At 65.7% G+C, this 42,522-nt stretch carries 47 protein-coding genes and 2 pseudogenes (1 of these 49 only partly in view); 24 read left to right on the top strand and 25 right to left on the bottom strand.

All coding sequences use genetic code 11. The annotated features are described in order from the left end of the window. A pseudogene (locus IEX84_RS06095) lies at nucleotides 1–284 on the bottom strand (superoxide dismutase); the annotation flags it as partial. A 275-nt stretch (nucleotides 285–559) separates the two neighbouring features. Between IEX84_RS06095 and IEX84_RS06090 the strand changes: the two are divergent. After that, nucleotides 560–961 carry a DUF302 domain-containing protein gene (locus tag IEX84_RS06090; RefSeq protein ID WP_188870890.1) on the top strand — a complete coding sequence of 134 codons (402 nt, stop codon included), beginning with the start codon at nucleotides 560–562 and terminating at the stop codon, nucleotides 959–961. A 24-nt stretch (nucleotides 962–985) separates the two neighbouring features. Here the strand turns inward: IEX84_RS06090 and IEX84_RS06085 are convergent, their stop codons facing one another. The 4 genes from IEX84_RS06085 to IEX84_RS06070 all read right to left on the bottom strand — a co-directional run bounded on the left by IEX84_RS06085 (nucleotide 986) and on the right by IEX84_RS06070 (nucleotide 3,725). Beyond that, nucleotides 986–1,387, bottom strand: a complete 402-nt coding sequence (locus IEX84_RS06085) for a helix-turn-helix domain-containing protein (RefSeq protein ID WP_188870888.1) — start codon at nucleotides 1,385–1,387, stop codon at nucleotides 986–988. A 79-nt stretch (nucleotides 1,388–1,466) separates the two neighbouring features. After that, nucleotides 1,467–1,925: a YeeE/YedE family protein gene (locus IEX84_RS06080; RefSeq protein ID WP_188870886.1), complete on the bottom strand. Its 459-nt coding sequence runs from the start codon at nucleotides 1,923–1,925 to the stop codon at nucleotides 1,467–1,469. Continuing rightward, complete coding sequence (locus tag IEX84_RS06075; protein ID WP_188870931.1) at nucleotides 1,925–2,404, bottom strand: YeeE/YedE family protein; 480 nt, start codon at nucleotides 2,402–2,404, stop codon at nucleotides 1,925–1,927. The genes IEX84_RS06080 and IEX84_RS06075 overlap by 1 nt, the downstream gene beginning before the upstream one ends. Nucleotides 2,405–2,483: 79 nt before the next feature. Next, a complete protein-coding gene (locus tag IEX84_RS06070) occupies nucleotides 2,484–3,725 on the bottom strand; it encodes an MBL fold metallo-hydrolase (protein ID WP_188870884.1) in 1,242 nt (413 codons plus the stop codon). Between the two features lie 204 nt (nucleotides 3,726–3,929). Between IEX84_RS06070 and IEX84_RS06065 the strand changes: the two genes are divergently transcribed. Genes IEX84_RS06065 through IEX84_RS06055 form a run of 3 tightly spaced genes read left to right on the top strand, consistent with a single transcriptional unit; the run spans nucleotide 3,930 to nucleotide 5,481 of the window. Then, nucleotides 3,930–4,178 (top strand): sulfurtransferase TusA family protein, encoded by a 249-nt coding sequence (locus IEX84_RS06065; RefSeq protein ID WP_188870882.1) that lies wholly within the window; start codon nucleotides 3,930–3,932, stop codon nucleotides 4,176–4,178. Beyond that, nucleotides 4,179–4,766, top strand: a complete 588-nt coding sequence (locus IEX84_RS06060) for a DsrE/DsrF/DrsH-like family protein (RefSeq protein WP_188870880.1) — start codon at nucleotides 4,179–4,181, stop codon at nucleotides 4,764–4,766. It begins immediately after the preceding gene. A 13-nt stretch (nucleotides 4,767–4,779) separates the two neighbouring features. Then, complete coding sequence (locus IEX84_RS06055; RefSeq protein ID WP_188870878.1) at nucleotides 4,780–5,481, top strand: DUF2270 domain-containing protein; 702 nt, start codon at nucleotides 4,780–4,782, stop codon at nucleotides 5,479–5,481. Nucleotides 5,482–5,544: 63 nt separating this feature from the next. On the opposite strand, the gene IEX84_RS06050 is transcribed toward IEX84_RS06055, so the two are convergent. From IEX84_RS06050 to IEX84_RS06040, 3 genes are all read right to left on the bottom strand, one after another. Next, the gene (locus tag IEX84_RS06050; protein WP_188870876.1) at nucleotides 5,545–6,216 is read right to left on the bottom strand and encodes a helix-turn-helix domain-containing protein; all 672 of its coding nucleotides are present in this window, start codon (nucleotides 6,214–6,216) and stop codon (nucleotides 5,545–5,547) included. A 92-nt stretch (nucleotides 6,217–6,308) separates the two neighbouring features. After that, entirely contained in the window at nucleotides 6,309–6,755 is a 447-nt protein-coding gene (locus IEX84_RS06045; RefSeq protein ID WP_188870873.1) for a pyridoxamine 5'-phosphate oxidase family protein, read from the bottom strand. A 106-nt stretch (nucleotides 6,756–6,861) separates the two neighbouring features. Continuing rightward, nucleotides 6,862–7,008: a DUF7560 family zinc ribbon protein gene (locus tag IEX84_RS06040; protein ID WP_188870871.1), complete on the bottom strand. Its 147-nt coding sequence runs from the start codon at nucleotides 7,006–7,008 to the stop codon at nucleotides 6,862–6,864. A 175-nt stretch (nucleotides 7,009–7,183) separates the two neighbouring features. On the opposite strand from IEX84_RS06040, the gene IEX84_RS06035 reads away from it, so the two are divergent. Next, nucleotides 7,184–7,564 (top strand): winged helix-turn-helix domain-containing protein, encoded by a 381-nt coding sequence (locus tag IEX84_RS06035; protein ID WP_229732321.1) that lies wholly within the window; start codon nucleotides 7,184–7,186, stop codon nucleotides 7,562–7,564. Between the two features lie 23 nt (nucleotides 7,565–7,587). On the opposite strand, the gene IEX84_RS06030 is transcribed toward IEX84_RS06035, so the two are convergent. Further along, nucleotides 7,588–7,776, bottom strand: a complete 189-nt coding sequence (locus IEX84_RS06030) for a hypothetical protein (protein ID WP_188870867.1) — start codon at nucleotides 7,774–7,776, stop codon at nucleotides 7,588–7,590. Between the two features lie 172 nt (nucleotides 7,777–7,948). Here IEX84_RS06030 and IEX84_RS06025 point away from each other — a divergent pair, with 172 nt between their 5' ends. From IEX84_RS06025 to IEX84_RS06000, 6 genes are all read left to right on the top strand, one after another. After that, a complete protein-coding gene (locus IEX84_RS06025; protein WP_188870850.1) occupies nucleotides 7,949–9,187 on the top strand; it encodes a halocyanin domain-containing protein in 1,239 nt (412 codons plus the stop codon). 4 nt (nucleotides 9,188–9,191) lie between these two features. Then, a complete protein-coding gene (locus IEX84_RS06020) occupies nucleotides 9,192–9,797 on the top strand; it encodes a cupredoxin domain-containing protein (protein ID WP_188870848.1) in 606 nt (201 codons plus the stop codon). After that, nucleotides 9,794–11,473 carry a b(o/a)3-type cytochrome-c oxidase subunit 1 gene (locus IEX84_RS06015; RefSeq protein WP_188870846.1) on the top strand — a complete coding sequence of 560 codons (1,680 nt, stop codon included), beginning with the start codon at nucleotides 9,794–9,796 and terminating at the stop codon, nucleotides 11,471–11,473. Before IEX84_RS06020 ends, IEX84_RS06015 begins: the two co-directional genes overlap by 4 nt. Nucleotides 11,474–11,476: 3 nt before the next feature. Next, nucleotides 11,477–12,034: a hypothetical protein gene (locus tag IEX84_RS06010; RefSeq protein WP_188870844.1), complete on the top strand. Its 558-nt coding sequence runs from the start codon at nucleotides 11,477–11,479 to the stop codon at nucleotides 12,032–12,034. Nucleotides 12,035–12,052: 18 nt separating this feature from the next. Beyond that, nucleotides 12,053–14,416 carry a heavy metal translocating P-type ATPase gene (locus IEX84_RS06005; protein WP_188870842.1) on the top strand — a complete coding sequence of 788 codons (2,364 nt, stop codon included), beginning with the start codon at nucleotides 12,053–12,055 and terminating at the stop codon, nucleotides 14,414–14,416. A 432-nt stretch (nucleotides 14,417–14,848) separates the two neighbouring features. Further along, nucleotides 14,849–15,610 carry an IclR family transcriptional regulator gene (locus IEX84_RS06000; RefSeq protein ID WP_188870840.1) on the top strand — a complete coding sequence of 254 codons (762 nt, stop codon included), beginning with the start codon at nucleotides 14,849–14,851 and terminating at the stop codon, nucleotides 15,608–15,610. 245 nt (nucleotides 15,611–15,855) lie between these two features. Here IEX84_RS06000 and IEX84_RS05995 read toward each other — a convergent pair whose 3' ends face one another. Then, nucleotides 15,856–17,031 (bottom strand): enolase C-terminal domain-like protein, encoded by a 1,176-nt coding sequence (locus IEX84_RS05995; RefSeq protein ID WP_188870838.1) that lies wholly within the window; start codon nucleotides 17,029–17,031, stop codon nucleotides 15,856–15,858. 194 nt (nucleotides 17,032–17,225) lie between these two features. On the opposite strand from IEX84_RS05995, the gene IEX84_RS05990 reads away from it, so the two are divergent. Then, entirely contained in the window at nucleotides 17,226–18,095 is an 870-nt protein-coding gene (locus IEX84_RS05990; RefSeq protein ID WP_188870836.1) for a fumarylacetoacetate hydrolase family protein, read from the top strand. 147 nt (nucleotides 18,096–18,242) lie between these two features. Here IEX84_RS05990 and IEX84_RS05985 read toward each other — a convergent pair whose 3' ends face one another. Continuing rightward, nucleotides 18,243–19,283: a zinc-dependent alcohol dehydrogenase gene (locus IEX84_RS05985; protein ID WP_188870834.1), complete on the bottom strand. Its 1,041-nt coding sequence runs from the start codon at nucleotides 19,281–19,283 to the stop codon at nucleotides 18,243–18,245. 98 nt (nucleotides 19,284–19,381) lie between these two features. Between IEX84_RS05985 and IEX84_RS05980 the strand changes: the two genes are divergently transcribed. Next, nucleotides 19,382–20,155 (top strand): SDR family NAD(P)-dependent oxidoreductase, encoded by a 774-nt coding sequence (locus tag IEX84_RS05980; RefSeq protein ID WP_188870832.1) that lies wholly within the window; start codon nucleotides 19,382–19,384, stop codon nucleotides 20,153–20,155. 138 nt (nucleotides 20,156–20,293) lie between these two features. Here the strand turns inward: IEX84_RS05980 and xacF are convergent, their stop codons facing one another. Together xacF and IEX84_RS05970 are read right to left on the bottom strand one after the other, a co-directional pair. Next, nucleotides 20,294–21,742, bottom strand: a complete 1,449-nt coding sequence (gene xacF / locus IEX84_RS05975) for a 2,5-dioxovalerate dehydrogenase (RefSeq protein ID WP_188870830.1) — start codon at nucleotides 21,740–21,742, stop codon at nucleotides 20,294–20,296. A 429-nt stretch (nucleotides 21,743–22,171) separates the two neighbouring features. Then, nucleotides 22,172–23,569 (bottom strand): GntP family permease, encoded by a 1,398-nt coding sequence (locus IEX84_RS05970; RefSeq protein ID WP_188870828.1) that lies wholly within the window; start codon nucleotides 23,567–23,569, stop codon nucleotides 22,172–22,174. 113 nt (nucleotides 23,570–23,682) lie between these two features. Here IEX84_RS05970 and IEX84_RS05965 point away from each other — a divergent pair, with 113 nt between their 5' ends. Then, complete coding sequence (locus IEX84_RS05965) at nucleotides 23,683–24,153, top strand: universal stress protein (protein WP_188870825.1); 471 nt, start codon at nucleotides 23,683–23,685, stop codon at nucleotides 24,151–24,153. Between the two features lie 319 nt (nucleotides 24,154–24,472). Here IEX84_RS05965 and IEX84_RS05960 read toward each other — a convergent pair whose 3' ends face one another. After that, nucleotides 24,473–25,711, bottom strand: coding sequence for a mandelate racemase/muconate lactonizing enzyme family protein (locus IEX84_RS05960; RefSeq protein WP_188870823.1), 1,239 nt, complete (start codon nucleotides 25,709–25,711; stop codon nucleotides 24,473–24,475). A gap of 850 nt (nucleotides 25,712–26,561) precedes the next feature. On the opposite strand from IEX84_RS05960, the gene IEX84_RS05955 reads away from it, so the two are divergent. Together IEX84_RS05955 and IEX84_RS05950 are read left to right on the top strand one after the other, a co-directional pair. Beyond that, nucleotides 26,562–26,981, top strand: coding sequence for a GlcG/HbpS family heme-binding protein (locus tag IEX84_RS05955; protein WP_188870821.1), 420 nt, complete (start codon nucleotides 26,562–26,564; stop codon nucleotides 26,979–26,981). A 261-nt stretch (nucleotides 26,982–27,242) separates the two neighbouring features. Continuing rightward, a complete protein-coding gene (locus IEX84_RS05950; protein WP_188870819.1) occupies nucleotides 27,243–28,334 on the top strand; it encodes a CobW family GTP-binding protein in 1,092 nt (363 codons plus the stop codon). 9 nt (nucleotides 28,335–28,343) lie between these two features. Here the strand turns inward: IEX84_RS05950 and IEX84_RS05945 are convergent, their stop codons facing one another. Together IEX84_RS05945 and IEX84_RS05940 are read right to left on the bottom strand one after the other, a co-directional pair. Continuing rightward, complete coding sequence (locus tag IEX84_RS05945; protein WP_188870817.1) at nucleotides 28,344–28,496, bottom strand: hypothetical protein; 153 nt, start codon at nucleotides 28,494–28,496, stop codon at nucleotides 28,344–28,346. A 63-nt stretch (nucleotides 28,497–28,559) separates the two neighbouring features. Beyond that, entirely contained in the window at nucleotides 28,560–28,700 is a 141-nt protein-coding gene (locus IEX84_RS05940) for a ParA family protein (protein ID WP_188870935.1), read from the bottom strand. 173 nt (nucleotides 28,701–28,873) lie between these two features. Between IEX84_RS05940 and IEX84_RS05935 the strand changes: the two genes are divergently transcribed. Further along, complete coding sequence (locus tag IEX84_RS05935) at nucleotides 28,874–29,602, top strand: hypothetical protein (RefSeq protein ID WP_188870815.1); 729 nt, start codon at nucleotides 28,874–28,876, stop codon at nucleotides 29,600–29,602. 220 nt (nucleotides 29,603–29,822) lie between these two features. Here the strand turns inward: IEX84_RS05935 and IEX84_RS05930 are convergent, their stop codons facing one another. Then, nucleotides 29,823–31,085 (bottom strand): Cdc6/Cdc18 family protein, encoded by a 1,263-nt coding sequence (locus tag IEX84_RS05930; protein ID WP_188870813.1) that lies wholly within the window; start codon nucleotides 31,083–31,085, stop codon nucleotides 29,823–29,825. A 550-nt stretch (nucleotides 31,086–31,635) separates the two neighbouring features. Beyond that, nucleotides 31,636–32,610, bottom strand: a complete 975-nt coding sequence (locus tag IEX84_RS05925) for an aldo/keto reductase (RefSeq protein WP_188870811.1) — start codon at nucleotides 32,608–32,610, stop codon at nucleotides 31,636–31,638. Nucleotides 32,611–33,017: 407 nt separating this feature from the next. Here IEX84_RS05925 and IEX84_RS14560 point away from each other — a divergent pair. Continuing rightward, nucleotides 33,018–33,295, top strand: a pseudogene (locus IEX84_RS14560) (site-specific integrase); the annotation flags it as partial. Nucleotides 33,296–33,330: 35 nt separating this feature from the next. Here the strand turns inward: IEX84_RS14560 and IEX84_RS05920 are convergent. The 3 genes from IEX84_RS05920 to IEX84_RS05910 are packed head-to-tail and all read right to left on the bottom strand — an operon-like array spanning nucleotide 33,331 to nucleotide 36,152. Further along, nucleotides 33,331–33,984 (bottom strand): hypothetical protein, encoded by a 654-nt coding sequence (locus tag IEX84_RS05920; RefSeq protein ID WP_006186940.1) that lies wholly within the window; start codon nucleotides 33,982–33,984, stop codon nucleotides 33,331–33,333. Between the two features lie 28 nt (nucleotides 33,985–34,012). Further along, nucleotides 34,013–35,932: a heavy metal translocating P-type ATPase gene (locus tag IEX84_RS05915; protein WP_188870809.1), complete on the bottom strand. Its 1,920-nt coding sequence runs from the start codon at nucleotides 35,930–35,932 to the stop codon at nucleotides 34,013–34,015. A gap of 4 nt (nucleotides 35,933–35,936) precedes the next feature. Beyond that, entirely contained in the window at nucleotides 35,937–36,152 is a 216-nt protein-coding gene (locus IEX84_RS05910; protein ID WP_188870807.1) for a heavy-metal-associated domain-containing protein, read from the bottom strand. 182 nt (nucleotides 36,153–36,334) lie between these two features. On the opposite strand from IEX84_RS05910, the gene IEX84_RS05905 reads away from it, so the two are divergent. Next, on the top strand, nucleotides 36,335–36,859 hold the full coding sequence (locus IEX84_RS05905) for an ArsR/SmtB family transcription factor (protein WP_188870805.1): 525 nt from the start codon (nucleotides 36,335–36,337) through the stop codon (nucleotides 36,857–36,859). 20 nt (nucleotides 36,860–36,879) lie between these two features. On the opposite strand, the gene IEX84_RS05900 is transcribed toward IEX84_RS05905, so the two are convergent. Together IEX84_RS05900 and IEX84_RS05895 are read right to left on the bottom strand one after the other, a co-directional pair. After that, nucleotides 36,880–37,314, bottom strand: coding sequence for a hypothetical protein (locus tag IEX84_RS05900; protein WP_229732320.1), 435 nt, complete (start codon nucleotides 37,312–37,314; stop codon nucleotides 36,880–36,882). 248 nt (nucleotides 37,315–37,562) lie between these two features. Beyond that, complete coding sequence (locus IEX84_RS05895) at nucleotides 37,563–37,934, bottom strand: SHOCT domain-containing protein (protein ID WP_158832271.1); 372 nt, start codon at nucleotides 37,932–37,934, stop codon at nucleotides 37,563–37,565. Between the two features lie 182 nt (nucleotides 37,935–38,116). On the opposite strand from IEX84_RS05895, the gene IEX84_RS05890 reads away from it, so the two are divergent. Further along, entirely contained in the window at nucleotides 38,117–39,502 is a 1,386-nt protein-coding gene (locus IEX84_RS05890) for a permease (protein WP_188870801.1), read from the top strand. A gap of 388 nt (nucleotides 39,503–39,890) precedes the next feature. Further along, the gene (locus tag IEX84_RS05885) at nucleotides 39,891–40,340 is read left to right on the top strand and encodes a universal stress protein (RefSeq protein ID WP_188870799.1); all 450 of its coding nucleotides are present in this window, start codon (nucleotides 39,891–39,893) and stop codon (nucleotides 40,338–40,340) included. Between the two features lie 14 nt (nucleotides 40,341–40,354). On the opposite strand, the gene IEX84_RS05880 is transcribed toward IEX84_RS05885, so the two are convergent. Then, on the bottom strand, nucleotides 40,355–40,660 hold the full coding sequence (locus IEX84_RS05880) for an SHOCT domain-containing protein (protein WP_229732318.1): 306 nt from the start codon (nucleotides 40,658–40,660) through the stop codon (nucleotides 40,355–40,357). A 112-nt stretch (nucleotides 40,661–40,772) separates the two neighbouring features. Further along, the gene (locus tag IEX84_RS05875) at nucleotides 40,773–41,333 is read right to left on the bottom strand and encodes a DoxX family protein (protein ID WP_188870795.1); all 561 of its coding nucleotides are present in this window, start codon (nucleotides 41,331–41,333) and stop codon (nucleotides 40,773–40,775) included. 114 nt (nucleotides 41,334–41,447) lie between these two features. Between IEX84_RS05875 and IEX84_RS05870 the strand changes: the two genes are divergently transcribed. The 3 genes from IEX84_RS05870 to IEX84_RS05860 all read left to right on the top strand — a co-directional run. Further along, a complete protein-coding gene (locus IEX84_RS05870; protein WP_188870793.1) occupies nucleotides 41,448–41,798 on the top strand; it encodes an ArsR/SmtB family transcription factor in 351 nt (116 codons plus the stop codon). A 3-nt stretch (nucleotides 41,799–41,801) separates the two neighbouring features. Continuing rightward, the gene (locus IEX84_RS05865; RefSeq protein ID WP_188870792.1) at nucleotides 41,802–42,077 is read left to right on the top strand and encodes a DUF7521 family protein; all 276 of its coding nucleotides are present in this window, start codon (nucleotides 41,802–41,804) and stop codon (nucleotides 42,075–42,077) included. Nucleotides 42,078–42,214: 137 nt separating this feature from the next. Continuing rightward, a protein-coding gene (locus IEX84_RS05860; protein WP_188870789.1) for a hypothetical protein crosses the window boundary here: on the top strand, nucleotides 42,215–42,522 show its 5' portion. 88 nt of this gene lie beyond the right edge of the window; 308 of the gene's 396 nt are visible here — the first part of the coding sequence; it begins with the start codon at nucleotides 42,215–42,217; its stop codon lies beyond the right edge, outside the window.

The raw sequence follows: 42,522 nt of genomic DNA, 5'->3' as shown, positions 1-42,522 counted from the left end.
AGCGCGCCGGCCGGCTCGTCGCCGCCGTTGGGACCCATCGACTCCCAGAACAGCGTGTGCAGCACGTGCCCCGAGCCGTTGTGCGTCACGTTCCGGATCGCACCCGCCGACTCCGAGAAGTCACCCTCCTCGCGGGCCTCCGCCAGCGTCTCTTCGGCGCTGTTCCAGCCGTTCACGTACCCCTGATGGTGCGTGTCGTGATGCCAGTTCAGCACCTGCTCGCTGATCGAGGGTTCCAGTGCGTCGTACTCGTACGGCAGCGCCGGCAGCTCGTAATCGCTCATGTTGCAACCGTGTGGAGGACCGCGACCCGTATGAACGTTCTCTGTATCGCGTTTCAGTACCGTATCTGATAGGTAGAGTAGTGGAGCGGGGACGTGTATTGGGGTGATGTCGGACATCTTCGGAATAATTAGTACGATTTCCTATATATCCGATGGAGCAGCGGCAGGGAGTGCATCGTAGCTACGGTAGCTAAGGTACATAAGGTACATATGGTAGATAAGTTTGGGAGGGCCCTCACGCAAACGCTAAGTCACCCCATCTAGTATTGTGCAGTATGTCCTATACTCTGGACGCCGACGTCGATGGGTCGTTCGAGGACGTCGTCGCGCGGACCGAGGACGCGCTCGCCGAGGAGGGGTTCGGCGTCCTCTGCGACGTCGACGTGGAAGCGACGTTCGCGGCGAAGCTGGACGTCGACTTCCGCAAGTACCGCATCCTCGGGGCCTGCAACCCGCCGCTCGCGCACGAGGGGCTGGAAGCGGAACCCGGCCTCGGGGCGCTCCTCCCGTGTAACGTCGTCGTCTACGAGGCCGACGACGGGACCGTCGCCGTGCGCGCAGTCGACCCCGTAGTGCTCCTCGAATCCGTCGACAACCCGGCGCTGGACGAGGTCGCCACCGAGGTCCGCGAGCGCTTCGAGCGCGTCCTCGACTCGCTAAACGACGCCGACGAGTGACGCGTCACTAATCGGTGATTCGCGTCAGCTCTCGGCGGCCGCGGGCTCCGGTTCGTCGCCGTACTTCCGCTCGAACTCGCCGATGAGTTGACCCATCTTCGCGTACCAGTCGTTGAGCGTCCGCTGGAGTTCCTGGGCGATTGCCTCGCCGTCGCGCGGCCGGTAGACGTGGTAGTAGCCGCCCTGCTCGTAGTTCACCTGCTCCTTCTGGATGAACCCCGCTTGGAGGAGACGCTGGACGGACCGATAGGCAGTCGAGCGCTCCCGGTCGACCGCGTCGGCGATCTCGTCGACCGTGAGCGGGTCCTCGCGCTCACACAGCACGCGGAAGATGTCCTCGTCGAGCGCCTTCAGCCCGTGGAAACACTCCAGGAGGCCCTCGCACTCCATGTCCTGTTGGAGCATCTCGCTCATCGAATCAGGCATTGCTTAGTGTATGCGTCGCGCGCTCAAAAGTATTTGCGTGGACGGTGCAAGACTGAACGGGCGTCGTCGCGGTCGCGGTTCACTCCACTGTGCCGCTCGTTCCATCGTCGTCCGCGGTGCGCGCGCGCCAGTAGCCCTGCGCGTACGCGCCGAGGAACATCGCGGCGATGGCGACGAGGATCGGGTAGTTCCCGATGCCGACGCTGGCGTAGCCCGCCCCGGGGCAGATGCCGGAGAGCCCCCAGCCGACGCCGAAGATCGCGCCGCCGACGAGGACGGTCCGGTCCATGGACTTCAGGCGACGACGGTAGGGATTCCCCGTGAGGGGCGCCTCGCCGAGGACGGCGACGCCCGCGAAGATCGCGGTGCCGATGACGAGCGCGGCGGCGACCATCACGAGCAGGAGGCCGAGGTCGTCGAGCTGGAGGAAGCCGAGGACGACCTCGGGTTTCGCCATCTGGCTGTACGCGAGGCCGAATCCCTCGACGAGCCCGCCGAGGATTACGATGGGGTAGAAGAGGGGGTGGCGCGCCGCCATCACGGACTCACCCCCGCGGCGGCGACGGCGAGCGCGGTGACGATGGCGACGCCGACGAAGACGGCGACGTTCACCATCGAGACGCGCGAGCCGGAGCCGAGCCCGCAGACGCCGTGACCCATCGTGCAGCCCTTGCCGACGCGCGTGCCGACGCCGACGAGGAAGCCGCCGACGGCGAGTCGCCACCAGCCGACGTCGGTCGTCCACGGACTCCCGAGGAGGAGCGTGTAGAGCCCCGCGCCCGCGACCGTGCTGAGGGCGAGGACGACCCGCCAGTCGCGCGACGCGACGTACGTCGGTTCGTTGAACCGCGGGAGGTCGGAGACGTAGGAGAGCGTCGTCTCCAGGAACGTCGAGTTCCCGGCGGTGATGGCGGTGGCGAGGTAGATGATCGCGACGCCCAGGCCGACGAGCGCGCCGCCGACGGCGTAGTGCGTGACGCCGTTGGGGAACGGCGTCGACTCGAACGCGCCGAAAATCGACGGGAGCGCGGGTGACGACGCCGCGCGCTGAGCGAGCGGCTCGAAGACACCGAGGAGCGAAGCGAGCGCCGACACGTCACTCACCCGTCATCGCGTCCTCGCTCGCGGCGCAGTTGTTCGGCCCGAGTTCGAGTTCGAACGCCGACTCGTCGTCGTGGGTTTCGTACCCGAGGTTCGTCGCGATTATCGACTCGTGGTTCGCCGGGCGCGGCGGCATGTCGCGCACGACGTAGTCGACGAACGCGTCCTCGTCCATCGAGAGCGCGTCCATCGTCTCGACGAGGTCGCCGAGTGCGGCGGTGTACGTCCCGTCGTCGTTCGGCGTCGCGGCATCCGAGTAGTGCGCGGGCGCGACGATTACGTCGTCGTCGAAGCGCTCGATGAGTCCACGGAGGCTCGCGTGGAGGGTGCGCGCGGCGTCCCGGGCGGCTTCGGGGTCCTCGAGGTCCGGGCGCGCGACGCTCTCCGTAAAGAGGCCGTCGCCGGTGAAGAGCACGTTCCCCACGCGATAGGTCGTCATGCCGGTCGTGTGGCCGGGCGTGTGGACGGCCTCGATTTCGACGTCGCCGACTTCCAGCACATCGCCGTCCGCGACCGTCTCGTAGTCGACGTCGTAGTCGACGCCGCGCGCGTCGGCGGCCGCGGGGAGGACGGCCGTCGCACCGCTCGTGGTCCCGTCGGCGAGCGTGCGGACCCCCGAGACGTGGTCGGCGTGGACGTGCGTGTCGAGTGCGTAGACGAGGTCGGCACCGAGCGTGCGGGCGTCCTGCACGTACGTCTCGGCGAACGCGCGCAGCGGGTCTATCACGGCGGCTTCGTCGTCCGAGACGACGAGGTACGCGAGACAGCCCGAGGAGGGACGCCGGTACTGCGCGACCGTCACGTCGCTCCCGGCTCCGCGGTCGCCGCTCGTCGTCCCGCGGCTCGCGGCGGTCGTCGCGCGGACGTCGAGCTCGTCGTACTCGTAGAGGCGCGCCCACCCCTTCATCCCGCGTTCGAGGTGGTCGGCGTCGTACCCCTCGTCGGCGAGCGTCTCGGCGACCATCTCGCTGGAGCCGCCCTTCGCGCAGACGACCGTGACCCGCCGACCGTCCGGGAGGGCGTCGCGGAGGTCGTCGGGGACGCCGTCGAGGAGCTCGAAGTACGGGTAGTTGACGCTCTCGACGCTCTCGCCGCCGATGTGCCACTCCGCGTAGTCGTCCTCGCTCCGGACGTCGAGGAGGAAGACGTCCTCCCCGGCGTCCACGCGTTCTTTCAGCCGCTCGGGCGTGACCGTCCCGACCGCGTCGTCCGCCGCTGTGGTCGCGTCGTCGCTCATCACACTCCCCACTACCGTCCAGTCGAAAATAAGGCTTTGCATAGAAGTACACTATATACACAATACTATTTCGCGCCTATCTCCCTCAAAGACGTTTACACGGTAGTAGATGCGCCTGCTCCGTTATCGGTATTGCCTTGTTCGTCCACATCTACCGATACGCTTTTCATCGCCGGTTCGGTATTGGATGGTGAGTTCAATACCATGGACGACTACGAAACCACCGAGACGCTCGACGTGACGGAACAGAACTGCCCGATGCCGGTCGTGAAGACGAAGCAGGCCGTCGACGAGCTGGACGCGGGCGCGGTCCTCGAAGTGCTCGCCACCGACCCCGGGAGCGTGAGCGACCTCGGCGGCTGGGCCGAGACCACCGACGGCGTCGAGCTCCTCGGCCAGGACGCGGACGAGGACGACGGGCGCTACACGCACTACGTCCGCAAGACCGAATAGATGAGCACCGATACCCCATCCGCGGACGACGGCGCGGCGCCGAGTCGCGCGGAACTGGAGGCGCGGGTCGCGGAGCTCGAAGCCCACGTCGCGGAGCTCGACGCCGCGACGGATGACGGCGACGACGGGCCACCGAAGATGTCGATAATCGCCACGAAGGGCACGCTCGACATGGCCTACCCGCCGCTCATCCTCGCCTCGACGGCCGCGGCGTTCGGCTACGACGTGACCGTCTTCCACACGTTCTGGGGGCTCGACATCCTCCACGAGGAGCGCTCGAAGGACCTGCAACTGAGCGCCGTCGGCAACCCGAACATGCCCGTCCCGAACCTCGTCGGCGCGCTCCCCGGGATGGACCGGCTGACGACGCGGATGATGGAAAAGCGCATCGCGGACAACGACACCGCGACCATCGAGGAACTCCTCGGCACCGGTCTCGACATGGGCGTCGAGTTCCAGGCCTGCCAGATGACTATCGACCTCATGGGCTACGACGAGGCCGACTTCTACGACGGCGTCACGACCGGCGTCGGTGCCGCCACCGCCATCCGGGATATGACCGAAGCCGACATCCAACTCCTCGTGTGAACCGGAGCCACCGATGACCGACGACCGCCCGGACGATCCGACGGACGAGGCGTTCCGCGACGTCGGGGAGGGGCTCCTCGACGAGGACATGGGGCCGAGCAGCGCACTCGCGCACCTCTACCGCGGCGAAGTCCACCGGATGAAGTACTGGCGCGAGCGCCTCGACAAGACCACCGACTGGGCGGTCATCGTCATAGCCGCCATCCTCACGTGGGCGTTCTCCAGTCCGAGCAATCCCCACTACATCATTCTCGTCGGCGTCGCCACGCTCGGCGTCTTCCTCGGCATCGAGGCGCGCCGCTATCGGGGCTACGACATCTGGCGCTCGCGCGTCCGCGTCCTCCAGGAGAACGTCTGGGCCGTCGGTCTCGACCCCGCACAGGACGTCAGCGACCCCGCGTGGCGCGAGCGACTCGGGGCGGACTACCGCAAGCCGGTCCTCAAAATCACCACCGAGGAGGCCCTCGCACACCGCCTCCGACGCATCTACCTCCCGCTCTTCGCGGTCCTGCTCGTCGCGTGGCTCGTCCGCATCACCGCCTTCTCCCCCGAGTACTGGCTCCGGACGGCGGCCGTCGGGATGGTCCCCGGCCCCGTCGTCGTCGGGCTCGTCGCGGCGTTCTTCGCCGCCGCGCTCGTCGTCGCCTACCGTCCCCGGACGTGGCACGCGCGCGGCGAACTCCTCGACGAACGTCTCCGGAAAAAAGAGGAGTGAGGCCGCGGCGACAGCGCGTAGACGAGGCGACTCCGAGCGGGAGCGATGGTCGCCGTCCGCGAGTCAGAGGAGGTCGGCGAAAACCTTCGACTGCGCGGCGGCGAGGTGTTCGCTGAACGTCGTCGGGTCGATGTCGAGCGCCGCGGCGACGTCGGTCGCGTTGGCGTGTCGCGGACGCTCGAAGTACCCCATCTCGTAGGCGGTTTCGAGGACTTCGCGCTGCCGGTCGGTGAGCCGACTCGCGTCGACGAAGACGTCGTCGCCGAGCGTGCTCTCCGCGGGCGAACGGACGAATCGCTCGATGTCCACGCTGGGGAATCGCTCGCGGAGGTCCGCGACGACGTCGCGGAGGTGGTCGTAGTCCTCGGCGTAGAACGCGAGCGTCGCCACGCCCTCGCGGACCTCGTGGCGGATGACGGGACAGCCGAGTTCGGCGAGGCGTGCGCGCGGACAGCCCGCATCGGGGTCGCACGCGAGTCGGTAGCGGGTCGTCTCGCCGTGGACGAAGAGCGGGGTGAGAGTCGCGTCCACGGCGGCGGAGGCGTCGTCGACCGCGGCCGGCGTCGTCCCGGTGGAGAAGTCCACCACGCGCGCACGCGACGGCGGTGCGGCGGCCGCGTGCCGTTCGGCCACCGCGATGGAGGAGAGGGTCGCGGCGGCTCGCTGCGACAGCGCGGCGAGCGGACAGACGTCCGCGTCGCGGAAGGTGACGGTGGTCCGAATCCCCGACGGCATGGCCGTACTCGGCCCTTCGACGCGCGGGTACTTGAGTGCACAGATAGACGCGAGCGTGCGGCCCGTCCGCGGTCGGCGAGGCGTTTCAGCGCTCAGCGCTCGACGGTTATCTCGCGCCCGGAGAGCGTCTCCGCGACGAGCCGATAGAGGTGGATGTCGAGGTCGCGTTTCTCCTCGCCCCATATCTCGAAGAGGGGTCGTTTCGCCTCGCCGTACTGTTCGATGTGCTCGACGGAGAGGTCGTCCCGCTCGACCTCCTCGAGGGGGCCCTGTGCGACGACGCTCCGGTACGTGTCCGTCTCCTCCTCGTAGACGACGAGGCGCGCCGTCGGAGTGGAGGCGAGGAATCGGCGTTTCTCGCTCTCCGGGGAGGAGACCAAGCGGAGGTAGAACGTCCGCTCGTCCGGGTCGTAGCCGTACGAGATCGGGATCGCGTAGGGGTCGTCGTCCCGGGCGAGCGAGATGACGCCGGTCTCGTGACGGCGCAGTATCGCGGCCGTCTCGTCCGGTGGGAGTTCTGTCTGCGTGTTCAGGGCCATCGGCTCGTGTTCGGTCAAGACACGATGGGGAAATGAATATTTCTCTGTCCGCCCGCGCGGTGTGCGACGACCGGTAGCGGGCCCGCGTTGCGACGGCGCGCGACGGTCAGGCGAACGCCGACGGGGAGACGGATGCACCGCATATCACACACCCCCTGTCGAGGAGCGCGTCCCTCATCGAGGCGTTCACGTCGAGCGACTCGCCGCACTCGGGGCAGACGAAGGTGTATTCGGTGCTCTCGTCGCCACCCATCGTACGAGATGGCACGGCGTGTCGTAATAAATATCCCCCTCTCGTTTCGACGGCGTGGGAACGGTACACCGCGTGCCGTCGCCGACGAGGAGTATATAAACTACCCCAGTATCGGGACTGTCGATTGGTCCTTCAGGCCCCGGTACGGTCGAGTATGATTCAGCCGTCGAAGACGGTGGCACGCACAGCCGACGAGTCCGAGGAATCGGTGACGGTCATCGAGGCGCCGGAGACGGTGCAGTCGCTCCTCGCGGCCCTCAACGGGGACGATGGACACGCGATCCTCGACGCGACGAGCGAGCGCGCCCGCACGGCGCGCGAAATCTCGGAGACGTTCGACATCCCGCTCTCGACGACGTATCGGAAGCTCAGCCTGTTCAGGGAGGCGGGGCTACTGGAGGAGCGAACCCGGGCCCGCTGCGGCCAGAAGCCGATCAGCGAGTATCGCCGACTCGTCGACGACGTCGAACTCGACATCGACGAGAGCGGACGGATCAGGGTCCGCGTCTCGCACCGCGAACGGGGCGCGACGAACCCCGAGCCGGTGCCGCGATGACGTCGCCTCGAAGCCTCGGCGGTTCAGGTGTGCTCGGCCGTCGCGCGCTCTTCGCCGGGGGCGAAACACCGGTAGAGGAGCCCCGCGACGAGGGCGATGTTGACGAACGTGAGCGCGACGACGGGGTCGCGGTTCACCGACAGGTAGACCGCGGCGGGAACGGCGGCGAGCGACACCAGCACGGTGAGCCAGTGGAGCGGAACGTCGACCATACGCGGTGGTCTCTCGTCGACCGGATAAGGCCTGTCGGGTATTCCCAGCAGGATAGAAGGTCCCGATACGATAAGTCCGCGGTCGGTCGACGTCCGCCCATGGGAGCATTACGACCGCTCGCCGCGAGGGCGACGTCACCGAGACCGGGGTCGGCTCCGACCCGTGGTCACGATGTCTGATCGGCGGTACAGCCGGCGGCGGTTCCTCCGTGACGCGAGCGCCGTCGCCGCGACCCTCGGCGCGAGCACCGGGCTCTCGGCGGCCGCCTCCGACCCATACGGCGGGTGGTTCACGGGCGACGCGAGGGGGGCCGCGACGGAGAACTACGACGGGACGACGGTCGATAAGACCGGCCAGGACGCGGTCACCGTCCAGGTCGGCGCACAGGGCAACGGTGGGTCGTACGCGTACGCGCCGCCGGCGGTGAAGATTTCGCCCGGGACCGAGGTGACGTTCGAGTGGGTGTCGAACACCCACGACATCCAAGTCGAGTCCGCCCCCTCGGGCGCGAGCTGGGAGGGCGTCGACACCATCGAGAACGAGGGATACACCCACTCGCACACCTTCGAGACGGCGGGCGTCTACAAGTACTACTGCACGCCCCACCTCTCGCTCGGGATGAAGGGCGCCATCGTCGTCGGCGGAAGCGGCGGCGGTGGCGGTGGAAGCACGAGCCCGGAGTGGGGGGAGTGGTTCACCGACTCGGCGCGGGGCGGCGCCGTCGGGAACTACGACGGCTCGACCGTCGACAAGACCGGCCAGGACGCGGTCACCGTCCAAGTGGGCGCGGACGGCAACGGCGGCTCGTACGCCTACGCGCCACCGGCGGTGAAGATTTCGCCCGGGACCGAGGTGACGTTCGAGTGGGTGTCGAACACCCACGACATTCAGGTCGAGTCCAAACCCACCGGGTCGAGCTGGAGCGGTGTCAGCAGTATCGAGAACGAGGGGTACACCCACTCGCACACCTTCGAGACGAGCGGGACGTACACCTACTACTGTACGCCCCACCTCTCGATGGGGATGAAGGGCGGCATCTTCGTCACCGGGACGAGCGCCGCCGGCGGTGGCGGGGGCGGTGGCGGCGTACTCCCGGACCTCAACTGGTGGAACGTCGCGTGGATCGCCGGGCCGTCCGTCGTCGCCATCCCGTCCATCCTCGCGTATCTCCTCTGGGACTACCACCGCGCCGGCGCGTTCGACGGCCTCCTCGGCCGCGGCGAGGCCGGCCCGCCGCCGGAGACGCCGGAAGCACCGCCCGCGACGCCCGAGCGCGAACTCGGCCACGACGAGTACGACCCGTGGGGGACGGCGACCCTCCTCGCCGTCTACTTCGTGATCATCTCGGTCGCGTGGGCGCTCATGTACTTCGTCGAGTTCCTCGGAAACGGCCCGCACATCTTCGGCTAACACCATGGAGATACACAGACTCGAAAAGATATGGATCGCCGTATCGCTCGTGTTCATCGTGGGGCTCGTCGCCTCCATCGTCTACGGCGTCGCCGGCATGGGCGTCGGCACCGTCGGTGACACCGGCCAGCAACTCGACCCGAACGCACTGGAGGAGACGCGGTTCGCCGACCCCGGCGGGCACTGGGCGAGCGACGACCACTACGTCGTGACCGTCGTCGCCCGCCAGTTCCTCTTCCAGCCGGGCAGCCAGGAGCCGGTCATGGTGCCCGCGAACACCACCGTGACGCTCTACGTCACGAGTCCCGACGTCGTCCACGGCTTCGACGTCGTCGGCACGCACCTGAACGCCATGGTCATCCCCGGACAGGTGACGAAGCTCACGACCGAGTTCGACGAACCGAAGTCGTACGGCATCGTCTGCCACGAGTACTGCGGCGCGGGCCACCAGAGCATGGCGGGCCAGCTCGTCGTCGTCCCGGCGGACGAGCTCCCACGGAACGAGAGCGGCGCGGCGGGGAACACGAGTGGGGCGAACGCGACGAGCGAGAGCGCGACGGCCAGCGCCGACGCGAGTCCGGCCGTCGCGCCACCGGAGGTGTCGGCATGACGTACGTCGACGACTTCCCCGGGGAGGCGCGCGTCGTCCGCACGGCGTTCGCCGTCGCGTTCGCCTCCATCGGCCTCGGCGGCGCGCTCGGCGTCCTGCAGGCGCTCTTCCGCACGGGGTACAGTCGCTCGCTCTTCTCGGCGGTCGACTACTACTCGGTCCTCACCGCCCACGGCGTCCTGATGGCGCTCGTCTTCACGACGTTCTTCATCGTCGGCCTCTTCGCGTGGGGCGTCACGCGCAGCCTCGATACGGGCTTTCGCGACCTGCGCTTCACGTGGGGGTGGCTCGCCCTCATGACGCTCGGCACCCTGCTGGCGTTCGTCTCGATCCTCGGGGGTATCGTCGGCTTCATCCCGACGCACGCAGCCGTCCTCTACACCTTCTACGCGCCGCTGGAGGCGAGCCCGACCTTCTACCTCGGCCTCGCGCTCCTCGTCGTCGGCTCGTGGGGCGCGGGCGTCGACTACGTCCTCACGCTGCGCGACTGGCGCGCCGACAACCCCGACGAGCGCATCCCGCTCCAGACGTTCATGGCGGTCTCGACGATGCTCCTCTGGTTCGTCTGCACGCTCGGCGTCGCCGTCGAGGTCGTCGTCTTCCTCCTGCCGTGGTCGCTCGGGCTCATCCCCCGTGTCGACCCGCTGCTCACCCGGACGCTCTTCTGGTACTTCGGGCACGCCGTCGTCTACTTCTGGCTGCTGCCCGCGTACTTCGTCTGGTACACCATCTTCCCGAAGCTCTCCGGTGGACGGCTCTTCAGCGACCCGCTCGCGCGCGTCGTCTTCGTGCTCTTCCTCGTGTTGAGCACGCCCGTCGGCGTCCACCACCAGTACGGTGATCCGGGGCTCTCGCAGGGCCTGAAGTTCGTGCAGATGACGAGCACGTACTTCATCCTCCTGCCGAGCCTCCTCACCGCGTTCACGGTCGTCGCGAGCATGGAACACGGCGCCCGCCAGCGCGGCGGCGAGGGCCGATTCGGCTGGCTCCGCGCGCTCCCGTGGGAGAACCCGTCGTTCTCCGGCATCGCGCTCGCCGGCCTCGCGTTCGCCGCGAGCGGTTTCGGAGGGATGGTGAACGCCGGCCTGAACGTGAACGCGCTCGTCCACAACACGATGTGGGTTCCCGGCCACTTCCACCTCACCGTCGGCACCGCCGTCGCGCTCACCTTCATGGCCATCACGTACTGGCTACTCCCGCAGCTCACCGGGAAGCGCCTGCGCCTGCGGACGCTCGCCGCCGTCCAACCGTACCTCTGGTTCGTCGGCATGGTCTTCATGTCGAACGCGATGCACCGCATCGGTCTCGCCGGCGTCCCGCGGCGCACCTCCGAACCCCAGTACGAGCAGGTGATCTTCAACACCCCCATCGCGTCCATCGGCGAACTCCACCTGCAGACGGTCGGCGGGGCGTTCCTCCTCTTCGCCTCGCTCCTGTGCTTCCTCGCGGTCGTCGGCTCGACGTGGCTCGGCGAGCGCGGCGCGAAGCCGCTCGCCGTCAACGGCCACATCCCGAGCGCGCTCTCCGGGCCGGAGCACAGCCCGCGCGTCCTCGACGACTTCCGCGTCTGGGTCGCGCTCACGGTCCTGTTGCTCCTCATCGCGTACGGCCCGCCGCTCGCCGCGATGGTACAGAACGGCCTGTTCGCACCCGGAAGCGCCCCCATCCCAGCCTGAACCATGACTGAACATGCACCCACCCCGAGCGACGACGCGGGCGACGGCGACGCCGCGACCGAGAACGACGTCTGGAGTCGCCGGTCGTTCGTCCGCTACCTCGCACCGGTCAGCATCGCCATTCCAATCGTCGTCGAGACGGAGACCCTCGTCGGCCTCCTGCAGAACGACTTCGGCGAGAACAGCGCGTGGACGCAACCAACGGGGGTCTCCGTCGGAATCGGCGGCGACCTCCGCCCCGACCTCAACACCCGGGAGAAACTCCAGAACGCGGCCCTCGAAGCCGTCGAGGACGGGCGGCGCCTCACGCTCGCGGTCGCCGTCCGCAACACCACGGACGCGCCCTACCGCCTCGCCCTCGGGGCCGTCACCACCGACGGCGGCGAGACCGTCGAGGGCGGCTACACCACGGACCCGGTCGCGCCCGGCGAGACGACGAGCTTCACGGCGGAGTACGTCCTCCCGGCGGACGCGACGCCCGCGAGCGTCGAGACGACGGTCACCATCGGCAATCAGCCCTCGGAGAGGACCGTCCAACTCGCGCCGGTCCCCACGCAGTAACCCTCCCCGCTCCACGCCATGACCGACGAGACGCGCTGTACGCTCTGCGACCTCCCGACGCCCGACCCGCCCGTCACCGACGCGGGCGTCGACGGCGCGTTCTGCTGTCGGGGCTGCCTCGAAGTCGCGCGCACCCTCGGCGACGCGAGCGCGGTCGCGGACGCGGACCCCGAGACCGTCCGCGAGGAGGTCCGGGAGAGCACCGGCGAGAGCGGGGACGAGCCCCCGAAAGGCGCCGAGACGGCGTACTTCGCCGTCGACGGCATGCACTGCGCGACGTGCGAGGCGTTCCTCGAAGGCCGCGCCGCCGACACCGAGGGCGTCTACGAGGCCGCGGCGAGCTACGCGAACGACGCGCTGAAGGTCGTCTACGACCCCGAGTCGCGCGACGCGGCCGGCGTCGCGGACGTGCTCTCGGGCTACGGCTACCGGGTCGCCGACCCCGGCGCCGAGCGTGATACCGAGGAGGCGCTCACGACGGGCGTCCGACTGCTCGCCGGCGGCTTCTTCGGGATGATGGTGATGCTCTGGTACGTCGTCTTCCTCTACCCGCTCTCCCTCGGCGGCGACCCGCTTGTCCCGTTCTTCGACCCGCGCGGCGTCGGCGGCCAGTACCTCCTCTGGAACGTCGCCGTGCTCTCGGGCGCGGCGACGGCGTTCGCAGGCTACCCGGTCTTCCGGGGCGCGCTCGTCAGCCTGCGCGCGCGCCGGCCGAACATGGACCTCCTCGTCGCCCTCGCCGCGAGCGCCGCGTTCGTCTACAGCCTCGCCGTCCTGCTCACGGGCGGCGTCGAGGTGTACTTCGACATCCCCGTCGTCGTCGTCCTCGCCGTCACCGCGGGCGAGCACTGGGAGACGAAGGTGAAAAACAGAGCGAATGCGGGCCTCGCGGACGTGGCGGCCGAGCGCGTCGACACCGCGTCGGTCGTCACCGCCGACGGGACCGAGGAACGCGCGCTCGACGACGTCGGCGTCGGCGACAGCGTCGTCGTCTCGACGGGAGAGCGCGTCCCCCTGGACGGGACGGTCACGGACGGCGACGGCGCTATCGACGAGTCGCTCCTCACTGGCGAGTCGAACCCGCGCGAGGTCGAACCCGGCGACGACATCGTCGGTGGCAGCGTCCTCGTCGCCGGCGGCGTGACCATCGAGGTCACGGAGGCCGAGCGCACGATGGAGCGCATCGTCGCCACCCTCTGGGAGGCCCAGAGCACGCACGGCGGCGTCCAGCACCTCGCCGACCGCATCGCGGCGGTCTTCGTGCCCGCGGTCCTCGCGCTCGCCGCGTGCGCGTTCGTCGCGTACCTCGCCCTCGGTACCGCCATCGACACCGCCGTCCTCACCGCGCTCACCGTCCTCGTCGTCTCGTGTCCGTGCGCGCTCGGGTTGGCGACGCCACTCGCCGTCTCGAACGGCGTCCGAAGCGCGCTCGCGCGCGGCGCGGTCGTCGCGGATTCGGGGGTGTTCGAGCGGGGTGCCGACGTCGACGTCGTCGCCTTCGACAAGACGGGGACGCTCACCACCGGGGAGATGCGCGTTCGGGACGTGGCCGGCGACGCCGATGCTCTCGACGCCGCGGCGGCGCTCGAACGGTACGCCGACCACCCGGTCGCCGCCGCGGTCTGCGCGTACGCCGACACGACGGACGAACACACGATCAGCGACGTCGAGCGCCACGCGACGGGCGTCAGCGGCACCGTGGACGGCGAGCGCGTCCTCGTCGGCCGACCCGCGCTCTTCGAGAGCGAGGGGTGGACACTCCCCGACGCGCTCGCCGCGAGGGCGAACCGCGGCGACGCGAACGGCCTCGTGCCAATCGTCGTCGGGACCGCGGGCGTCGCACGAGCCGTCGCCGTCGCAGGCGACGAACCCCGCTCGGAGTGGTCGTCCGTCGTCGCAGACCTCGCGGCGACCCATCGCATCGTCGTCCTCACGGGCGACGAGAGCGCCGCCGCGGAGCGCTTCCGCGACCACCCCGGAGTCGACGAGGTGTTCGCCGGCGTGCCCCCGGAGGGGAAGACGTCGGTCGTCGACCGCCTTCGGGCCGAAGAGACGGTGGCGATGGTGGGCGACGGGACGAACGACGCGCCCGCGCTCGCCGCCGCCGACCTCGGCGTGGCCATCGGGGACACCACCGCGCTGGCCGTCGACGCCGCGGACGCCGTCGTCACGAGCGACAGCCTCGATACCCTCCCTGCGCTCCTCGGCGTCGCCCGTGCGACCCGCCGGCGGACCCGCGAGAACCTCGCGTGGGCGTTCTGCTACAACGCACTCGCGGTCCCGCTCGCGCTCGCCGGCCTGCTCAACCCGCTCGTCGCCGCGGCCGCGATGGGGGCGAGTAGCCTCCTCGTGGTGGCGAACAGCACGCGCGCTCTCTTCTGAGTGAGTGGAGCGATACAGTCTATTTTCTTAGAATTTGTGTGGTGTTGTCGGGGACAGATAACCACCACAAAGCATGGAGAGTACATAGACGAGAGTTGATAAATTTCATTTGGCGATATAGAGCTGCGTCGCGGTGACGTTCGAGTTCCTTCCACGATATGCGGGTCCTGTCGGCGGCGAGAGGCCGTCGTCACGGCCGAGTCGGATGATGACGGAGCGCTCGAGACGTGCGAACGGACCGTTCGACCGCCCGTCCGTCTTTACGCCGTTATCCACGTAAACCGTTCGTCGCGTGCGCACCGCACGATTGCGTGACGTCGGACTCGGCGACGGTTCGCGCGCTCGCGGCACGCCGACCCCGCTCGGTGAAACGGAACGCCTGTTCTACTAGGACGAACAGGATTAAGTGGGTCTGTGCGGAACCGGGTCGGTATGGACACGCCAAATCCGACGGTGCAGGCGACCCGGACCAGCTTGGACATCGTGGAGGCGCTGGTCCGCCTCGACGGCGCGGGCGTGACGGAGCTCTCGAACGAACTCGACCTCCCGAAGAGCACGGTCCACAACCACCTCAACACGCTTCGGGACGTCGAGTACGTGGTGAAGCACGACGAGGTGTACAACGTTGGGTTGCGGTTCCTGAAGTTGGGCGAGTACTCCCGGAGTCGGCTCAAGATATACGACATCGCGAAACCGGAGATCGACTCGCTGGCCGAGCAGACGGGCGAGTTGGTGAACCTCTCCGTCGAGGAGTACGGGCGCGGCGTCTATCTCTATCTGGCGCGGGGCGACGACGCGGTACACCTGGACACGCACGCGGGGATGCAGGTACACCTCCACTGTACGGCGCTCGGGAAGGCGATCCTCGCGTACATGCCGTCGGAGCGCGTCACGGAGATTCTCGACACGATGGGGATGCCGGCACGGACGGAGCAGACGATCACGGACCGCGACGCGCTTCGTGAGGAGCTGGACGCGGTCCGCGAGCGCGGCTACGCCTACGACCGGCAGGAGCGACTCGACGGCCTGCGCTGCGTCGCCGCCCCGATAACGACGCCGGAGCAGGAGGTCGTCGGCGCGATCAGTCTCTCCGGGCCGACGAGCCGAATGCAGGGCGAGCGATTCGACACCGACATCCCGGACGCCCTCCGCGACACCGCGAACGTGATCGAGCTCAACATGACGTACTCGTAGGTCGACTCGCGGCGACGCTCGGTGGCGATTCGTCGTTCGGCCCTGATGAACACTCATCGGCGGCCGTCGACGACCGGGTGGAACGACGCCACCGAATCCGTTCTGCCTTGGTGAACGGTTTCGGCGGTCCGCGACGACCCGAATCGACACCGGCTATCACGACGACCACCGGTTCGTGCCCGCGAGACGCGTACGTACCCACCGCACGCTGGGTGGCGTGACGGCGTCCATCGAGGCGAGTCGCCCTAGTCGTAGACGTGGCGACTCCCCGTGCTGTTCGCCTCGATGTAGTCCCAGTCGTAGGTGACGCCGAGGCCGGGACCGTCGGGGACGGGGACGGTGCCGTCGCTATCGACGGTCTCGAACTGGTCCTCGTAGTCGCCGGCGTAAACGGGCGGCGTCGTGTTCGCCGCGTCCGGATGGACGAGCGCCATCTCGTAGTAGTTCGCGTTGCGCGTGGCGGCGATGCAGTGGCGCTGTGCGGGGCCGGGTGCGTGGAACTCCGTGTCGATTCCGAAGCCCTCGGCGACGCGCGCGACCTTCATCGCGCCCGTGATACCGCCGTCGTACTCGGGGTCCGCGCGGAGGAAGTCGGTGGACTCGCTCGCCGCGAAGTCGGACTTGCTCTCCAGTCCCCGGACGTGCTCCGTCTGGAGGATCGGCGTGTCGAGTTTCTGCCGGAGCTTCCGGTGGGCGTGCTGGCTGATCCCGGCGTCCCGGAACGGGTCCTCGTACCAGAAGAAGCCCTCCTCGTCGAGTGCGCGCCCGAGTTTCAGCGCGTCCGCGAACGTCTCCAGTTCGCACGCCGGGTCGTGCATCAGGTCCATCTCGTCGCCGACCGCCTCCCCGACCGCGTGGACGGCGCCGATCTCCCGCGAGAGGTCGCGCGCGGCGTCGCCACCGCCCCAGCCGTGAATCTTGAAGCCCGAATACCCCATGTCGCGCGCCTCCTCGGCGAAGTCAGCGAACGCTGCGGGCGAGTCGAGCCCGCCGTGTTCGTCGCCGTGATACGTGGACGCGTACGCGGGGATGCGCTCGCGATACGTCCCGAGGAGCTCGTGGATCGGCGCGTCGTAGTACTTGCCCGCGAAGTCCCAGAGGGCGATGTCGATGGGCCCCATCCCCATCCGGTCGTACTTGCGGAGGGCGCGTTTGATCTCGCTCCAGTGCTTCTCGCGCTCCAGCGGGTTCTTCCCGACGAGGTAGTCCGCGAACGTGTTGATCTGCGCCGCGGCCGGCGAGTTCCCGCCGACGTACTCGCCCGTGACGCCCGCGTCCGTGTGAATCCGGAGCGCGAACAGTTTCCGCGTCGTCGTCTCCCCCGGCTCGTAGACGAGGTTGAACCCGTGCTCGTCGGTGCCGACGTCCGCCAGGTCGTACGCGAACTCGGTGCTCTCTATTCGGGTTATTTGAGGTGCCATGCGTGACCTAGTCGCGCAGAAGCCATAAAGATTGGCGACCGGCCGTCTACGGAGCGTGAACGCCGTGTTCGAGGGTCCCGACGCCCTCGACTTCGGCCTCGACGTGGTCGCCGACTTCGACCGATTCCGACGCGGGGGTGCGGTCCCGGCGAATCAACACAAGAGCTAACACGGGGAACTGAGATAGGGGGCGTATGCGATACCAGCAGCGAGACCGCGGTACCGAGAGTCACCTCGTCGCCGAAACGGACGGGACGTACTACGACCTCACGGCCGCGAAACCCGAGTTGGAGGCGTTCCGGGACCTCGCGCGCGCCGCGTCGGTCGCCGACGTCCCCATCGACGACCTCGCGGGCGACGTAATCGACGACGCGCCCACGCTCGACGGCAACAGCGCCCCGGACGAGCGCGGCCTCCCCGCCGTCCCCGAGGAGGTGTGGGCGGCCGGTGTCACCTACGAGATAAGCGAGCAAGCGCGCCAGGCGGAGAGCGACACACCGGACATGTACGTCGACGTCTACGACGCCGAGCGTCCCGAGGTGTTCTTGAAGGCGACACCGTCGCGAACCGTCGGCCCCGGCGAGGACGTCGGCGTCCGCGCCGACTCGCACTGGAACGTCCCCGAGCCCGAACTCGGCGTCGTCCTGTATCGCGGCGACGTCATCGGCTACACCGTCGGGAACGACGTTTCGAGCCGGGACATCGAGGGCGAAAACCCGCTCTACCTCCCGCAGGCGAAGGTGTACGACCGATGCTGCGCAATCGGCCCGTGCATCGTCAGCACCGGCGACATCCCGGACCCCCACGACCTCACGATGTCCATGTCGATAACGCGCGACGGTGAGGAGGTGTACGCCGACGAGACCACGACCGCCGAGATGGTCCGCACGTGCGAGGAGCTCGCCGAGTACTACACGCGACACAACGCCGTCCCCGAACTCGCCGTCCTCCTCACGGGCACCTCAATCGTCCCCGACGACGACTTCGACCTCGCCGAGGGCGACGTGGTGTCGATCACCGTCGAGGGAATCGGCACACTCACCAACGGCGTTCGGACGGTCTGAACACCACCACGACCGACGCGCCGCATCGACTCGACACGCACGACGACGGACGGCTTCCGCGCGGGACGGTGCGTCGTGGCGTTTCCTCACGGCCCATCGGTCCGGAACGGCGTGTCCCACCGTCGCGGACGCGCCACCGCGGTCACGTCACTCGTAGAGTTCGGAGACGTCGAAGACGGGTTTGACCGTCTCGCCGTCGACGAACGCCTCGAAGGCCGCGTCGGCGTCGAGCAGTGAGAACCGGTCGTCGACGAACGTCTGGGCGTCCACTTCGCCGCTCCGAATCATGCGGAGCGAGCGCTCGAAGTCCTCGTACATCGACGCGTACGAGCACTGGAGGTCGATTTCGGAGCGGACGAGCGGCGAGTACGGCATCGTGGTCTCGCCCGTCTGCCCGACGAGCACTATCTGCCCGCCCTTCCGGACTTCGTCGACGGCGGTCGTCAGCCCGGAGGGATGACCGGTGGTGTCGAAGACGACGTCGTAGCCGACGCCGTCCGTCATCGCGTCGCGCTTTTCGGCCAGGTCCTCACCGACCGTGGCCGTCTCGAACCCGAGGTCGCGCGCGAGCGGGAGGCGATACTCGGTGTCCGGGCCGACGCCGGAGACGACGACGTCCCCGCCCTGCGCGCGGGCGACTTGCGCGGTCAGCTGGCCGATGGGGCCCGGCCCTTCGACGAGCACGCGGTCACCGGGGCCGACGCGCGAGTTCTCGATGACGGCGCGCGCGGCGATGCTCGTCGGCTCGACGACGGCCGCGTGTTTCGACTCGACGTCGTCCGGGACGGGGTGGAGCGCGTCCTCGGGGACCGCGATGTAGCGTTCGTACGCGCCGTCGTGGTCGACGCCCGTGATGACCGCGTCCTGACAGACGTTCGACTCGCCGATGCGGCACTGATAGCACTCGCCACAGCCGCGAATCGGGCGCTCGACGACGCGGTCACCGACGGCGAACCCGGTGACGGCGTCGCCGGTCTCGACGACAGTGCCGCAGTACTCGTGGCCGATGACGTTCGGGAGGTCCATACGCTCGAAGGCCGACTCGAACTCGTAGATGCCGGCGTCGCTCCCGCAGAGCCCGGCGTATTCCACCTCGACGAGCGCCTCGTCGGCGGCCGGGGTGGGTCGGTCGCGTTCGGCGAGTTCCATCGCGCCGGCTGTCCGCTCGACTTTCGCTAAGCCTCGCATACCTACGCGTCGTCCGTCATCAATCATAGTTCTATGGGGTCGGCGTCAATATCCGCGTGTTCCGCAATCGTGATACGTCGCGTTTCCGCAGCACACCTGTGGCTGAGTACGAACACACACCGGTCAGTGTCGCCGACAAACGCGCGGTCGTCGTGGGTGGAACGAGCGGCATCGGACAGGCGATCGCGCTCGGGTTCGCGAGCGAGGGCGCGGACGTCGTCGCGACGAGTCGCAGCGAGGAGAAGGTCGCGGAGACGAGCGACGCACTCGAAGCGCGCGGTGCCGAGACGACGCGGGTGACGTGCGACGTCACCGACCCGGCGTCGCTGGCCGAGGTCCGGGACGCCGCGGTCGAGGCGTTCGGCGGCATCGACATCGTCGTCGCCTCGCAGGGCGCGATCTCGCGCGAGACCGTAGTCGGCATCGACGACGACGAGTGGGACTTCGTGACGGACGTCGCGCTCGACGGCGTCCGCCGCGTCACGCAGGCGTTCGCGCCCGCGCTCGACGAGGGCGGGAGCATCGTCAACATCTCGTCGCTGGCCGCGCGGCTCTCGATGGCGAACCTCCCCGCGTACGCGGCGGCGAAGGGCGGCGTCGAGGCGTTCACGCGCGCGGCCGCGAAGGAACTCGCTCCCGACGTCCGCGTCAACGCCATCGCGCCCGGGTTCGTCATCACGCCGCAGAACGCCGAGACGTACGCCGAGGGTACCGAGAAGCGCGAGCGTATCGACGAGCGGGCGATACTCGGCCGCGTCGCCGAGCGCGACGAGATCGTCGGCGCGGCGGTGTACCTCGCCAGCGACGCGTCGTCGTACGTGACCGGCGAGGTCATCACCGTCGACGGCGGGTTCGCGGACAGCGCGTTCTGAGGCGGGACACCGGAGTGGCGGCGACGCCGCCAACCCGTTTCGTCGGCAGCGGAGACGACTGCCCGGTCGAGTGAGGACGAACGCGAGAAGGGGAGGTGCAGGGGGTGGAGTCGGGGCCGACGGCGGCCCGGGGACGCTTCAGTAGTTCTCGTAGACGGTCTTCGAGATCGTGTAGAAGTCGAGACCGGCGTCACCCTGTTCGCGCCACGTCTCGCTGGAGGAGTTCTTGAAGCCGCCGAAGGGCACGTGGAGCTCGAGGCCGGTCGTCGCCTCGTTGATCTTCACGACGCCGGCTTCGACGTCGCGCTTGAAGCGGTTGATCTCGGAGTGGTCGTTGGAGACGATGCTGGCCGCGAGGCCGTACTCGACGTCGTTGCAGACGTCGAGGGCCTCCTCGTAGTCGGCGACGGGGATGACGGCGAGCACCGGGCCGAAGACTTCCTCCTGGGCGATCCGCATGTCGCGCTCGACGTCGGTGAAGACGGTCGGTTCGACGTAGAAGCCGTCCTCGAAGCGGCCACCCTCGGGTCGCTCGCCACCGGCGGCGAGCGCTGCGCCCTCGTCCGCCGCGATGTCGATGTATTCGAGCGTGCCTTCGAGTTCGGACTCGGTCACCTGCGGTCCCATCTCGTACTCGTCGCCGGGGCCGATATCGATGTCCGCGGCGCGCTCGACGATGGCGTCGACGAACTCGTCGTAGACGTCCTCGTGGACGATTGCGCGCGACGTCGCCGTACAGGCCTGGCCGGTGACACCGAACGCGCCGCCGGCGACGATGTCCGCGGCGTCCTCGACGTCCGCGGAGTCCATGACGAGGGTCGGGTTCTTCCCGCCCATCTCCATCTGCACGCGCTTCTGGTCGTCCGTCGCCTGGTCGTACACCATGTTCCCGACCTGGCTGCTACCGGTGAACGAGACCGCGTCGACGCGGTCGTTGGTGGCGAACTCGGTCCCGACTTCGCTCCCGGGGCCGGTGACGAGGTTGACCGCGCCGTCCGTGATGCCGGCCTCGTCGAGTGCCTCGACGATGGCGTGTGCGGGACCGGGCGCGACGGACGCGGGCTTGAGAACGACCGCGTTCCCGGCGGCGAGCGCGGGCGCCATCTTCCAGGCGGGAATCGCAATCGGGTAGTTCCACGGCGTGATGAGCGAGACGACACCGACGGGCTCGTCGACCGTGTAGAGGTTCGTGTTCGAGCCGCTCGGCGATTTGACGTCGCCGCCCATGTCGCGGGTCTTCCCGGCGTAGTAGTGGAAGATGTCGATGGCGCGCTGGACCTCGCCACCGGCTTCGGCGTGCGTCTTCCCCTCCTCGTCGGTGAGGAGTTCGGTCAGCTCCTCCTTGCGGTCGGCGAGGATGTCGCCCACCTCGCGCAGGACGTCGCCGCGCTGTGGCGCGGGCGTGTCACCCCACGCGTCGGCGGCATCCGCGGCGGCGTCGACGGCGTCCGCCGCGTCGGCGGCGCTCGACTCCTGATAGGTGGTGACGACCTCCGTCGGGTTCGCGGGGTTGACGACGTCCACGGTCTCGCCCGTGCTCGCCGTCACCCACTCTCCGCCGACGTAATTCTGGTGCGTGTCTGCCATACGTGTCCTCGTTCGGAGTCACGACAAAGGGGTCTTTCGGTCCCGGCATGTGTCGCGGTACCACGAGCTCCGTTTCCCACAGATGAACACAGTGTCGGACAGACAAAACGGAGTTGAGAGGGACTTCGAGGTGTTCGACCGGATGAATCGGCCCATCACGCGTCTCCCCCCGCCGTTCGACGGCGGCGGCGTCGTTTCGAGACAGGTGAACGGGAGACGGCAGTATCCGGAATTCGTCTCCGCTATTTACAAGAATATATGGATAAATCCGATGGGAGCGGACGCCCGTCGAGTCCCGTCTGATCGAACGGCCGCCGGGCGAAGGGCTGCGCGGGACGCGCACGTCGAGTCAGGGTAGAAGCGTGACCGGAGAGCGGAGCCGGGACGAAAGAGAAGAGCGATGCGGCGTCGGGGCGGCGACGTCGCGGGTCAGGCGAGGGGGAAGAGCGTCGAGTAGACGAGGACGATGGCGAGCGCCGCCACGGAGAGAATCGCGGTGACGGCGGTCCACGTCTTGAGCGTCTCAGCCTGCGTCAGTCCGCCGATCTCCTTGACGATCCAGAAGCCGGAGTCGTTGTACCAGGAAGTCGTGATGCCGCCCGCGCCAATCGCCATGACGAGATAGGCCGGGTGCACGGCGAGTTCGGGGACGAGAGGAGCCATGATGCCACCGGTGGTAATCATGGCGACGGTCGCGGACCCCTGTGCGATGCGGACGATTGCGGCGATGAGCCACGCGGTGATGAGCAGGCCGATGCCGATGCCGCTGAGGGCGTTGGCGATGACCATCCCGATACCGGAGGCCGCGAGCATCGCGCCGAACGCGCCACCGGCTGCGGTGATAGCGGCGATGTTGCCACCGTTCTGGAGTGCCTCGGTCAGTTCGTCCTGCCAGACCTGACGGGGGAAGTCGTCCAGGCGGAGGTAGGTGATGGCGGCGATCATCGCGGCGACGGTGAGGGCGAAGTTCGCGTCACCGACGAAGTTCGTGAGCGGGTCGAGGGCTTCGAGTGCGGGGTAGCTACCGGCGAACGTGTCGACGGCGGTACCGGCGGCGATGAACGCGACGGCGACGATTATCGGTAGCAGTGATTCGAAGAGGCCGGGGAGGCTCTCTATCGGTTTCTCGGCCTGGCTTTCGAGGTCTTCGGCGGTGGTGCCCATGGACTCCCGGAGGGGGATGTCCACGCGAGCGTTGATGAACCGACCGTAGGCGACGCCGGCGATGAGGGCGGCGGGAATCGCGGTGGCGAGTCCGAGGACGATCGTCATACCGAGCAGCGACTGTCCCGTGCTGAGCTCCTGTGCGACGGCGAGCGGCCCGGGAGTCGGGGGGATGAACGCGTGCGCGGCCGTCCCACCACCGCCGACGACGGCGATGTAGAGGGCGTAGTTGTCCCCGATGCGGGCACGCATCGAGCGCGCGAGGGGGGCCATGAGGTAGAAGACGTTGTCGAAGAACACGGGGATGGCGAGGACCGTGCTGCTTCCCCAGAGCGCGAAGTCGGCGTTGTCGTCGGAGACCACGGACTGGAACGACCGGACGACCCGGTTCGCCGCGCCGGACTCCGTCATGGACTTCCCGATGATCGCGGCCATCAGGATGGGGATACCGATACCTGCCATGTTGTTGCCGAACGCCGTCGCGACGTCACCCGGGATGGCCCCGAAGGCGATGTCGGAGACGAGGGCGGCGTTCACCAACCCGACGGTGAACGCCGAGATGACCAGCCCGACGAACGCGGGGAGGTCCAAGACGACGAGCAACAGTACGACGACGATGACACCGACGGCGAGTGCCGTGAGTGCCGGGAGTGCTGCTGGCATAGTTCCTACGTCACCCACAATAATGATAGTAGTATAAAAATCATGTGATGGCGGTTCACACGCCACGCCGCGACGGGAACACATTTATTGTACATGAAGGATATGACGGTCGTATGGATCGAGGACTCATCGTCGTCGAGGAGACGCCAGCGCACGCAGACCTCCTTCGGGAAGCCGAAGAGCACGCCCGAGGTGCCGACGCCTCGCTCACGATACTGACCTTCGCGACGGAGCGAGACGTCGGTGAGGGCGTCGAGAAGTTCGAAGCCCTCGGGGGTGTCGAAGGCGTCACGTACGACGACGAGGACGCCTTCATCGAGGCCGCCGAAGACGCCCTCGCGGACTACGTCGCCCAGACCCTCGGGGACACCGACGTCTCGTACGACGTCGTCGTCGAGGTCATCGACGGCGGCTACGGGACGGCGACGCTCGCCGCCGCCGACGAGTACGACGCGGACCACCTCTTCGTCACCGGTCGCCGCCGCTCGCCGACCGGCAAAGCGATCTTCGGCGACTGGGTCCAACGCGTCCTGCTCGGGTTCGACGAGTTCGTGACCGTCCAAACGCGCGAAGACGCCGAGTGAGCGCACGACCGACGTCGGTCACAGCAGCACGACCACGAAACCACGCCGGCCGTTCCTCCGCTATTTCTCGGCGCGCGTACCGACGAAACACGCCGTAGCCCAGCGAGACGTCACTTGGCGAACCGTGCGACGCGGGGCGTCGCGTGCTCGACGAGTCGCTTCACTCCTCGTCGAACTAGGCGACGCGAGACGTCGCGTGCTCGACGAGTCGCTTCACTCCTCGTCGAACTGGGCGGAGTGGAGCTCCGCTTGCCCGACGAACCCTTTCAGGCTTCGTCGAACTAGGCGACGCGAGACGTCGCGTGCTCGACGAGTCGCTTCACTCCTCGTCGAACAGCGTCTCGCCCGCGACCATGTGGTCCTCGACGACGTCGAGGTCGAGCGTGAGGCCGAGGCCGGGCTCCTCGGGAATCGGCATGCGGCCCTCCTGGATGAGGTCGTCCTCCTCGACGAGGTCCGCCCACCAGCCGAGCTCGTAGGAGTGGTACTCGAGCGCGAGGGAGTTCGGGATGGCGGCGGCGACCTGCGCGGACGCCATCGTACCGATGGGCGAGGAGACGTTGTGCATCGCCACCGGCGTGTAGTACATGTCGGCGATGTCGGCTATCTTGCGAGTCTCGCGCATCCCGCCGACGCGCGGGAGGTCGGGCGCGACGATATCGACCGCCTGTGGTTCGAGCAGCGTCCGCTGGCCGAACTTCCGATAGACGTTCTCGCCGACTGCGATGGGCGTCGAGGTCGACTCCGTGACCTGCTGCTGGACGTCGTGGTTCTCCGGCGGGACCGGGTCTTCGAGCCACCAGACGTCGTACTCCTCGAGTTCGCGCGCGAGACGCTTCGCGCTCCCACCGGTGAACGACCAGTGGCAGTCGAAGGCGACGTCCGCCCGGTCACCGACGGCCTCGGTCGTCGCCTCGACGATCTCGACCTTGTGGTCGATCTCGGGATTCCGCAGGTGGCGGTTCGCGCGGTCCTTCTCGTGACCGCTCGGGACGTCGAGGTCGAACTTGATCGCGTCGTAGCCGAGGTTCTCGACGACGCGCTCGGCCTCCGCCGCGCACGCCTCGGGGTCCGCTTCGTTCTCCGTGTGGAGGTCGCAGTAGACGCGTACCTCGTCACGGTACTTCCCGCCGACGAGCTGATAGGCGGGCACGTCGAGGAGCTTGCCCGCGACGTCGTGGAGCGCGATCTCGATCCCGGAGATGGCGGAGACCACCTTCCCGGAGATGGAGCCCTCGCCACTCATCTTCTGGATGAGGTGCTCGTAGAGCCGGTCGATGTCGAGCGGGTTCTCCCCGACGAGGAAGGGCGCCATCCGCTCGATTATCTCGGCGTCGCCGCCGCCCCAGTAGGACTCCCCGGTACCGACGACGCCCGCGTCCGTGTAGACGCGGACGAGAATCCACGGATAGTTGCCGTCCACCATCGTCGTCTGTACGTCCGTGATCTCCGCGTCGCGGACGCCGCCACGTTCGTCCGTCACGCCCATCGTCTCCGCGGAGAGGTCCCGCATCGTGTACTCCGCGTTCGGGTCGCTCAGCTGGGTGTAATCGACCATTGCATGTACCCAGTTACTGAGGTCGATGGTAAATCTTCTGCATTTCACGCCGGTTACTCGTCGTCCACAGATACCGGGAGACCCCACCAGCCAACCACGGGCGAGTCGACTCACGCTCGCACGTGCGAGGGACTATACCAAGACAGGGACGCCGAGACAGAACGCGGGGACGATGGCCCGGAGGGTACATCCGTCGTTCACTATCGTGGGACGGAAAGTACACCTCGTCGGTACTGCTCGCGTGGCCGATGCTACGTGAGACCGCACCGTGGAACCGCCGTGCGGTCCCACGCATAGACCTTTACACACATATACTCGTAAATGACTCGCCGTTCTATCGTTCTGAACGGCGGCGACGAGAGAGGAGGGGGAGGCCCGGGCGTCGCATCGCCCGTGGCGGGTTCGCGGTATCCGCGGTTCCGGAGAGTCGAACAGTACCTGAGGGGACGAGTTGCATCAACCGCCGACGACGGCCGTATCGAGAACGCGGGGGAGACGGGGGGTCTTGGGCAGTTGTAACAAGATTCGACGATACGAGCAGGTCCGTATCTCCGGGTAGCTTGAACAAACCACCAGTCTATCGACTCTTTTCTATCCTGACGACATAGAGTGTCCGACTATTCGGGAAGGATACCGCTGGTCGGGTACTCCGACCCGGAGTCACCATCGACCGGTCAGAGGATGTTATTGTCCGTTACGTGCATATCAGGAACGGTCGCGGATGGTGACTGACCGTCGAGGGAGGTATCAAGTGAGAACGGGCAAGTGCGGGAGAGAGCAGAAGGGGAGGATAAATCGAGGTATACTGTTACACAGTATTAAGTGACAGACACGAGTATCTGTGGACGGTATGAGCGAGACTATCACGCTGTCGGAGGCGACGGACCTGATCGAGGAGGCCGAAGCGGCGGCCGCGGAGATGGACCTGAAGATGGTGATCGCGGTCGCGAACCCGGAGGGGAACCTCGTCGCCCAACACCGGATGGACGACGCGTGGCTGGCGAGCGTCTCCATCTCGCGGAACAAGGCGTACACCGCCGCGGCGCTCCAGATGCCGACACACGACCTCGCCGAGGCCTCGACGCCCGGAGAATCCCTCTGGGGACTCCAGACGACCGACGACAACCGGCTCGTCGTCTTCGGCGGCGGCTACCCCATCGTGCGCGACGGCGACATCATCGGGACGATTGGCGTCAGCGGCGGCGAGGTCTCCCAAGACATGGCCGTCGCCGAGGCCGCACTCGACGCGTTCGACGAGCACACCGCGTAGACGGGCGTCGTGAACGAACCCGTTCGGTCGGGCGCGCCACGGGCCCTCGTCGACGAGAGCTCCCGAAGCTGTGCTAGATACCTAAGGTAGCCACGTCAGCTGCGTTAGCTACGTCAGCTAAGGTAGCCAGCGGATTCGGCATACTACGGCGACCCGCATTCCCCCGCCGCTGCGTTCCGTGGACCGGTCTCCCGGCTCGTCTGTCGTCGGAGGTCGACCGTGGCGAAGCTTTTAGCGCGCCGGCGGCGAAACACGCGCGTGATGACGAGCCCCATTCCGGTGACGGTCGTGAGCGGCACTCTCGGTGCGGGAAAGACGACGCTGGTCAATCACGTCCTGTCGAACCAGCAGGGGTACGAGGTGGCGGTTATCGTCAACGACATGGGCGACGTCAACGTCGACGCCGAGCTCGTCGCGGACCGCGACGAGGAGCGCGGCGTCGTCGACCTCTCGAACGGCTGTATCTGCTGTCGTCTGCAGGACGACTTGCTCAGCGAGGCGCGACGGCTCGCCGAAGAGCGCGAGTTCGACTACCTCCTCGTCGAGTCCTCGGGCATCAGCGAACCCGTACCCGTCGCGCGGGTCTTCCTGGAGGGAACTGAGGACGGTGACATCGACCCGACGGAGTACTTCGAACTCGACACGATGGTGACGGTACTCGACAGCTACGGGTTCTGGAAGGAGTTCGACGCGGGCGAGAGCCTCCCGGCTGGCGCGGACGCCGCCGACGACGAGCGCCCCCTCAGCGAGGTGCTCGTCGAGTCCGTGGAGTTCTGCGACGTCCTCCTGCTGAACAAGTCCGACATGGTGCCCGACGACGTCCTCGGCGGAATCGAGGCGGTCGTGCGCGAACTCCAGCCGCGCGCCGAGGTCGTACGCACCACGCACTCGGAGATCGACCCCGGACGGGTTCTCGACACCGGGCGTTTCGACTACGCGGCGGTGTCGCGCTCGCAGGGGTGGAAGCGCCACGCCGCCGGCGAGGGCCACGAACACGACGGGGAGAGCGCCGCCGAACACCACGGGGTCTCCTCGTTCGTCTATCGGAGCGAACGGCCGTTTCACCCGGAGCGCCTCGCCGCGTGGCTCGACGACCCCGACCCCGGCGTGATTCGCGCGAAAGGGTTCTGCCACGTCGCCGGCTCGGCGGACGTCCTCGGCGTCAGTCAGGCCGGCCGGGCGGTGCAGGCCGGCCCCATCGGCGCGTGGGACGACGGCGACGAGCGCGAGACGCGACTCGTCTTCATCGGCCGAGAGTTGGAGGAAGCCCGTCTCCGCGCGGAGCTCGACGAGTTGCTGTGCGAAGAAGGCGAGTCGCCCGAAGCGTATCCGTTCCCGCTGGAGCGGCCGTAGGAGGAGTCCTCAGACGTCGAGTTCCTCGCGCAGGTCGTCCCAGGATTCCTGGAAGCCGTGTGTCGACGTCGACTCGCCGGCCATCGTCTCCTGATAGACGTCGTCGTACTCGAGGAGTTTGCCCCAGCCCCCGTCGTAGACGGCGCCACAGTAGATACACATAGACCGGCGTACGCGACGTTCCACCTTAAAGCTCTCGCGGGTCGAACGTCCCGCGGTGGCCGGTCAGTCGTCCTCGAACTTCCGGCGTCGCGCGTCGAGGACCTTCTCGACGATCAGGTCGGCGTTGATCGCGACGGTGGTCTTTCCCACCCCACCCTTCTGCAGGGCGACGGTCACCGCGCGCGGTTCCGGGTCGTCGGTCATACGTCTCCGTACCGTATCTACCGTCGTAAAGGTACCCACGGTAGCAAAGTGGCCTGAGGTAGCTAGCTTAGCTAACGTAGACACGTCGGGAGACGTGCGGACTCGGGCGTCGACGGGCCCCTTCACCCGGGGAGTCTCGGTTTGAAAAAGATAGATGGGGGCCGATACGGCAAATGGTCAGCGTGAGCCGACTACGAACTGAGCGCAGATCGCATCTGGTTCGGGCGGGGGTGTATCTCGCCCTCGGGGTCCTCCTCGTCTCCAGTCTCGTGTTCGCCACTCCAGCCAGTGTGGTGTTCGGATCCGGCTCCGAATCCGACTTCACGTACACAGCCGTCGAGGTGACGGCCGAAAGCGGCGCACTCGCCTTCGATGGGGAACCCCCCGACGACGGCCTGAGAGGGGTCGATTGTCTCAGCGACTACTCGCGACTCTGCGGGTTGGAGGTCCGCCAACTCGACGGCGATGTCACCGTCGAGAAGGTGAATCCGGTCGAGCGACGAGCGGCACCGTACGTGGCGTTCTTCGATCAGTACTATCGTCGCGTCCACGAGAGGAACGGAAGCACGATCACGTACGGATTGCAACCCGTCTCGGCGGGGACGGTACTCGACGATATCGCCCGTCCGGTCGCTGAGACGAACCGACCGAGCAGCATCCGCCGTCTCGTCTCGGAGGGGACGGCCGCGGTTCCGCATCGGCTCCGGGACCCGACGCAGGCCGTTCGCTCCGGGGAGTCGTACTACGTCTTCAACTATCAGCGGGGCGAGACGCCACGGGATCAGCACGGGACGGGCGTCGCAGCACTGGGGAGGATCGCGATGCTGCTCGTGGGTCTGTGGTCGCTCCGACGCGGTTGGGTGCAGTACGACCGATGGCGGGCCAGCCGGCGAGACGCCTGAGTCGGTCGGGGACCGTCACGGTCTCTCCGTGACGGGGACGTGGGCGTCGTCGCCGCGGAACCGAGATCCGATTCTCCCTCCCCGGGTTGTAAGTGTTTTCAGGTAGGAGAGTGCGTAGAACGTGGGTATACTCGACCGCGTGAAAACCGTCACCACGAAACCGGACGCGACGTCGATAGCCGCCCCCACCCTCCCCGGGTTGTAAGTGTTTCCCGCCTCGTCAGACGTTGAACTCGCTCTGTACGTGGGATTGGCTGGAGTCCTCGAACGACCCGAGGAGGCTGTCGACGGACGACGGGAACCCCTGCTTGAGGCGTTCGTCCTCCCGGAACGTCTCGACGATGATCCGCGGTTCGTCGACGAGCGAGTAGATGTACGACCGGCCGCCGCGCCGACCGAGGTTGTGTTCGCCCTTTTCGAGGAGGCCGAACATCTCGAGGGTGTCCAGGTGATCGCGGACCCGACTCTCGGAGAGCGTGTCCGCGTCGACGCGATCACAGAGGTCCTTGTACAGCGAGTAGATAGTCTTCACTTTCGCCTCGCCGTCCGGGTCGATCACGAGGAGTGTCGTCGCCATCAGGACGAGTTGCATCTGGCTGGTGAGGCGCTCGGTGATGATGTCGCGGGTGTTCGCGCGGTCGACCTCGCTCCGGGCGATGCGGACGTGGTCTTCGAGGACGCGGTCGTCGTCCTCGTGACGCGCGATGTCGCCCGCGGTTTCGAGGAGGTCGAGCGCCATGCGCGCGTCGCCGGAGTCCTGGGCGGTGAGCGCCGCCGTGAGCGGGATGACGTCCTCGGAGAGGACGCCGTCGCGGAAGGTGAGGTCCGCGTAGTAGGAGAGGATCGAGCGGAGTTCGTTCGCGTCGTACGGGGAGAACTGGATCTCCTTCTCGCAGAGCGTGGACTTGACGCGCTGGGAGAGGGTCTCGCGGAACTTGAAGTTGTTACTGATCCCGACGATACCGACCTCGGCGTTTTCGAGTTCGCCGATGGCCTTCGCGCGCGGGAAGTCGTAGAGGAGTTCCTCGTCCTCGCCGAGCTTGTCGATCTCGTCGAGGATCACGATGACGTAGCCGCCGACCTCGTCGAGCGCCTCGTAGATCCGATCCCAGAGGGTGTCGGGATGCGTCCCCTGTTTGAAGTGCCGGTCGGGGTAGAGCTCGTTGGCGAGGTACTGGAGGACCTTGTACGTGGACGTCCGTTTGTTGCAGTTGACGGTGAGCGTCGTGAGCGCGACGCCGGAGTCCGCCGCCTCCGCTTCGAGGAACTCGATGACCTTCTGTGTCGTCGCCGTCTTTCCCACACCGGTCTGTCCGTAGATGAAGACGTTCGGCGCGCCGAAGCCGTCGGGAATGTCCTGCAGTGCGGCCGCGTACTCCTGGATCTCCTCCTCGCGTTCGAGGATTTCGTCCGGAGTGTACCCCTCCTTGAAGGGTTCCTTATCACGGAAGACGTGATTCGATCCCTTGAACGGCGAATCCATATCCTCCCGTCACACTCCACCCATATCAACCCTACCCTGCAAGTGTTCTAACTGTTCTAAGTGTTCCCGAAAACAGCCGAACACACCCCCTCCGGATTGTAAGTGTTCTTTAACCTGGAAAGGAGTGAGGGGCGGGAGGGGCGGGAACGGAGCGGCGTACGGCAAACCGAGCGGTACGACGGTCGAGGCGGACCGAACGCCGAGCGGTGCGACGGACGACCGGCGAAGACGGTGGGTAGGTTTCCACTACTACTAGCTAGTCTAGTCGCTAGTGTAGTGGTATTATACTTTGTGTAAGAATCAATTTCTACCGAACAGCTTTCGTGCACACCTCCACAGCTCTCCCCCTCAATAAACACTTACAATCCGGGGAGGGTAGAGCCGCTCTATATGCCTTTTTTATATGCAACCGGTGTTTCCGCCCCCTCCCCCCTTCCCTCCGTCACGCCCGAGAACACTTACAATCCGGGGGGGTGTGGCCGCCGAGCGGCCTCCGACGGGACCGGCTCCTCTCGTCTCTCCGTCCTGTCGACCTACTCGCGGGGCGCGATCACTCGTGACCCGCGACCGGGAGTGGCTCGTACGGCTCTTCGAGATACTCGAGCTCGGAGTCCGTGAGGTCGAGCTCGGTGGCTTCGACGGCGTCCTCGAGGTGCTCGATGCTCGTCGTGCCGACGATGGGGGCGTCGACGGCGTCCTGGTGGAGGAGCCACGCGAGCCCGATCTGCGCCATCTTCACGCCCTTCTCGTCCGCGAGCTCCTCGATCCGCTCGTTGATCTCCTCGCCACCGCTCTGGAGGTAGGGCATCTCGTCGAGGAACGCGTCCGTCTCACCACGCGTCGTCGCGTCGAGGTCCTCGTGGGGCCGTGCGGCGACGCCGCGCGCCAGCGGCGACCACGGGATCACACCGATGCCCTCGCGCTCACAGAGCGGGAGCATCTCCCGCTCCTCCTCCCGGTAGAGGGCGTTGTAGTGGTTCTGCATCGTCGCGAAGCGCTCCAGTCCCAGTCGGTCGCTCGTGTGGAGGGCGTCGGCAAACTGGTGCGCCCACATCGACGACGCGCCTAGATACCGGACCTTCCCGCGGCGGACCGCGTCGTCGAGCGCGCGCAGCGTCTGCTCGATGGGCGTCTCGGGGTCCCAGCGGTGAATCTGGTAGAGGTCCACGGTGTCCATCCCGAGGCGATCCAGGGAGTTCTCCAGTTCCTGCTCGATGGTCTTCCGCGAGAGCCCCGTCGCGTTCCGGTGTGCGTCCTCCTCCGGCGGGAAGAACACCTTCGTCGCGACGACCTGCTCGTCGCGGTCGTACTCCGCGAGGGCGTCGCCGAGTATCTCCTCCGACTCGCCGTTCGAGTACGTGTTCGCCGTGTCGAAGAAGTTCACTCCGAGCTCGATGGCCCGCTCGATGAGCGCTTCGCTCTCCTCGCGGTCGATCATCCACTCGCGGCCCGACCCGAAGCTCATGCAACCGAGACATATCTGGCTGACCTCCATCCCCGTCGATCCGAGTGTCGTGTACTCCACACTCGACGTGTTACCGCTCGGTAAGTTGTAGCCCCGGGCGGCGGCGCGCATCTCGGGGACCGATAGGGATTTGCCGGAGGGTCGACGCTGGCCGACTTCGAACCGGTGTCCGAGTCTCTTCGGTCTCGCGGACCGTCTCGAACCCCCGATACGACTCCGACGCGCACATGCGGTTCCACGATTCTCATACGCTTGCGGCTGGTGGTGCCACTGCGCGAGACGCTGTTTCAGACGAACGCTAGTGCGGTTCACAACCTCGGAGGATAGATTTGATGCGTGCCTTCGAATCAGTTCGAAATGAACTGGAAATAAATCATAGTTGACCTCTTGTACCCCGTCAATATCGACGGCACCGACAGGGCGCTCCGACGACTCATACAACGGCATAGATGTGTCCGTAGACGTTGCCGCAGATTATGACTGATGGGTCACGGTCGGTTCTCCAACGACTTCAGAGGCTGTGGAGATCGATATCGACCATTGGAAACACGATTACCTTGCTCCATATGGCAGTTGACGCGGGATGGGCGAGATTCTTGTTTGAGTATTTGGGTTGGCGGTTGTAGCTCGATACTTGGACAACTCTGAGGGGATGGTTTGCGTGGGGTACTCTCATATCGATGTCGGCGAGTTAGGTGATGGCGCTACCAAGGTACCCAAGGAGCCCAACAGTATATCGCGGTAACTCTCATTACGAGTGTGAGGGGTACACCGCCGCGTTCATACCCCTTCGACGGAGAATAGGGTGGCGTCTCTGAGAACAGCCTGCACGCGGCGGTGCCAAGCGTCAGCGAAGGCCTCCCGTTGCTGGTCGCTTGCCGATCCGTCGAGAATCCTCTGGAGGTTCCCGATTGCGGGTCCACCGCTAGGAACGTCGCTGACGTGGTAGGCCACTTCGACGGTCTCGTCCGTGTCGGTTCGCCGGAACCGGAACGTCGGGTCCGCCGTGTCCGGGTCGAACCCGTCGAAGCACAGGAGGTCGCGGCGGCCGCCATAGCCGCCGGCGAGCCCGCTGAATCCGTCATCGCCGGTCGCGCCAGTCACGTACGAGATGATACGGCTCATCACGCCGTACGCAGCATCCTCCTGCGGGCCGGCCGTCTGGACCTCGATTTCGCTCCGGACTGGATAGTCGTCGGGATACAGGGCGTCGAGCCCGAGCTGGACGATCCGGTAGGCGCCCGAGGCAGTCGGACAGGAGTGTCCTGCCTCTTTCACCGCGTCTCTATAAGCGATGACGAACGGCTCGCCCGGTTCGAGGACGTCGAGGGCCTCCGCGACGGGGTCGCGGATTTCGATCGGCTCGACGTCGTAGTCGACCTGCCAATTGGTTCTCGTCTGGGTCGTGTCAGTCGCAGTCGAATTCGATGTCATGAGTTGTGGTTGTGATCGTGTCTCGTGGTCAGTAGCGGAGCAGTCGCATCCCGTTGAGGATGACGAGGAGGACGCTGGCCTCGTGGACCAGCATTCCCGACGCGAGGGTGACGTAGCTGGTGAGCACGCCCGCGAGGAGGACGGTCACGGTCAGCACCGCGATCCCGACGTTCTCGAGGACGTTCCAGCGCGTCGCCTTGCTGAGTTTGACCGCGTACGGGATGCGTTCGAGGTCGTCGGCCATCAACGCCATGTCAGCCGTTTCGATAGCGGTGTCCGTTCCCGCAGCACCCATCGCGATGCCGACATCGGCAGTGGCCAGCGATGGCGCGTCGTTGATGCCGTCGCCGACCATCGCGACGACGTGGCCGTCGGCCTGGTAGCCCTCGATGACGGACTGCTTGTCCTCGGGGAGGAGTTCGGCACGGTACTCGTCGATACCGACCTCCTCGGCAACGGCAGCGGCCGTCCGATCGTTGTCGCCGGTGAGCATCACCGTCTCGATGCCAGCGTCTTGGAGCGCCGCGACGACCCCAGGAGCGGCCTCCCGGAGCTCGTCCCGCATCGCAATCGCGCCGATGATGTCCCCGTCCCGAACGACGTGGACGACTGTCTCGCCGCGCCCCTCACGCTCGCGGACGTAGTCGGCGACCCGATCGGGGACATCGACGTCGCGGTCGTCCAGCAGCGCGCGGTTGCCGACGACGACTTCCTGGCCATCGGCATGGGCGATGACGCCCTTGCCGGCGACCACGTCGAAGTCGTCGGGATCGGGGACCGACCTGCGCCCCACGTCCGTATCGTCCGCTTGGGCGACCGTCGCTCCACCGTCCGTCGCAGCCGTCTGGCGTTCGCGGGCCATGTCGACGATGGCGTCCGCGAGGTGGTGTTCGCTCTTCTTCTCGGCGGTCGCTGCGAGCGAGAGGACGTCGGCGGCGGCGACGCCGAACCCCTCGATGTCGGAGACGGTGGTCTCGCCCTTCGTGAGCGTCCCCGTCTTGTCGAAGGCGACGAGATCGATCTTGCCGGCGCGTTCGAGGTGTTCGCCGCCCTTCATCAGCACGCCCGACCGGGCGGCGTTACCGATGGCCGAGACGATGCTGACCGGTGGCCCGATGACCAGCGCGCCCGGACAGCCGATGACCAGCAGCGTCAGCGACAGGATCGCGTTCTGCGTGACCGCGTACGCGCCGATAGCCAGGGCAATGACGGCCGGCGTGTAGTACTTCGCGAACCGGTCGATGAGACTCTCCGTGGGCGACTGAGCCTCCTGGGCCTCCTCGACGCGACGGATGATCCGTTCGAGAGTCGTATCCGATCCCGCTCCCGTCGTCCGGATTTCTAGCGCGCCCTCCTGGTTGACCGTCCCGGCGTACACCTCGTCGCTGTCGGCCTTGTGGACGGGCGCGCTCTCGCCGGTGACCGGCGCCTGGTTGACTGCGCTCTCGCCGTCGACGACGGTTCCGTCGACCGGGATCTTCCCGCCCGGCTTTACGACGACGACTTCGCCCTCTTCGACATCGCGGGCGGAGACCTCTTGGAGTGTCCCGTCGCGACGGACGGTCGCCGTGTCGGGCGTCATCTCCAGTAGCTCCTGAAGTGCCGTCCGGGTCTTCCGCATCGTCCGGCCTTCGAGGTAGCTGCCAAGGCTGAACAGGAAGACGACGGCGGCGGCTTCCCAGTACTCCCCGATGACGATAGCACCGATGGCGGCCAGCGTCACCAGCGTCTTGATGCCGAGCGTCCGGTTGGTGACCTCGTGGTAAGCGGTCTTGGCGATGTCGTAGCCACCCACGACCGTCGCGAGGACGAGGATGGCGGCGCTTGCCATCTCGAAACTCGTGAGGTAGCCCAGACTCCAGCCACTGCCGTACAGCAGGCCGCTCGTCGCCGTGACGATTGCCTTCCGGTGTTTTTGGTAGTACTGCGTGATCGATTGTTTGGTCATGGTGTTAGGCGGGCTGCGGCGTGTACCCCTGGTTTTCGATGGTCTGTGCGAAGGCGTCGGGGTCAGCGACGCTGTCGTCGTACTCGATTTCGACGCGGCCGGTCGCGTAGTGAACCTTGACGTGCTGGACACCGTCGACGTTCGACAGGGCGCGTTCGACGGTGCTCGCACAGGTCGGGCAGTCGAAGTCGAGGACGCGGAACTGGGTTATGTCGCTCATTACAGTTTGAGGTAGTGCCCGTACCCCAATAAGTATTTTTTAGATGATATGTTTGAATATGGATATAGGTGATTGGAACAGTTAAACGGGTCGTCTAGGGCTTTCGGTATCACGAACCCAGCAACCTGAGTTCAAAGCAGCGTCCCGCTAGCTTTTCCCGCCTGCTCATACTCAGTTCTCGTATGAGTAGTTCCGGTACCGACCACCGGCTTGAGGACATCGCGGTGCGAGACACCCGGGTTTCGGACGCCATCGACGAACCGATGCGGGCGATGATTCTCGATATCCTCTCTGAGGAGGCGCTCACCGCAACTGAGGTCCACGGCCGTTTGGAGGACCGCAGCGTCGACCGCACGGAGAACACGGTTCGTCATCACATCAACGAGTTACGGGATGCCGGTCTCGTCGACGTCGTCCGCTTCGAGGAAGGGCGCGGTGGAACGACGAAGTACTACCACGCGAATACGATCGTCCTCTCGTACTCGCTGCCGGCGTCAGCCGATGACGCTGTCGAGGAGATGATCGAGGCCGTTCAGCCCCAGATTGGGGATGCACTCGATACTCTCACAAAAGACCACGACGACGCGATAGCGGAGATCGTCGCAGATATGCAGCCGTGTGAGCACTGTCAGACCCAGAAGTACGAAACCTACGTGCTCCTGACTGTCCTCCGCCGGGCGTTCGTTCGTGGCCACCGAGATTCTTGAGCTTGCGCCCTGTACCGCTGTCAAGGCCTCACTTCACCGTGTGTTTTAGTTATCCGGCGATATCCCTCATACACAGCTGGCAATCCGAGGGGAAGTGCGAAGACTCCGAACCCGAGTAGGATGTATCCGGCTACGTGCCGGCGTCGCACAGCTAGAACTGTCGCGGCGACGCCGACGAACGCAATCAGATAGGCAAGATTACTCCAGAGCACGTTGTACGAGGAGCAGTATAGCCAGCAGACGACCGTGTAGGAGGGAGCGTTCCAGGTCGGCGGATGAAGCTTCGGCCAGAAAAACCGGCAGTATGTCGTCCAGCTGAGCATCGCGAGCGCCGGAAGTCCAGCAAGCCACATCGGTGTTCCGAACGGCATCCAGTCTCCGAATCGTCTATAGCCAGCGAGGAACAGCGCGGGAAAGCCGATAATCCACAGCCAGATGCCGATAGTGTAGGTCATAGGCCAGTGTTCGATCCGGGGCTGTGCAATCGGTAATCGTAGAGACTCGGGCAGCGTCGCCCACGGGAACGAGGGATCGGGAACGGGATTCGTGAGGAACGCGACCAGACAGAGTCCCGTCCCGACTAGGAGTCCGTATAACCCCACCGTCGTGTATCGGTCAAGCCACGCTGGAAGTTGCGAACGGGTAGACTGTTGACGGTGGTCGGGGAAGCCGGTCATTCTTCGGTTTTGATGTCTCGTCGTAATCAGGTATCTCGTTCGAGTGCCTCGCGTCGCTGTTCGTATTCCTCGTCGGTCAGCTCCCCGCGAGCGTAGGCAAGCCGAAGCTCTTCGAGTGCTTGGTCCGAGTCACTCGAATCGCCCGTGACTGCGCGATAGATGAGGTACCCACCACCGACGAGGGCAGCGAGGAACAGCAGCTGCATCACAATACCGACGATGAACATCCAGCCGGGCATCGTCCCGTCGCCCCACATGTGACCGCTCCACATCCCGCCCATCATCGGACCGAACCCCATCATCCCGAAGCCCATGAAGAACAACGGGACGATGAATACGGCACCGATGATAACGAGGAGGAGCGTAACAAGTCGCGTATCGTCTGAATTTGTCGGCATATTGTGTTCCCTCCGTGAGTTGGGGTTCTCAGATTATACTACGCACTAACTATTCAATGCGGTTGTGCCTTTGAACTGCGTGCTCCACCCACCACTATTCTTTTGAATACCTACTCACCACGGCTCTGACCCGAACTATCTGAAGGAAAACTGCAATAGATGATCCCTTCGAACTGATACCTATGGTAGCGACGATGATTGATGGCATCTTCGAAGCTCTACGTATCGGTGTGGGCTTCCTCTGGACGGCAGCGTGGGCGATCATCATGGGCCTCACGATCACGAGCCTCGTCCAGGTCTACGTCTCCAAGGAACGGATGGCCCAGGTCCTCGGTGACGGTGATCTGAGCGGACTCACCAAGGCGACTGCGTTCGGCGCGGCCAGTAGTGGCTGTAGTTTCGGCGCCGTCGCTATCGGGAAGGGCCTGTTCAAGAAGGGAGCGCACGCGGTGAACTTCCTCGCGTTCATGTTCGCGTCGACGAACCTCATCGTCGAACTCGGATTGATGATTCTGATTCTGCTCGGCTGGGAGTTCCTGGTCGCAGAGTTACTCGGCGGACTCATCCTCATCGCCGTGATGGCCGTCATCGTTCATCTCACGCTTCCGGAGAACCTCTTCGATGAGGTGCGAGAGACGCTCAACGAGCGCGATCACGAGGCGGGCGTCACCGAGGATCCAACCTGCGGGATGGAAGGCAAAGACGAGTACACGCTTACGACTGACGGCGGTGAGACGCTCAAGTTCTGCTCGGAGGGCTGTATGGAGACCTACCGCCAGGAGATGTCGAGCCGCGGTGGGTGGCGTGACGAGTTACTGTCGTGGGGTGGCTGGTACAAAGTTGGGAACCAGTACCGCAAGGAGTGGTCGATGATCTGGAAGGACGTCATCGCCGGCTTCCTGATATCGGGGTTCGTCATCGTGTTCGTCCCCCAGTGGGTGTGGAACACCCTGTTCATCCAGGGCGACGGGCTGCTCGTGACCGCCGAAAACGCGATTATGGGCGTCGCCATCGCCGTTATCAGCTTCGTCGGTAGCATGGGTAATGTCCCGTTCGCGGTCGCGCTCTGGGGCGGCGGCATCAGTTTCGCTGGCGTCATCGCATTCGTCTATGCCGATCTCATCACGATTCCCGTGCTGAACGTCTACCGGAAATACTACGGCTGGAAAGTGATGCTGTACATTCTCGGAGTCTTCTTCGTCACGATGGCGTTCACGGGCTTCCTCATGGAGCTGCTGTTCGACGCCCTCAACATCGTCCCTGATCTGGCGGGCGGCGAGACGGCGACCGAGCAAACGTACTTCGAGGTCAACTACACGTTCTACCTCAACCTCATTGCGTTCGCGCTCTCCGGCTTTCTCCTGTACGTGTATCGTCGCGGCCTCGGTGCGCCTGGCCAGTACCGTGATCCCGTCTGTGGGATGCGAACTGACGACAGCGAGCCATCGGCGACCCACGACGGTGAGACGTACTACTTCTGCTCGCAGACCTGCAAGGAAACCTTCGAGGAGGACCCCAACGAATACGCCACCGGGCATCCGATGGTGATGGAGGGACACGACCACTAACGGACAGTTCGTCGAGGATTTACAGTATCGATTGAGTCCGTCGGTCGTGCTTGGGCACATCCGCTGACGTGACCATACTGAATATACTCTCGTGACTCTTGGGCGGAGAGAATTGGAAGCCGAATTTACATTCGTCTTTAGCTAAGACCAGTGGTAATATCTCGTGTAGATATTATGTATGAAGGAAATACTAGGGCGAATATAGCGACTGAACCGCTGTTACTACTGATAGTAGACGATGCAGATTCTTTAGAGGCCCTATTTTCGGCCCATAGCGGTCGTGTTCTAACAAAATCCACCTCCAGATCTATGCTATTCAGTATTACTCTGAGTATTAGCTAAAGACGAATGGCCGAATTTATGATACCCGCCTTTGAATTCCGACTGAATGTACGACCGAATTCTCCTGTCGACCGATGGAACTGTCGCGTCTGAAGAGGCTGAGACGCACGCACTCGAGCTCGCAGCCGCTCACAACGCAGTCCTTCACGTGCTCTATGTCGTCGACGAGGATGTCGTGACTGCGTACAGCGGGGACGAATACGTCGACGAGGCCGAAGGACCCGAACACGGGCTCGAAGAACACGGCGAAGAGACGCTTTCGGAGCTCCGACGTCGAGCCGCAGAGACCGATGTCGACGTCGAGATGTCGATGCAACATGGTCGCCCCGCTGAGACTATCGTGAATCACGCAGACGACTGTGACGCTGATCTCCTCGTGCTCGGTACCAAACGTCGGCCGGACGAATATCGTGCGTTGCTCGGAAGTGTCACCGACCGCGTTCTTCGATTGACGACGCGTCCGGCAACCGTCGTGAAAACTGAAGTCAGCGAGTAGGAAACGGCCGTCCGCTACCGTCCACTTATGAGACGGGCGCGACGGCGGTCGAACTCCTCGTCGTCGATCTCGCCACGAGCGTACCGCTCTTGGAGGACGGCGAGTGCGCTATCCTCGGCGGCGCCGTTCGATTGCGACCGCGTCCCCAGCCAGTAGATGAGACCGAGGGGGACGGCGACGAGGAGTGCCATCCACAGGAGCCCGAACAGCATCATCCCCCAGCCCCAGCTACCCCATCCGGCCATGTGGCCGTCGTTCCACATGCCGTCGTGCCAGCTCCACATCATTGCATCCGGGACGGTCGCCTGTGTTAGCGCCATTCCGGCGACGACGGCCAGAGCCAGCGCTCCAACGACGATGAGTCCCAGAGAACGAATCCCGCGTGCTTGAATTGGATTTTGCATTGTTGTACTCCCAAAGGTCTCGGCGTGGTTAGCCGAGGATGTATTCGAGGGCGGGGTAGCGCTCGACGAGCGTCTCGCCGCCGACGTCGTAGTTCTCGATGTACTGGTCGAGGCCCAGGATGCGGCCCGCGGCGAACGCGGCGACCGCGAGGAACACGAGCATGTACGCGAAGTCCCCGTTGATGAACCCGTGGCCCATGTCCCAGTTCCCGAAGTAGAACATGAGCATCATGAGCGCGCCGAAGAACGCCGCGAGGCGGACGAACGCGCCGACGAGCAGGCCGAGGCCGATGAACAGCTCGCCCCACGGGACGGCGACGTTCGCGAACTCGACGAACCACGGCGTCGAGCCCATCCACGCGAACATCCCTGCGAGCGGGTTCCCGTTCGTCGCCGCAACGTTCGAGAGGTACCCACCGGCCGCGAACTCGCCGGTGATCTTCGTGAACCCGGAGTACGCGAACGCGTAGCCCATCATGAGACGGAGCGCCAGCACGAACCACGCGCTGAGGCTGTGGACTTTCCCGCCGACGGTCAGGCCGCCGACTTTGCTCTCAAGCTGGTTCATGCCGGAGTCGAGTGTGGACATAATCATTGCACCTTCAACTATCAGTAGGCGGGTAGAGACGATATAATAGCGAGCCGGCGTTCTGAGTCAGAAAACCGGGGGACTATATTACCCTCCTGTGGCGATTAGAGGAGTGTGACTGGGGAGGCCGACCCGTCGGACATCTTCGCCACGCTCGACGACGAGTACGCCCGCGACATCCTCGTGGCGACGAAGACCGACCGACTCTCCGCGAAGGAACTCAGCGAGGAATGCGATATGTCACGCCCGACCGTCTCGCGCCGGGTCACCCGCCTCGTCGAGCAGGGCCTCCTCGAAGAGTACACGCACGTCGACCCGGGCGGCCGGCACTACAGCGAGTACGAAGCGCGCCTCGAACGCGTCGAAGTACTCCTGCAGGCGGAGGGGTTCGACGTGCAGATCGACGTCCGGCCGGACCCCGCCGACCGGATCACGTCCATCTTCGAGGAAATGCGGGGAGACTGACTCATGGAACACACGTTATTCGTCATCGGCAAGCTGTTCACGACCGCCCTGGCGCTGGTGATCGCCTACCAGGCCTATCGCGGATACCAACGGCATCACACGCAGTTACTCCTGTACGTCGCCGCTGGCTTCGCGCTGGTCGGTCTTGGTGGCCTCCTTGAAGGCGTGCTCTTCGAGATCTTCCAAGTGTCGATTTTCGAAGCAGGATTCGTCGCAGCACTCGTCACCGCCGCCGGGATGCTGTCGATTCTCTACGCCCTGTATGCCCCGAACCCCTGAGGATTCGGGACGTTCGTTCGAAAAACGGTCTCTGTGTATCGTCTTCGGTTCGAAGCCGGTACTGTTCGGTCTCCCATCGTTCTCGGGAGTGTAGGATCACAGCGGGAATTATATCCGTCTCAGTCGTACCGTATCGGATGATTCGAACACTCGTGGGTGTCCTTGGCGCTCTCTCAGCGCTGTTCCCGGACGAAATCGTCGAGCTCTTCGAGAAACTCGCAATTGCGAATCCAAGCGAGGGAACGGTGAGAGGGTGGGTCCGTCCAGCTATCCGGTCTGAGGGCGTTCTGATAGCTGCGATTTCCCTCCTCGACGGGAGAGCATACGCGTGGCTGATGAATCTTACCGGTGTGTTCGGCGCTATCGTCTTCCTGTTTCCCGATCTGTATCGAAGATTTGCCACCGCGTTCCTGTACGAGCGTCCGGAGTCGATCGAATGGAACGA

The organism is Halarchaeum rubridurum (assembly GCF_014647115.1).
Lineage (GTDB): Archaea > Halobacteriota > Halobacteria > Halobacteriales > Halobacteriaceae > Halarchaeum > Halarchaeum rubridurum.
The sequence above is the reverse complement of the archived record's forward strand: the minus strand, read 5'-3'. Positions and strand labels throughout refer to the sequence as shown.

Bases quoted from the DNA above. Each gene is read 5' to 3' on its own strand.
- IEX84_RS06090 (WP_188870890.1), top strand. From the start codon at position 560: ATGTCCTATACTCTGGACGCCGACGTCGATGGGTCGTTCGAGGACGTC.
- IEX84_RS06085 (WP_188870888.1), bottom strand. From the start codon at position 1,387: ATGCCTGATTCGATGAGCGAGATGCTCCAACAGGACATGGAGTGCGAG.
- IEX84_RS06080 (WP_188870886.1), bottom strand. From the start codon at position 1,925: ATGGCGGCGCGCCACCCCCTCTTCTACCCCATCGTAATCCTCGGCGGG.
- IEX84_RS06070 (WP_188870884.1), bottom strand. From the start codon at position 3,725: ATGAGCGACGACGCGACCACAGCGGCGGACGACGCGGTCGGGACGGTC.
- IEX84_RS06065 (WP_188870882.1), top strand. From the start codon at position 3,930: ATGGACGACTACGAAACCACCGAGACGCTCGACGTGACGGAACAGAAC.
- IEX84_RS06060 (WP_188870880.1), top strand. From the start codon at position 4,179: ATGAGCACCGATACCCCATCCGCGGACGACGGCGCGGCGCCGAGTCGC.
- IEX84_RS06055 (WP_188870878.1), top strand. From the start codon at position 4,780: ATGACCGACGACCGCCCGGACGATCCGACGGACGAGGCGTTCCGCGAC.
- IEX84_RS06050 (WP_188870876.1), bottom strand. From the start codon at position 6,216: ATGCCGTCGGGGATTCGGACCACCGTCACCTTCCGCGACGCGGACGTC.
- IEX84_RS06045 (WP_188870873.1), bottom strand. From the start codon at position 6,755: ATGGCCCTGAACACGCAGACAGAACTCCCACCGGACGAGACGGCCGCG.
- IEX84_RS06040 (WP_188870871.1), bottom strand. From the start codon at position 7,008: ATGGGTGGCGACGAGAGCACCGAATACACCTTCGTCTGCCCCGAGTGC.
- IEX84_RS06030 (WP_188870867.1), bottom strand. From the start codon at position 7,776: ATGGTCGACGTTCCGCTCCACTGGCTCACCGTGCTGGTGTCGCTCGCC.
- IEX84_RS06025 (WP_188870850.1), top strand. From the start codon at position 7,949: ATGTCTGATCGGCGGTACAGCCGGCGGCGGTTCCTCCGTGACGCGAGC.
- IEX84_RS06020 (WP_188870848.1), top strand. From the start codon at position 9,192: ATGGAGATACACAGACTCGAAAAGATATGGATCGCCGTATCGCTCGTG.
- IEX84_RS06015 (WP_188870846.1), top strand. From the start codon at position 9,794: ATGACGTACGTCGACGACTTCCCCGGGGAGGCGCGCGTCGTCCGCACG.
- IEX84_RS06010 (WP_188870844.1), top strand. From the start codon at position 11,477: ATGACTGAACATGCACCCACCCCGAGCGACGACGCGGGCGACGGCGAC.
- IEX84_RS06005 (WP_188870842.1), top strand. From the start codon at position 12,053: ATGACCGACGAGACGCGCTGTACGCTCTGCGACCTCCCGACGCCCGAC.
- IEX84_RS06000 (WP_188870840.1), top strand. From the start codon at position 14,849: ATGGACACGCCAAATCCGACGGTGCAGGCGACCCGGACCAGCTTGGAC.
- IEX84_RS05995 (WP_188870838.1), bottom strand. From the start codon at position 17,031: ATGGCACCTCAAATAACCCGAATAGAGAGCACCGAGTTCGCGTACGAC.
- IEX84_RS05990 (WP_188870836.1), top strand. From the start codon at position 17,226: ATGCGATACCAGCAGCGAGACCGCGGTACCGAGAGTCACCTCGTCGCC.
- IEX84_RS05985 (WP_188870834.1), bottom strand. From the start codon at position 19,283: ATGCGAGGCTTAGCGAAAGTCGAGCGGACAGCCGGCGCGATGGAACTC.
- xacF (WP_188870830.1), bottom strand. From the start codon at position 21,742: ATGGCAGACACGCACCAGAATTACGTCGGCGGAGAGTGGGTGACGGCG.
- IEX84_RS05970 (WP_188870828.1), bottom strand. From the start codon at position 23,569: ATGCCAGCAGCACTCCCGGCACTCACGGCACTCGCCGTCGGTGTCATC.
- IEX84_RS05965 (WP_188870825.1), top strand. From the start codon at position 23,683: ATGGATCGAGGACTCATCGTCGTCGAGGAGACGCCAGCGCACGCAGAC.
- IEX84_RS05960 (WP_188870823.1), bottom strand. From the start codon at position 25,711: ATGGTCGATTACACCCAGCTGAGCGACCCGAACGCGGAGTACACGATG.
- IEX84_RS05955 (WP_188870821.1), top strand. From the start codon at position 26,562: ATGAGCGAGACTATCACGCTGTCGGAGGCGACGGACCTGATCGAGGAG.
- IEX84_RS05950 (WP_188870819.1), top strand. From the start codon at position 27,243: ATGACGAGCCCCATTCCGGTGACGGTCGTGAGCGGCACTCTCGGTGCG.
- IEX84_RS05945 (WP_188870817.1), bottom strand. From the start codon at position 28,496: ATGTGTATCTACTGTGGCGCCGTCTACGACGGGGGCTGGGGCAAACTC.
- IEX84_RS05940 (WP_188870935.1), bottom strand. From the start codon at position 28,700: ATGACCGACGACCCGGAACCGCGCGCGGTGACCGTCGCCCTGCAGAAG.
- IEX84_RS05935 (WP_188870815.1), top strand. From the start codon at position 28,874: ATGGTCAGCGTGAGCCGACTACGAACTGAGCGCAGATCGCATCTGGTT.
- IEX84_RS05930 (WP_188870813.1), bottom strand. From the start codon at position 31,085: ATGGATTCGCCGTTCAAGGGATCGAATCACGTCTTCCGTGATAAGGAA.
- IEX84_RS05920 (WP_006186940.1), bottom strand. From the start codon at position 33,984: ATGACATCGAATTCGACTGCGACTGACACGACCCAGACGAGAACCAAT.
- IEX84_RS05915 (WP_188870809.1), bottom strand. From the start codon at position 35,932: ATGACCAAACAATCGATCACGCAGTACTACCAAAAACACCGGAAGGCA.
- IEX84_RS05910 (WP_188870807.1), bottom strand. From the start codon at position 36,152: ATGAGCGACATAACCCAGTTCCGCGTCCTCGACTTCGACTGCCCGACC.
- IEX84_RS05905 (WP_188870805.1), top strand. From the start codon at position 36,335: ATGAGTAGTTCCGGTACCGACCACCGGCTTGAGGACATCGCGGTGCGA.
- IEX84_RS05900 (WP_229732320.1), bottom strand. From the start codon at position 37,314: ATGACCTACACTATCGGCATCTGGCTGTGGATTATCGGCTTTCCCGCG.
- IEX84_RS05895 (WP_158832271.1), bottom strand. From the start codon at position 37,934: ATGCCGACAAATTCAGACGATACGCGACTTGTTACGCTCCTCCTCGTT.
- IEX84_RS05890 (WP_188870801.1), top strand. From the start codon at position 38,117: ATGGTAGCGACGATGATTGATGGCATCTTCGAAGCTCTACGTATCGGT.
- IEX84_RS05885 (WP_188870799.1), top strand. From the start codon at position 39,891: ATGTACGACCGAATTCTCCTGTCGACCGATGGAACTGTCGCGTCTGAA.
- IEX84_RS05880 (WP_229732318.1), bottom strand. From the start codon at position 40,660: ATGGCGCTAACACAGGCGACCGTCCCGGATGCAATGATGTGGAGCTGG.
- IEX84_RS05875 (WP_188870795.1), bottom strand. From the start codon at position 41,333: ATGTCCACACTCGACTCCGGCATGAACCAGCTTGAGAGCAAAGTCGGC.
- IEX84_RS05865 (WP_188870792.1), top strand. From the start codon at position 41,802: ATGGAACACACGTTATTCGTCATCGGCAAGCTGTTCACGACCGCCCTG.